The organism is Bryocella sp. (assembly GCF_058498515.1).
Genome location: NZ_JBMHYI010000005.1, coordinates 1 through 57,288 on the forward strand (window position 1 = coordinate 1; position 57,288 = coordinate 57,288).

Annotated in this window: 50 protein-coding genes (1 of these 50 only partly in view); 27 read left to right on the forward strand and 23 right to left on the reverse strand. The window is 62.1% G+C overall.

Annotated features, from left to right (window positions below; genetic code table 11):
* The first annotated feature begins 332 nt into the window (after positions 1-332).
* The 3 genes from AC5E6W_RS00990 to AC5E6W_RS01000 all read left to right on the forward strand — a co-directional run bounded on the left by AC5E6W_RS00990 (position 333) and on the right by AC5E6W_RS01000 (position 3,828).
* Positions 333-1,184, forward strand: a complete 852-nt coding sequence (locus AC5E6W_RS00990; RefSeq protein WP_491750387.1) for a TIGR03435 family protein — start codon at positions 333-335, stop codon at positions 1,182-1,184.
* Positions 1,185-1,345: 161 nt separating this feature from the next.
* Complete coding sequence (locus AC5E6W_RS00995; RefSeq protein ID WP_491750388.1) at positions 1,346-1,909, forward strand: energy transducer TonB; 564 nt, start codon at positions 1,346-1,348, stop codon at positions 1,907-1,909.
* A 200-nt stretch (positions 1,910-2,109) separates the two neighbouring features.
* Positions 2,110-3,828 carry a DUF885 domain-containing protein gene (locus AC5E6W_RS01000; RefSeq protein ID WP_491750389.1) on the forward strand — a complete coding sequence of 573 codons (1,719 nt, stop codon included), beginning with the start codon at positions 2,110-2,112 and terminating at the stop codon, positions 3,826-3,828.
* A 99-nt stretch (positions 3,829-3,927) separates the two neighbouring features.
* Here the strand turns inward: AC5E6W_RS01000 and AC5E6W_RS01005 are convergent, their stop codons facing one another.
* The 4 genes from AC5E6W_RS01005 to AC5E6W_RS01020 form a co-directional block, all read right to left on the reverse strand.
* On the reverse strand, positions 3,928-7,230 hold the full coding sequence (locus tag AC5E6W_RS01005; RefSeq protein WP_491750390.1) for a protease pro-enzyme activation domain-containing protein: 3,303 nt from the start codon (positions 7,228-7,230) through the stop codon (positions 3,928-3,930).
* Between the two features lie 413 nt (positions 7,231-7,643).
* The gene (locus AC5E6W_RS01010; RefSeq protein ID WP_491750391.1) at positions 7,644-8,405 is read right to left on the reverse strand and encodes a molybdopterin-dependent oxidoreductase; all 762 of its coding nucleotides are present in this window, start codon (positions 8,403-8,405) and stop codon (positions 7,644-7,646) included.
* Positions 8,402-9,139, reverse strand: coding sequence for a cytochrome b/b6 domain-containing protein (locus tag AC5E6W_RS01015; protein WP_491750392.1), 738 nt, complete (start codon positions 9,137-9,139; stop codon positions 8,402-8,404). Before AC5E6W_RS01015 ends, AC5E6W_RS01010 begins: the two co-directional genes overlap by 4 nt.
* 34 nt (positions 9,140-9,173) lie before the next feature.
* Positions 9,174-10,052 (reverse strand): helix-turn-helix domain-containing protein, encoded by an 879-nt coding sequence (locus AC5E6W_RS01020; RefSeq protein WP_491750393.1) that lies wholly within the window; start codon positions 10,050-10,052, stop codon positions 9,174-9,176.
* Between the two features lie 115 nt (positions 10,053-10,167).
* Between AC5E6W_RS01020 and AC5E6W_RS01025 the strand changes: the two genes are divergently transcribed.
* Positions 10,168-10,569, forward strand: coding sequence for a DUF3224 domain-containing protein (locus AC5E6W_RS01025; protein ID WP_491750394.1), 402 nt, complete (start codon positions 10,168-10,170; stop codon positions 10,567-10,569).
* A 48-nt stretch (positions 10,570-10,617) separates the two neighbouring features.
* On the opposite strand, the gene AC5E6W_RS01030 is transcribed toward AC5E6W_RS01025, so the two are convergent.
* On the reverse strand, positions 10,618-11,049 hold the full coding sequence (locus tag AC5E6W_RS01030) for a winged helix-turn-helix transcriptional regulator (RefSeq protein WP_491750395.1): 432 nt from the start codon (positions 11,047-11,049) through the stop codon (positions 10,618-10,620).
* A gap of 81 nt (positions 11,050-11,130) precedes the next feature.
* Between AC5E6W_RS01030 and AC5E6W_RS01035 the strand changes: the two genes are divergently transcribed.
* Positions 11,131-11,988, forward strand: coding sequence for an SDR family oxidoreductase (locus AC5E6W_RS01035; RefSeq protein WP_491750396.1), 858 nt, complete (start codon positions 11,131-11,133; stop codon positions 11,986-11,988).
* 212 nt (positions 11,989-12,200) lie between these two features.
* On the opposite strand, the gene AC5E6W_RS01040 is transcribed toward AC5E6W_RS01035, so the two are convergent.
* A complete protein-coding gene (locus AC5E6W_RS01040) occupies positions 12,201-13,634 on the reverse strand; it encodes a DUF418 domain-containing protein (RefSeq protein ID WP_491750397.1) in 1,434 nt (477 codons plus the stop codon).
* A 391-nt stretch (positions 13,635-14,025) separates the two neighbouring features.
* A complete protein-coding gene (locus AC5E6W_RS01045; RefSeq protein WP_491750398.1) occupies positions 14,026-14,757 on the reverse strand; it encodes an SDR family oxidoreductase in 732 nt (243 codons plus the stop codon).
* A gap of 110 nt (positions 14,758-14,867) precedes the next feature.
* On the opposite strand from AC5E6W_RS01045, the gene AC5E6W_RS01050 reads away from it, so the two are divergent.
* On the forward strand, positions 14,868-15,257 hold the full coding sequence (locus AC5E6W_RS01050) for an ArsR/SmtB family transcription factor (RefSeq protein ID WP_491750399.1): 390 nt from the start codon (positions 14,868-14,870) through the stop codon (positions 15,255-15,257).
* Positions 15,258-15,383: 126 nt separating this feature from the next.
* Complete coding sequence (locus AC5E6W_RS01055; protein WP_491750400.1) at positions 15,384-16,685, forward strand: acyltransferase family protein; 1,302 nt, start codon at positions 15,384-15,386, stop codon at positions 16,683-16,685.
* Between the two features lie 11 nt (positions 16,686-16,696).
* On the opposite strand, the gene AC5E6W_RS01060 is transcribed toward AC5E6W_RS01055, so the two are convergent.
* Positions 16,697-17,128 carry a MarR family winged helix-turn-helix transcriptional regulator gene (locus AC5E6W_RS01060; protein ID WP_491750401.1) on the reverse strand — a complete coding sequence of 144 codons (432 nt, stop codon included), beginning with the start codon at positions 17,126-17,128 and terminating at the stop codon, positions 16,697-16,699.
* Between the two features lie 154 nt (positions 17,129-17,282).
* Here AC5E6W_RS01060 and bioB point away from each other — a divergent pair, with 154 nt between their 5' ends.
* Entirely contained in the window at positions 17,283-18,209 is a 927-nt protein-coding gene (gene bioB / locus AC5E6W_RS01065; protein ID WP_491750402.1) for a biotin synthase BioB, read from the forward strand.
* Positions 18,210-18,306: 97 nt separating this feature from the next.
* Here the strand turns inward: bioB and AC5E6W_RS01070 are convergent, their stop codons facing one another.
* Positions 18,307-19,305 carry a methyl-accepting chemotaxis protein gene (locus AC5E6W_RS01070; RefSeq protein WP_491750403.1) on the reverse strand — a complete coding sequence of 333 codons (999 nt, stop codon included), beginning with the start codon at positions 19,303-19,305 and terminating at the stop codon, positions 18,307-18,309.
* A 224-nt stretch (positions 19,306-19,529) separates the two neighbouring features.
* On the opposite strand from AC5E6W_RS01070, the gene AC5E6W_RS01075 reads away from it, so the two are divergent.
* Entirely contained in the window at positions 19,530-19,880 is a 351-nt protein-coding gene (locus AC5E6W_RS01075; RefSeq protein WP_491750404.1) for a PadR family transcriptional regulator, read from the forward strand.
* The gene (locus AC5E6W_RS01080; RefSeq protein WP_491750405.1) at positions 19,877-21,475 is read left to right on the forward strand and encodes a TIGR03435 family protein; all 1,599 of its coding nucleotides are present in this window, start codon (positions 19,877-19,879) and stop codon (positions 21,473-21,475) included. Before AC5E6W_RS01075 ends, AC5E6W_RS01080 begins: the two co-directional genes overlap by 4 nt.
* A gap of 453 nt (positions 21,476-21,928) precedes the next feature.
* On the opposite strand, the gene AC5E6W_RS01085 is transcribed toward AC5E6W_RS01080, so the two are convergent.
* Positions 21,929-22,588: a hypothetical protein gene (locus AC5E6W_RS01085; protein WP_491750406.1), complete on the reverse strand. Its 660-nt coding sequence runs from the start codon at positions 22,586-22,588 to the stop codon at positions 21,929-21,931.
* Positions 22,589-22,964: 376 nt separating this feature from the next.
* On the opposite strand from AC5E6W_RS01085, the gene AC5E6W_RS01090 reads away from it, so the two are divergent.
* The 7 genes from AC5E6W_RS01090 (at position 22,965) to AC5E6W_RS01120 (ending at position 30,607) form a co-directional block, all read left to right on the forward strand.
* The gene (locus AC5E6W_RS01090) at positions 22,965-23,384 is read left to right on the forward strand and encodes a hypothetical protein (protein ID WP_491750407.1); all 420 of its coding nucleotides are present in this window, start codon (positions 22,965-22,967) and stop codon (positions 23,382-23,384) included.
* A complete protein-coding gene (locus AC5E6W_RS01095; RefSeq protein WP_491750408.1) occupies positions 23,381-24,886 on the forward strand; it encodes a DUF7125 family protein in 1,506 nt (501 codons plus the stop codon). The genes AC5E6W_RS01090 and AC5E6W_RS01095 overlap by 4 nt, the downstream gene beginning before the upstream one ends.
* 12 nt (positions 24,887-24,898) lie before the next feature.
* A complete protein-coding gene (locus AC5E6W_RS01100; RefSeq protein WP_491750409.1) occupies positions 24,899-26,143 on the forward strand; it encodes a PAS domain-containing sensor histidine kinase in 1,245 nt (414 codons plus the stop codon).
* 298 nt (positions 26,144-26,441) lie between these two features.
* A complete protein-coding gene (gene uvrB, locus AC5E6W_RS01105) occupies positions 26,442-28,436 on the forward strand; it encodes an excinuclease ABC subunit UvrB (RefSeq protein ID WP_491750410.1) in 1,995 nt (664 codons plus the stop codon).
* Between the two features lie 169 nt (positions 28,437-28,605).
* Positions 28,606-28,932, forward strand: a complete 327-nt coding sequence (locus AC5E6W_RS01110; protein ID WP_491750411.1) for a GIY-YIG nuclease family protein — start codon at positions 28,606-28,608, stop codon at positions 28,930-28,932.
* A 632-nt stretch (positions 28,933-29,564) separates the two neighbouring features.
* Positions 29,565-30,014, forward strand: a complete 450-nt coding sequence (locus tag AC5E6W_RS01115) for a hypothetical protein (protein ID WP_491750412.1) — start codon at positions 29,565-29,567, stop codon at positions 30,012-30,014.
* A gap of 248 nt (positions 30,015-30,262) precedes the next feature.
* Positions 30,263-30,607, forward strand: a complete 345-nt coding sequence (locus AC5E6W_RS01120; protein WP_491750413.1) for a DUF488 domain-containing protein — start codon at positions 30,263-30,265, stop codon at positions 30,605-30,607.
* A gap of 17 nt (positions 30,608-30,624) precedes the next feature.
* On the opposite strand, the gene AC5E6W_RS01125 is transcribed toward AC5E6W_RS01120, so the two are convergent.
* The 3 genes from AC5E6W_RS01125 to AC5E6W_RS01135 all read right to left on the reverse strand — a co-directional run bounded on the left by AC5E6W_RS01125 (position 30,625) and on the right by AC5E6W_RS01135 (position 33,274).
* Positions 30,625-30,960 carry a DUF5615 family PIN-like protein gene (locus tag AC5E6W_RS01125; protein ID WP_491750414.1) on the reverse strand — a complete coding sequence of 112 codons (336 nt, stop codon included), beginning with the start codon at positions 30,958-30,960 and terminating at the stop codon, positions 30,625-30,627.
* Positions 30,957-32,150, reverse strand: a complete 1,194-nt coding sequence (locus tag AC5E6W_RS01130) for a DUF433 domain-containing protein (RefSeq protein WP_491750415.1) — start codon at positions 32,148-32,150, stop codon at positions 30,957-30,959. Before AC5E6W_RS01130 ends, AC5E6W_RS01125 begins: the two co-directional genes overlap by 4 nt.
* A 386-nt stretch (positions 32,151-32,536) precedes the next feature.
* Positions 32,537-33,274: a TIGR03435 family protein gene (locus tag AC5E6W_RS01135; protein ID WP_491750416.1), complete on the reverse strand. Its 738-nt coding sequence runs from the start codon at positions 33,272-33,274 to the stop codon at positions 32,537-32,539.
* Positions 33,275-33,824: 550 nt separating this feature from the next.
* Here AC5E6W_RS01135 and AC5E6W_RS01140 point away from each other — a divergent pair.
* The gene (locus AC5E6W_RS01140; protein WP_491750417.1) at positions 33,825-34,106 is read left to right on the forward strand and encodes a DUF167 domain-containing protein; all 282 of its coding nucleotides are present in this window, start codon (positions 33,825-33,827) and stop codon (positions 34,104-34,106) included.
* 27 nt (positions 34,107-34,133) lie between these two features.
* Positions 34,134-34,946: an ABC transporter substrate-binding protein gene (locus AC5E6W_RS01145; RefSeq protein WP_491750418.1), complete on the forward strand. Its 813-nt coding sequence runs from the start codon at positions 34,134-34,136 to the stop codon at positions 34,944-34,946.
* A 13-nt stretch (positions 34,947-34,959) separates the two neighbouring features.
* On the opposite strand, the gene AC5E6W_RS01150 is transcribed toward AC5E6W_RS01145, so the two are convergent.
* Entirely contained in the window at positions 34,960-35,424 is a 465-nt protein-coding gene (locus tag AC5E6W_RS01150; protein WP_491750419.1) for a cupin domain-containing protein, read from the reverse strand.
* Between the two features lie 170 nt (positions 35,425-35,594).
* Between AC5E6W_RS01150 and AC5E6W_RS01155 the strand changes: the two genes are divergently transcribed.
* Positions 35,595-35,813, forward strand: coding sequence for a hypothetical protein (locus AC5E6W_RS01155; protein WP_491750420.1), 219 nt, complete (start codon positions 35,595-35,597; stop codon positions 35,811-35,813).
* A gap of 16 nt (positions 35,814-35,829) precedes the next feature.
* On the opposite strand, the gene AC5E6W_RS01160 is transcribed toward AC5E6W_RS01155, so the two are convergent.
* The gene (locus AC5E6W_RS01160; protein WP_491750421.1) at positions 35,830-36,663 is read right to left on the reverse strand and encodes a methyltransferase, TIGR04325 family; all 834 of its coding nucleotides are present in this window, start codon (positions 36,661-36,663) and stop codon (positions 35,830-35,832) included.
* A gap of 187 nt (positions 36,664-36,850) precedes the next feature.
* Between AC5E6W_RS01160 and AC5E6W_RS01165 the strand changes: the two genes are divergently transcribed.
* Positions 36,851-37,267 carry a hypothetical protein gene (locus tag AC5E6W_RS01165; protein WP_491750422.1) on the forward strand — a complete coding sequence of 139 codons (417 nt, stop codon included), beginning with the start codon at positions 36,851-36,853 and terminating at the stop codon, positions 37,265-37,267.
* A 22-nt stretch (positions 37,268-37,289) separates the two neighbouring features.
* Here the strand turns inward: AC5E6W_RS01165 and AC5E6W_RS01170 are convergent, their stop codons facing one another.
* The 4 genes from AC5E6W_RS01170 to AC5E6W_RS01185 form a co-directional block, all read right to left on the reverse strand.
* Positions 37,290-39,311 carry a right-handed parallel beta-helix repeat-containing protein gene (locus AC5E6W_RS01170; protein WP_491750423.1) on the reverse strand — a complete coding sequence of 674 codons (2,022 nt, stop codon included), beginning with the start codon at positions 39,309-39,311 and terminating at the stop codon, positions 37,290-37,292.
* Complete coding sequence (locus AC5E6W_RS01175) at positions 39,308-41,800, reverse strand: glycoside hydrolase family 31 protein (RefSeq protein ID WP_491750424.1); 2,493 nt, start codon at positions 41,798-41,800, stop codon at positions 39,308-39,310. The genes AC5E6W_RS01170 and AC5E6W_RS01175 overlap by 4 nt, the downstream gene beginning before the upstream one ends.
* Positions 41,797-43,170, reverse strand: coding sequence for an MFS transporter (locus AC5E6W_RS01180; RefSeq protein WP_491750425.1), 1,374 nt, complete (start codon positions 43,168-43,170; stop codon positions 41,797-41,799). The genes AC5E6W_RS01175 and AC5E6W_RS01180 overlap by 4 nt, the downstream gene beginning before the upstream one ends.
* 140 nt (positions 43,171-43,310) lie before the next feature.
* Positions 43,311-44,171 carry a phytanoyl-CoA dioxygenase family protein gene (locus AC5E6W_RS01185; RefSeq protein WP_491750426.1) on the reverse strand — a complete coding sequence of 287 codons (861 nt, stop codon included), beginning with the start codon at positions 44,169-44,171 and terminating at the stop codon, positions 43,311-43,313.
* Positions 44,172-44,243: 72 nt separating this feature from the next.
* Between AC5E6W_RS01185 and AC5E6W_RS01190 the strand changes: the two genes are divergently transcribed.
* On the forward strand, positions 44,244-45,014 hold the full coding sequence (locus AC5E6W_RS01190) for an AraC family transcriptional regulator (protein WP_491750427.1): 771 nt from the start codon (positions 44,244-44,246) through the stop codon (positions 45,012-45,014).
* Between the two features lie 4 nt (positions 45,015-45,018).
* On the opposite strand, the gene AC5E6W_RS01195 is transcribed toward AC5E6W_RS01190, so the two are convergent.
* Positions 45,019-45,867 (reverse strand): sugar phosphate isomerase/epimerase family protein, encoded by an 849-nt coding sequence (locus AC5E6W_RS01195; protein WP_491750428.1) that lies wholly within the window; start codon positions 45,865-45,867, stop codon positions 45,019-45,021.
* Positions 45,868-46,069: 202 nt separating this feature from the next.
* Between AC5E6W_RS01195 and AC5E6W_RS01200 the strand changes: the two genes are divergently transcribed.
* Together AC5E6W_RS01200 and AC5E6W_RS01205 are read left to right on the forward strand one after the other, a co-directional pair.
* The gene (locus AC5E6W_RS01200; RefSeq protein ID WP_491750429.1) at positions 46,070-47,992 is read left to right on the forward strand and encodes a glycoside hydrolase family 30 beta sandwich domain-containing protein; all 1,923 of its coding nucleotides are present in this window, start codon (positions 46,070-46,072) and stop codon (positions 47,990-47,992) included.
* A complete protein-coding gene (locus tag AC5E6W_RS01205; RefSeq protein ID WP_491750430.1) occupies positions 47,989-49,440 on the forward strand; it encodes a hypothetical protein in 1,452 nt (483 codons plus the stop codon). The genes AC5E6W_RS01200 and AC5E6W_RS01205 overlap by 4 nt, the downstream gene beginning before the upstream one ends.
* A gap of 3 nt (positions 49,441-49,443) precedes the next feature.
* On the opposite strand, the gene AC5E6W_RS01210 is transcribed toward AC5E6W_RS01205, so the two are convergent.
* From AC5E6W_RS01210 to AC5E6W_RS01220, 3 genes are all read right to left on the reverse strand, one after another.
* Positions 49,444-50,406: a sugar-binding transcriptional regulator gene (locus AC5E6W_RS01210; RefSeq protein ID WP_491750431.1), complete on the reverse strand. Its 963-nt coding sequence runs from the start codon at positions 50,404-50,406 to the stop codon at positions 49,444-49,446.
* Positions 50,407-50,502: 96 nt separating this feature from the next.
* Entirely contained in the window at positions 50,503-51,144 is a 642-nt protein-coding gene (locus AC5E6W_RS01215) for a CatA-like O-acetyltransferase (RefSeq protein ID WP_491750432.1), read from the reverse strand.
* 24 nt (positions 51,145-51,168) lie between these two features.
* Positions 51,169-52,176: a phosphoesterase gene (locus AC5E6W_RS01220; RefSeq protein ID WP_491750433.1), complete on the reverse strand. Its 1,008-nt coding sequence runs from the start codon at positions 52,174-52,176 to the stop codon at positions 51,169-51,171.
* A 196-nt stretch (positions 52,177-52,372) separates the two neighbouring features.
* Between AC5E6W_RS01220 and AC5E6W_RS01225 the strand changes: the two genes are divergently transcribed.
* The 3 genes in view from AC5E6W_RS01225 to AC5E6W_RS01235 are tightly spaced (at most 51 nt apart) and all read left to right on the forward strand, a layout consistent with a single transcriptional unit that may run on beyond the window.
* Positions 52,373-53,479 (forward strand): CPBP family intramembrane glutamic endopeptidase, encoded by a 1,107-nt coding sequence (locus AC5E6W_RS01225; RefSeq protein WP_491750434.1) that lies wholly within the window; start codon positions 52,373-52,375, stop codon positions 53,477-53,479.
* Between the two features lie 51 nt (positions 53,480-53,530).
* Positions 53,531-56,509: a penicillin acylase family protein gene (locus tag AC5E6W_RS01230; RefSeq protein WP_491750435.1), complete on the forward strand. Its 2,979-nt coding sequence runs from the start codon at positions 53,531-53,533 to the stop codon at positions 56,507-56,509.
* A 49-nt stretch (positions 56,510-56,558) separates the two neighbouring features.
* On the forward strand, positions 56,559-57,288 hold the beginning of the coding sequence (locus AC5E6W_RS01235; RefSeq protein ID WP_491750436.1) for a hypothetical protein. It continues 1,124 nt past the right edge of the window; the window shows 730 of its 1,854 coding nt (coding positions 1-730); the start codon lies at positions 56,559-56,561; its stop codon lies beyond the right edge, outside the window.

A 57,288-nucleotide genomic window follows, 5' to 3' on the forward strand; every position in this document is an offset into this window, starting at 1 on the left:
ACGGTAGTAATCGCAATCGGCTTCTCAGGCTCTCCAAACGACTCATCAAGCTCCTCGCCGAAATAAGAAAACTCCCCGCCACCTGAATGAAAATGGGCACCGATTGGCCGGTTAACAGGCCAATGCACGCACAGATGTCGACGATCTACGGATAAGTCCTTAAAAAACTTCGTTCCCATCAGTCCCTTTCCCAAAGAGCAAGCCGACGAAGAACAGACCCGTCTCGCGGGAGCCGCCCCCTGCGGCCGAGCCGCTCAAATTTGCGCCATGCGAAAATTCCGGAACCCCGCAGCCCCTTCCCGCGTACTATCCCCGCAAGGACTCCTACGCCTATGCTCCGCATCCTTCCGCGCCCGCTCGGCCTCCTCACGGCTCTTCTCGTCTTCCTGCCTGGCCTCCGCGCTCACGCGCAGGTGCCTCTCGTGGAAGAGCCCAACTTCACGCCCACGCTCACCTTCGACATCGCGGTCATTCGCCTCGCACCGCCGCCCGACGCCAACTTCCACGTCTCCGTCTCCAGCCCGCCGCACTCCAGCCGCTTCGAGGCCACCAACCTCCCCATCAAGGCCCTTCTGCAGATTGCCTACGGCTTCGATGCCCCCGTCGTCGGCGCACCCGATTGGGTCGCGAACACCTTCTACAACATCCAGGCACGCTCCGACGAAGCCGCCGACGCCCGCCTCGCCAAGCTCACCGACAACGAGGTCCGCCTCGAAAAGCGCCACGCCATTCGCGTCCTGCTCACCGACCGCCTCGGCCTCAAGACTCACCTCGAAACCCGCAACAGCTCCATCTACAACCTCGTCGTCGCCAAAGGCGGCGTCAAGATGCAGCTCGTGCCTCCACCGCCCGACGGCGAAGCCCCCACCACGCCGCCACCCGCCAACGTCCAGGCTCACGGCTCGCAACATGGCCTCGAGTTCGTCGGCTCCAACTCTTCCCTCCGCGCCATCACCGGCGCGCTCAGTTCCATGGTCGAAGCGCCCGTCGTCGATAAGACCGGCCTCACCGGCACGTATAACTACACGCTCCAGTTCGGCCGCGAGTGGTCCACCCACGATCCCGACAGCTGGCCCGACATTCTCACTGCCGTGCAGGAGCAGCTCGGCCTCAAGCTCGAATCCGTCCACGAGCCCGTCCCCAACCTCGTCGTCGACCACATCACAAAGCCCACAGAAAACTGAAACTATCTCCGCGGGGACGCCGTCAGTTACAAGCCATTTCTGCTACAAGCCATTCCCCCGTCAAGGTAATGCAGCCGCCACGCAACACCGACGCACGTTTTCGCCAATGAAAACGCCACTTTCGGCTATTCAACCACCCGGAAAATGCTCTAGGATAGCGTATGCAACTGCAATCGCTGGATGCTACGCACCTGGGTAGCCGGCGTCTGTCTTCTCTGAAGATAGCGTCGGTCGTGCTGCATGTCCTTGTCCTGGCGGCTCTTATGTACCAGGTGAACAGTGTTGCCAAAATCCCTCTGCATCAGCGCCGGAACGCCGTCGTCATCGTCCCCTATGCTCCGGGACATCAGGCCATCGTGCAGCGGCCCAGGCCCAAGATCACCCCGCCCAGGCTCGCGATGAAGCAGCCCGAGCCGCCTCCACCCAGCAGTGGTGGCGATCCCACCGGCGAGTCCGATGTCTCCGTCGCTCTGGCGGATTACTTCCCCGATCCCAAGCCTGATCTCTCCGTCCTCCCCCACGGCGTACGAGGCGACGTCGTCATCGATGTCGTCATCGACGAAGAAGGCAAAGTCGTCGACACGCAGGTAGATCAAGGCCTTGGCCATGGTCTCGACGAAGCCGTCATGGCCGTCGTCCAGACCTGGACCTTCACGCCCGCCACCAAAGCAGGCAAGCCCGTCGCCAGCAAGCAACAACTTCTCTTCCACTTCGAGCGCGCTTAGTCACCGCGTAGTTTACGTTGGTAGCAAATCCCCTTTTTCTCTCTGGAGAAGTCATGCGAGTACTACGCCCGCTAGTAGTTTTGTCTACGATAGCGGTCTCGATGTGTGCCACCACTGCAGCCGCTATAGCTCAGGCTCCAGCAGCAAAGCCCGCAACACCAGCGCCAGCGACCACCACGACTACAGAAGACGGCAGCCCGATGCCAGCTTCTCCATTCCCTTCAGGTCCCCCCAGCAAGGGCGGCCTGCAGCTCGATGCCATCCACAAGGCCGACATAGCCTGGCGCGAAACCCAGCGTGGCTATCAGCGCCCCGGCCGTGAGCAGCGAATTCAACCCGCAGTCCTCCGCGCCGTCGACCCCGCCACCCAGCAGAAGACCCTCGAGCACTTCGAGAGCGTCAAGGCCCAGCTCGACAAGCTCCCCAAGGCTGACATGAGCCAGGCCGAGCAGATGAATCTCGAGATCTACCTCTACCAGATCGACACCCAGATCGACGGCCAGAAGTTCAAGGAATACGAGAAGCCCGTCACCTCGCTCGAACAGTTCTGGTCCGGCGTGCAGGGCACGGGCCAGCGCGGCTTCCGCACCGAGAAGGACTACGAAAACTTCCTCTCGTACATGGCGGATATCCCCCGCTTCTACACCGAGAACATCGCCAACATGCGTGCCGGCCTCGCGCGCGGCTTCACCCCGCCGAAGATCACCCTCACCGGCCGCGACCAGACCATCGCACCCATCGCCAACGCTGCCAGCGCCGACAAGACGCCATTCTGGAAGCCCTTCCTGCACATGCCCTCGACGATCAACACCGCCGAGCAGGCCCGCCTCCGCGCCGAAGCCAAGAAGGTCATCGAGCAGACCGTCATCCCCGAGTACAAGGTCCTGCTCTCGTTCTGGAACGACGAGTACTATCCGCACACCGTCACGTCCATCGCAGCCGAATCACTTCCCGACGGCAAGGCCTATTACAAGTCCCAGATCAAGCGCTACACCACGCTCGACATGTCCGCCGAAGAGATCCACAACTTCGGCCTCGCCGAGGTCGCCAAGATCCATCAGGAGATGCTCGACACCATCGTCGAAGCCAAGTTCCAGGGCGACTTCCCCGCCTTCCTCAAGTTCCTCCGCACCGATCCCCAGTTCTACGCCAAGACCCCCGAAGAGCTCCTCGGCGACACGTCCTACATGATGAAGGAGTTCGACGACAAGGCCGATCGCTACTTCGGTTACATGCCGCGCGGCCGCTTCGGCGTGCACCCGGTGCCGGAAGAAGTCGCGCCCTATCAGCCCGCAGGCTTCGGCGGTCCCGGCGGCTTCTCCATCAACCTCTACGACCTGCCCTCGCGCCCCATCTTCGCGATGCCCGCCCTCACCCTCCACGAAGCCGCCCCCGGCCACTCCTGGGCCGGCCTCATCGCCCGCGAGCACCAGGATCCCAACGGCTACCGCGGCGGCGGCTCCGCCTTCGGCGAAGGCTGGGCACTCTACTGCGAACGCCTCGGCACCGAGATGGACATGTACCACACGCCTTACGAGAAGTTCGGCATGCTGAGCTTCCAGTCCTGGCGCGCCTCCCGCCTCGTCGTCGATACCGGCATGCACTCCATGGGCTGGACCCGCGAACAAGCCCAGCAGTATCTCCGCGACAACACAGCCCTCAGCGAGCACGATGTCGAAGAAGAAATCGACCGCTATATCTCCTGGCCCGGCCAGGCGCTCAGTTACTACCTCGGCATGACCGAAATCATGAAAGAACGCCACCACGCCGAACAGGTGCTCGGCAGGAAGTTCAACCTCCGCGCCTTCCACGACGCCATCCTCGCAACCGGCGGCGTTCCCCTACCCGTGCTCGACGAATACTTGGAAGCCTGGATCAAAGGCGGCGGCATCGGCCCCTATCCCGAGATGGAAAAGTAACTCCTCAACCGTTCACAGCAATGGGCACGCAGCAATGCGTGCCCATTTGCTTGCCTACAACAGTAGTCCCCAGTGTTGAAAGGCGAGGACGCCCGCAAGCTACCGTACCGATGCGACGGTGGTCGAAAGGGATACGGAGAGGACGACTACGTTGCGGTTGTTCGGCAACGTGATGCTGGAGACCGTCTTTCCCGCAATCACGGGAAGACTGTACTCGTACAGGTAGAAAGTGCGGTTGTCACGCTGACCTTGCGAGTTATTGCGATAGGGCATGGTGATGGCCTTCGTTTCTCCCGCAAAGTTCTGTGGCGAAAACCAGTCGCTCAAGTTCTGAGTGATCGAAGCCGTCGAACCATCAGTGTAGGTAACTTTGAAGACCTGCCCGACCTGACCGCCGTTGACTGCAGCGCCGAGGAGCTTGATGCTTGCGAACTGGCCCACAGGTAGAGGGATGGTTTTCGATGAAACAGCGTCCAGAGTGTCGGCCGGCCCGAAGAAGAATTGAGTCCCAGCGATAGTCTGCTGCAATCCGATGAGGTTGGCGGAGTAAGCTGTTGCGCTTCCATTGAGACCGCCGTCAAATCCGCCGCCGGTAAAGGTCATGTAGTCAGTCGTTAGAGCGTTGACGTTGTAGACCGGAGCGAGATTGGCAAAGGCCGTTCCAGTGGGTGGGACCGCGACGGTCAAGGTGAAAGGCGCGCTACTCGTCAGCGAGCCTGAGACCGCGTTGAGCGTAACGGAATAAGTGCCCGCCGCGGCCGAAGTGGAAGCGCTGAACGTGACCGCACTCGAGCCACTGGTGGCGATTGGAGCAGCCGCCATCGTAACTCCAGCCGGGAGACCCGAGGCGGATAAAGTAATGGGCCCGGTGAACCCGCCCTGAGCAGCGGCGGTTGCGGTTCCCGAAGCGGTGAGGCCGCGAGGAAGCGCGATGGCCGTTGGCAGGAACGAGAGAGTGAAGCTGGGAGCAGTGACGGTCAGACTGAAGCTTTCCGTGGCCTTGAGGGTGCCCGACAATCCGTTGACAGTGATGGGATACACGCCTGCAACGGCGGCGGCATTCGCGGTGAAGGTCAGCGTACTCAAGGTGGATGTTGTCGTAGGGCTGAAGGCGGCGGTCACACCTGTAGGAAGACCCGTGACGCTGAGCGCCACGAGCGCGTTGAAGCCATTCTGTCCAACGACACCGATCGAGGTGGCCGCGCTGGCGGAGCGTGCGACGGTAGGTCCGGCGATGGAATTGGTAAGGGTGAAAGCCGGGGCGAGGACGGTAAGGGCGACGGGCACGGTGCTGCTCAAGGTCCCGGAGATGCCCTTGATGGAGAGGACATAGTTTCCAGGAGGAGTCGTCGCCGACGCCTTGAAGCTGAGAGTGCTGCTTGAGGTTGTCGTCGCCGGCGTGAAGATACCGGTGACGCCGGTGGGCAGGGCCGAGGTGGAAAGCGTCACGGAGCCGTTGAAGCCATCCGTGGCAACCACCGCGATGGCAGTAGCAGCACTGGAGGTGCCATTCTGCAGAACGCTGAGTGCGGTGGCAGAAGACGTCAGGGTGAAACTGGGCGAAAGTACGGTCAGCGCCAGAGGAGCGGTGCTGCTCAGTGTTCCGTAGGTACCGGTGACGGTCAACGGATACGTTCCCCTAGTCGCGGATGCCCCAACTGTGAGAGTCAGCACGCTGCTGGTGCTGGTAGTGGCCGGGCTGAACGTCGCGGTAACGCCGCTTGGCAGACCCATGACGGCGACGGTCACACTGGAGTTGAAGCCATTCTGATCGGCCACAGAGACCGTGGCCGTACCGTTGGTGGCTTGCTTGATGCTCAACGTGGGAACAGACGTGGCAAGGGTAAACGATGGTGAACCAGAGGTTCCGGTGAGGTCGTAGATGAGGTGCTGGCCGGAGGGCGAGCCCCAACCAGTAGCGAGGTCGTATCCGGTGACGGCAGCAAAGCCATTGCTGCCGCTGCGGATGTCGTTGAAGTCAGTGACAAACTTGCTGCTGTTGCCGATGGCATACAGCAACGGATTCAGGAAGCCGACGCGGGGCTTGGAGTTGGCTGCAGCTTGCTGGTTGGCGAGTGCGATGAAGCCTGCCCATAGCGGAGCCGCCGCGCTCGTGCCACCCACCCCTGTCGTCTGACCGTTATTGAAGATGAGGTACATCTGGATGTCGGCAGTAAGCGCGACGTCAGGAATATTGCGCATCGTCTTGGAGCCACCGCCGGAGGGCGTGGTGGTCCCGACTTGATAGCTGGGAATGGGATAGACGGTACTGATGCCGCCGCCGCTGCCGGACCACGCGCTCTCTGCCAGCCAGGGGCCGCCGGAGCCGGAGGTGGTCAAGCTGGTGCCGCCCACAACCGTGAGGCTGGGGCTATCAGACGGAGCCATAATCGTGCCGTGATAAGCGCCGCTATCGCCAGAAGCCTGGAGCAGAGATTGGCCCTGCGCGATGAACTGCTTGAAGATCTGCTCCGTGGTGGCGTTCTGGCTGCCAAAGCCCCAGGAGGAACTGAGCTGCTGGGCCAGATTGTCCGTGGCCATGCGGTTGAGCACGTCGTTAGGGTTATAGCCCTCATAGACCATGATCTTGGACAGCCCAGGAGCCATGTACGCGGCCATCATAATGTCAAGAATGACTTCAATATTGTCGCTGCCTGCAGCCCCATTGAAGCCGTCGAGCAGAACGGTCTGCGTGGGAACGACAGGAAGTCCAGCCTGGGAAAAGTTCTTGGTTACGTCTCCCGGAAAGAATCCGTCAAACTCCAGCAGGCCAACCGTCTGGCCCGTACCGGTCAGTGTGACACCGGGCGCGTAGGCGTCGCGGAAGTCCTTGCCAATGAAGTAGCCGTAGGGACCGGTTCCTGTGACGTTGGGAGCAGCTGCGTTCAGCGCACGCGTCGTAAGCGACATAGGCTGCGGCGGCGCAAAGTTGTCGAGCCCACTGACGTCGAGCACAACGGCGTTGGCCGTGACGGTGGGCTCGCGGTCCGGAGCATAGAACTCACCGCGCTGCGGATGGCTGTAGACCTTCATCTTGACGCTGAACGCTTTTTCGACCGCCTTCGTGTCTCCGGTAACGGCAAGGACACTCCGGTTGCTGTGTGTGCCGGTGACGGTAAGGCCATTCTGCTGCGCGAAGTCAATGACGGCCTGATAGTCCTGCTGCGTCGGACTGAATCTCGCGGCGAACTGATCGGGAGTAAGAAAATGGTGATAACTGGGGCTCGCAGGATCGGCGATCTGCGCGATGACGCTGTCGAGTTCCACCTGATTGCGAAGGGGAAGGCCGATGGCAAGATGGAGCCGGGTTTCACGTGCAAGATCCCGGACCACGCGCGAACTGCTCACGGCATGCGGCACGTGACCGGACAGAGTCTGGGCCTGCCACTGCGCACTCGCCATGGCAGATCCGAGGGACAGCGAGGCGACGACGAACATAAGGGAGCTAAGCCGGGGCATGAGCCGGCCCGTGCTGCATCGAGTCAAACGGATCAAGTGGATGTCCTTCGCTAACGCTTTAGGCAAAATCGTCGCGATGCATCTATCGGCGGTTCCGATTCAGGAAGAACACCATGTCCGGTTTATCGACAAGCGGGCTATGAGCGCAAGCGAAGTGTATTCACGCCGGTTCAGGACGATGCTTCGGGCCTTGTCTTCATGGTGATAGGCTCACCTTCGCAATCGGTCTCGTCGTCACGTTGCATGTTGGCCAACAGTGTCCGTTTTTGATCGAAATCCGGCTTCTCCTGATAGAGGCGTCGCTCACCTGAAGCGCGCTTCCCGGAAACTTCGAACCCTCGCCGCGTTCCGGCCCGTCAAATCCCCGCATACCACGAGTACCCATACTCCGGATTCGCCGACCCCATCCCCTTACCAAACCCCTTCATCGAATCCGCAAACACAATCTTGTGCACATACTTCACGCTGCGATACCCCAGCTGCTTCGGCAGCCGCATCCGCAGCGGTCCACCAAACCCGAACGGCAGGTCCCCATCATTCATGCCCCACGTCAGTAGCGTCTGCGGATGCCCCGCATCCACCATGTCGATCGAGTCCCACAGCCCATCCCGCATCGACGTGTACACCAGGTACTTCGCCGGAGCCAGCGGCTGCACCTCCCGCATCATCGCCGCCACCGGCGTGCCAATCCACTCCGCAATGTAACTCCATCCCTCTTCGCAAGCCACCTCGGTCACCTGGCTGCTCTTGCCCATCTGCATCAAGTCAGCCACCGAGAACGTCATCGGGTGCATCACCATGCCTTCCACCGAGACCTTCCAGTTACGAAATCCCTCCGCTTTATGCTTCGCAAACTCCGCAGGCACCGGCCCATACGTCGAGTTAGCAAACGGCTTCGACGAGATCATCGACTTCGCAAACTCCCGCGCTGGCGACCGCGGCGCAACAATCCGGCTCGCCGCATACGTCAGCACCTCGCCCGGTCCATAGAAGCCCGCACTGTCCAGAGGCACAATCCCACAACGCGCCCCGAGCTTCGGAGCCTCCAGCACGCCCGCAACGCCCGCCGCAGCAGCCAACCCACCCCACAACAGGCTCCGTCTCGAGATCGACCTCATGCCGCCTCCTTGCTGCGCTCCACTCTTCCCGTAATCATCCCCCGCATCCGAGCCACAAATCCGGACGTCGCCACCATCGCCACATGCGTAACGAAAAACAGCACCAGCGCCCACGTCAGGAAGAAGTGCAGCGTCCGCGCCGTCTGCCGCCCCCCAATCGCCACCACCGCCCACGGCGCAACTCCCGCAAACGTCGGCGACATCGCCAGCCCCGTCCACACCATCAGCGGAAACGCCACAAAGATCACCAGGAAGTAAGCAGCCCGCTGCGCAGCGTTATAACTCGTCGCCGAATCTTTCTGCTTCGGAGCCAAACGTAGATATCCCCCAACCACGCGCCACATAGCGCTCCAGCTCCACTCACCGCGGCCCGGAACAATATCCCGCCGGAAGTGCCCACTCCGCCATCCGCTCACCACATACGCCAGCCCGACAAACAGCAGCAGCCATACCGCCTCAAAGTGCAGATACCGGCTCCATCCATTCTGATCCGGCAGCACATAGTTATAAGCCGTAGGCACCGTATCCCGCGAAGATGCCACCGGCAGAGTAAACAGCGGCTTCATATTCACATTGCCGGTCTCGCCTAAATAGAACCGCGGATGCGAAAACACAATCTCGACGCCACTCACCAGCAAAGCCGCGAACGCCACAAACGTCAGCCAGTGTGTCACGCGCACCACGGCCCCATGGCGTGGCCCTTCAGCTGCTTGTTTTCCCGGCTGCTGCGACATGCGCAGAAGAATAGCACCAGAGCATTTTCCGCGCTCAACGCCGCCCGTGCACGCTCTTCCGATACTCCGCCGGCGCATATCCCGCAAGCTTGCGGAAGTCATTGATCAGGTGAGCTTGGTCCGCATAGCCCAGGTCCAACGCCACCTGCGCTCCATCAAATGCCTCGCCGCCATGCAGCCGCTCCAGCACCTCGTGCAGCCGGTATCGCCGGATCACCCACTTCGGAGACACGCCCACATACTCGCAAAACAACCGCTGCAGCGACCGCACCGAAAGCCCGCTACGTCGCGACAGACTCTCCACCGTCAGCAGCGTCGGCTCCGCAAGAATCGCATCCACCAGCTCACCCGCAAGCTCCGCCTGCGCATCACGCTGCGGCGCATGCGCCTCGAAGTACCGCGCCACCGCCACGCCCATCTCCTCCGGCGTACTCAGCGCACGCACCTCCCGCGCCAGCCGCAAAATCCCGCGTCCAAACACATCCTCTGCAGGAACCACACGCCCCGTGAGCGACGCCACCGGCCCAGGCAGAAACGTCCGCAGCCCTCCCGGCCGCAGCTTCAACCCACACACCCGTCCGTGCCCTTCCATCACGCGCGTAAATCGGTTGCGCGTCACCCCACTCACCTCCGCGTTCATCCTCGTCAGCGGTCCATGCGCCGTCTTCGTAAGATCGTGCTCGAAGATCAGGTAAGCATTCGGATGGGGCAGCGTCTCCGCCGTCTTTGGCTCGGCATTCCGCAGGTCCCACTGCACAAACCACAGGTGCTGCACCCACCCCGCCATTGCCGCCGGAGCAGCCAGCCGCTGATGAAAAAACCGACCCTCCGGCGCCTCGACCTTCAGCACCCCGCGCGGCGGTCCCACCCGCGGCGCAAACGCCGCAGGCTCCTGTCGCGTTCTTGCAATCACCACGGCGTCCGGCGCTGTATGTTTTGGACTGGAGGCCACCATGAGATTGTTACCCAAAATAGTCGCAGCCGCGATGCTCTTCCCAGTGGCCCTGATGGCGCAAGGAGAACGACCCATGCAGGCAAAAGGAACATTCGACGTCAAGGTAACGCCCGAAACCGCAACGCCACTCGAGACCGAAGCAAAACTCGCCCGCTACGGCTTACAGAAATCCTTCCACGGCGACCTCCAGGGCGAAGCCCGCGGCGAGATGCTGAGCACCCTGGTCGAAGACACCAAGGCCATGGGCTACGTCGCCCTCGATCGATTCAGCGGAGAGCTCGCCGGACATAAAGGCAGCTTCCTCCTCATGCATCAAGCCACCATGACCAACGGCGACCCATCCTCCGGCGTAATGAAGATCGTCGTCATGAAAGGCTCAGGAACCGGCGACCTCAAAGGCATCAGCGGAGAGCTCACCATCATCATCGACGCCAACGGCAACCACTCCTACATCTTCGACTACCAGCTTCCCTGACGAGGCTTTGTAGGGCCGGGGCTTCAGCCCCGCCGTTATCGGGACGCCCTACGCCAACTTCTTCGCCATCGCCGCCCGATGCGCCATCACCTTGCCCACATTCTTCTGCACGAACTCCGTCAGCACCTTCATCGGCTCCGCAATCTGCCGCCCGAACGGCGTCAGGCTGTACTCCACCTTCGGTGGCTTCGTCGCATGCACAGTGCGCAGCACAAAGCCATCCGCCTCCAACGCCCGCAGCGCCTGCGCCAGCATCTTCTCGCTCACCCCGCCAATCAGGTACGCCAGCTCGCTGAACCGATAGCTGCTCTCCAGCAGCAGCACCAGCACCAGCGACCCCCATCGCGAGGTCACATCATCGAGAATGTCCCGCGTTGGGCAATCGGCTGCATACAGGTTCCCCTTGCGGATGCGAACAGTCTTCGTACTCTTCGGCCACGGCATGGCATAGAGCTTACTCCCAGGTACGTACTTACGCAAAGTAAGCTCCTTGGTCTACGCTTGTCTCTGTAAGAGAAACAACCCGGCGCATCGCCGGCCAGACATCTCAAGGAGAGACACATGATCGCCGTCACCGGAGCCACCGGACAGCTTGGAACCCTCGTCATCGAATCCCTGCTGAAGAACGTCCCCGCCAGTCAAATCGTCGCCGCCGTCCGCACCCCCGCCAAGGCCGCTGCGCTCGCCGCCAAAGGTATCCAGGTCCGCGAAGCCGACTACAACCGCCCCGAAACCCTGGCCACCGCCTTCGCCGGAGTCGACAAGATCCTCCTCATCTCCTCGAACGAAGTCGGCCGGCGCATCGCGCAACACACCGCCGTCATTGACGCCGCCAAGGCCGCCGGCGTGAAACTCCTCGCCTACACCAGCCTCCTCCACGCCGACACCTCGCCCCTCGCACTCGCCGAAGAACACCTCGCCACCGAGCGCTACCTCCAGGCCAGCGGCCTCAGCTACTCGCTGCTCCGCAACGGCTGGTACCTCGAAAACCAAACGGCAGCCATCGCGCCCGCGCTCCAGCAGGGAGCCTTCATCGGAGCCTCCGCGGATGGTCGTTTCGCCGCCGCCGCACGTGCCGACTTCGCCGAAGCCGCGGCTGTCGTCCTCACCGCAGACGCCCACGCCAACTCCATCTACGAGCTAGGCGGAGATGTACCCTACACCCGCGCCGAGCTCGCCGCCGAAGTCAGCCGCCAGACCGGAAAGACCATCGGCTATCACAACCTCCCCGCCGCCGAGTACGAGAAGATCCTCGCCACCTTCCTTCCCGCAGAAGCCGCCCACATCATAGCCGACGCCGAAGCTCACGCCGCCACCGGTGCGCTCGACGACGCCTCCCACCAGCTCAGCAAACTCATCGGCCATCCCACCACAACCCTCGCCGACGCCGTAACCACCGCTCTCAAGCCCCTCACCTAAGCCCGCACAATTCGGGTGCCCAATATCTCGAAGAGAGGTGGGTTCGCAGGATGCCCGCTCCGGAGGCAGCCTTTCCTCAAACCTCAAGCCCGCAGAGCGCGGCGCCCTGTTCCCCTCGTCGCTCTTCAGCAAACAAACCCCGCACAAAAACAAAACGGCCTGGGAGGGTTCATCCTCCCAGGCCGTTCGCAGCGTATCGTCACCTCACGCGCTTACACCGCAGGAGCCGTCGACACCATCGCCTCGCCGCTCTCCCGGATCCGCATCGGCTGCCGCTTCCAGTACGTCAACGACCTCCAGCACCACTCCACCGGGCCAAACTGGAAGTACTTCAGCCAGATCGGACTCCACACCAGGTTCACCGCCCACATGCACAGCACCACAATATAGAGCTTGTAGTACTCCATGTAGCCGTACCAGTGCGTCGGTCCCCACACAAAAAGGAACTGCATGCTCAGGCTCGTCAGCAGGTAGTTCGACAGCGCCATCTGCCCCACCGCCGCAACCCGCGTCATCAACCAGTTCAGCGCCCCCGACCGCATGATCAGGATCAGCAGCGCAGCCGTTCCCACTGCTCCCGCAACGCGCCCTAGGCTGTACGTCGATTGCATCCAGAGCATCGTCTTGATGCTGTCGAAGTGGCTCTTCCACGCTTCATACGCTCCCACCCCGATCAGCGGCCACGCAATGCCCAGGCCAATCGCCGCGCTCCATGCATACGTCTTCGTGCTCAGCCGCCCCGGCAGGAAACCGTTCTTATACAGCGCCATGCCCAGCAGCATCATCCCCATCCAGTCGCCCCAGCCGAAGTAGGCCCCCTTCAGCTCACCCTGGATGACCTCCTTGGCCCGTGCTCCCTGCGCCGAAAAGTAATTCTTCTGCTGCGCCGCAATATCCTTGCGCCGATCGGTCACGCTCATCCGGAAACGGCCTTCCGCCTTGTCCGCGGAATCGATAGCCTTGCGCTGGTCCTCCGTCACCACGTGGTTCTTCTTGTACGCCTCCCGCGCCTCCACACCCTTCTTGTGCACGTAGATCGTCGCAAAGGTCTGTCCGTTATCGACAATCAGCCAATTCAGGAACAGCACAATCCCCGCCGCCCATAGCAGCCGCTTCGGCCGCACCACGCGGAACGGAAACAGGAAGAGAAGACCCGCGAGACCGTAATAAAACAGGATATCCCCGCTCCAGATGAGATACCCATGCAGCATGCCCAGCAGCACCAGCCACATGTTGCGCCGCAGCCAGATGTCCGCCACGCGAATACCCGCGCCGCGCCTCTCCGCACGCTCCGTCAGCAGGATCGCACCCGCGCCGAACAGCATGCTGAACATGCCGCGCATCTTGCCCTCGGCAAAAATCCACCGTGCAAACCACAGCGCCGTGTTGATCTTCCAGTGCGGCCCGTCGAAGACCGGCTTCTCTGTCGACAGCGGCCAGTTGTAGTCGTAGAATCCCAGTGCGAAGTCCGTGATGTTCATCAACAGGATGCCCATCAGCGCAAACCCGCGCAGCGTATCCATCGTGCTGATGCGTTCCTGCCGTGAGACCGGCGCAAACGACACAGCATGCGGTGGTCCCGCCAGTTCCTCGTTGGCGCCCGGGGCAACCGGGCTGGAATCGACGGCAACAACGGAAGTGCTCATACGCTCACCTCAAGAGAGATCGCACAGCTGATTTTGGGGGGACATCACTTTGCCGAAAAGACTACCACGCAACCGGCGTCATCGCAGCACCAACGATAACTCCCCTCAGCTGATATATCTCACCCCGGAGAACGCATACAAAAGAAAGGGGCCGAAGCCGCGGTGACGCCGGGTGCCCCACGTCTCGCTTCTGAGACGTGGGTTAGCAGAATGCCCGCCACTCTCTCTCGATGTGTCATCTCGACCGGAGCGGGATAGCATCACCATCCCGCGTAGTGGAGAGACCTGCTTCTTCGGGCTAATCCCGTCGCCGAACCGGTTGCCCCAGGGTCCCGTCCCGCACACGCACAAAAGCCGCGCCATAGCGCGGCCTTTGCCTTCCATACCTCAGTTAGATCTGTGCCGTACCGCCATCCACAAACAGCTCCACGCCATTCACAAAGCTCGAGTCGCTCGATGCCAGGAACGTCGCCACCGTCGCAATCTCCTCAGGCCGTCCCATCGTGCCGCGCGGAATCATCGCCTTGAAGCCCTCCTTCGCCGCGTCACCCAGCGGAGCCAATGCCGGCGTGTCGATCGTGCCCGGGCTCAACACGTTCACCCGAATCCCGCGATCCTTCAACTCCAGCAGCCAGGTCCGCGCCAGCGCGCGCAGTGCCGCCTTGCTCGCACAGTACACGCCAAACGAAGGAAAGCCCTTGATGCTGGCGATCGACCCATTGATGATGATCGCGCCGTCCTTGTTGAACAGCGGCAGCGCCTTCTGCACCGTGAACAACGTGCCCCGCACATTCAGATCAAACGTCTTGTCGAAATGCTCCTCCGTCACCTGCTCCAGCGTCGCGAACTCACCCGTGCCCGCGCTCGCAAACAGCACATCGATCGTCCCCTTTTCGCGCTTCACCGTCTCATACAGCCGGTCCAAATCCTTCAGGTTCGAAGCGTCGCCCTGCACCCCGGTCACGTTGCGCCCAATCGCCTTCACTGCTGCATCCAGCTGATCCTGCTTGCGCCCCGTGATGAACACATACGCGCCCTCCGCCACAAACTGCTTCGCCGTCGCCAGCGCCATGCCGGACGTCGCCGCCGTAATCACTGCTACCTTGCCTTCGAGCTTACCCATCGGTTTGCTCCTCCTGGCTGACTAGATGGACGCCCTTAGCGTTGCGATTCAAAAGTTCCGGATTCGCGAACTATTGAACCTTCGCCCTTTCTTCCATACTCTTATCGGTAATGAGGCCGCTGCTCCATCCCGCAATCCAGGACGTCTCCGTCGAGAGCATACTCTACGCGCTCTCCGATCCCGTCCGCATTGCCATCCTCGTCGACATCGTCGCCCAGGAGTGTCCCCAGAACTGTTCCACCTTCCTCTGCGTCCTCGACCGCCCCATCCCCAAGTCCACCCTCTCGCAGCACTTCAAGATCCTCCGCGAAAGCGGCCTCATCCGCAGCGAACGCCACGGCGTCGAGGTCCACAACCTCTCCCGCTGCGCCGAAGTCGACGCCCGCTTCCCCGGCCTACTCGCCTCCATCGTCAAAGCCCACAGCATCGAGCTCGACGAAGCCACCGCCAAGAAAGCCCGCGCAAAGCCAGCAAAGAAGCGCCCCACCCGCTCACGCTAAACTCCTCAACGACCATGGTCAGACCATAAGCACTGCTAGGCTGAGACGAGCCTTACCTCAAACCTCCAGCCCGCAAAGCGGGCGCCCTCTTCCCCTCATACCTCTACAGAAAATAGCTCTTACAAGTTGCCGCGGAGACGTTTCAGCCAGATCACGACGGGCCGAACCAACTTCGCCATCATTCCCACCGCGGCCCACACCAGCCCCCGCATCATTTCGAGTTACTCTGATCGAGCTCGCCTCTCCGCTTCACCGCACATGACAACTCATCCCCCCGCACCCCGCAATCACGGTGTCGGCTCCCGGCTGCATGGTCTAGACACCCTGCGAGCCTTCGCCGTCCTCGCCGTTATGCTCTACCACCTCACCATCTTCGGCGAGCTGCCCGAGCGCATCCTCCCCGTCACCTATCACGGCTGGATGGGCGTCGACCTTTTCTTCGTCCTCTCCGGATTTCTCATCGGCCAGCAGTTACTCAAGCCCTATCTCCGTGGCAAGTCACCGTCCATTGGAGACTTCTATCTCCGCCGCGCTTTTCGTATCCTCCCCGTCTATCTCGTCGTCATCGCGCTTTATTTCCTCGTCCCCGCCTGGCGCGAAGCCCCAGCCATCGGCCCGCTCTGGAAGTTCCTCACCTTCACCATGAACTTCGGATTCTCTTTCCGCCGCCGAGCCTTCTCCCACGCCTGGTCCCTCTGCGTGGAAGAGCACTTCTACCTCATCCTTCCATTACTCGTCACGCTGCTCATGCGCAAACCCTCCGCGCGCAAGACCGCATTCAGCATCGCCTTCGTCGTCTTCGGAGGCTTGGCTCTCCGTTACTGGCTCATCGCCCAATATCCCGACGAAATCTATACAAAGGTCTATTACACGAGTTACTCCCGCCTCGACGGCCTCACCGCCGGAGTGACTCTCGCGCTCCTCAAAACCTTCCGCCCCGCAACCTGGAATCGCCTCATGCTGCGCGGCCACACGTTACTTCTCGCAGGCATCGCCTGCGTCGCTCCGCTCATCTGGATGTTCCGCAACCGCGACCTCGGCAGCGACGAAGGCTCCGCCAAGTGGGGAATGATCGTCGGCCTTCCGCTGCTCTCGCTCGGCCTCGGCCTCATCACCGCCTCCGCCATGAGCCGCAACGGCCTGCTCGCCCGCTGGCGCATCCCCGGAGCGCAAACCCTCGCCACACTGGCCTTCGCGCTCTATCTCACTCACAAAGAAATTGGCCACCTGCTCATGGAGCGGTTCCCCGCGATCACCCAACCCCAGGGCCCCGCATCCTGGCTGCTCTATGCCATCGCCTGCCTCGCTGCCGCGTGGTTCCTCCACCTCGCAGTCGAGCGCCCGTTCCTCCGTCTCCGCGACCGCACCTCGCGCCACGAATCCACCGCCGCACTCGAATCCGAAATGCGCTCCGACCCCGCCCTCTAGCTCCGAAGCCTTCAGTTTTTCGCCCGCCGCTGCGTTCGGCCCGACCCCATCTCACCGAGGCTTCGCACCACACGCAACGTCGACTGCAGCGCCTCCTTGCCCACCTCGGCCTCGAACTCCCGCTGCAGCTTATCCAGCGCCCCAATCACCCGCATCGCAGCGCGCTTGCCCCCAGGCCGCAGCGCGAGATGGTACGCCCGCGCATCCGCCGGATCGATCCTCCGTCGCACCAGTCCCTTCGCCTCCAGGGAGGAGACGCAATGGCTGACATTGCCGCGCGTCGTGCCGAACACCTCCGCCAGCTGCGATGGCTTCACTGTGGTTGCCGACTCGAAGAACAGCGCAGCCAGCACCAGCGCCTCGAAGAAGCTCAAGTCGTCGGCCTTCAGCAGTCTCGCCGCCAGCACATCGAACCGCCGCGCCGTCGAACTGATGCAAAACATCGGGCTATGGTCCAGAAAGGCTTTGATCCGCACTCGCGCTCCGGTTTTCTATCTCATATTGATTGAGTCATTCAATTATCTCTGACAGTACAAAACTACGCTTGAGCGAACGCCCCCTCTGCGTCATGCTGACAGCACTCGAGGAACGCAGATCATGGCAGACTCCCTGCTCCAGCAAGCTCTTTCCCTTTACCGCCTGCCATTCTTCGACCTCATCGCGCAGGCGCATCAGGTCCATCGCCAATGGCACGATCCCGCCGACATCCAACGCTGTGCTCTGCTCTCCATCAAGACCGGCGGTTGCCCCGAAGACTGCGGCTACTGCTCCCAATCCGCGCACCACGACACCGGCGTCCCGCGGCAATCGCTGCTCACCGTAGAGGCCGTCCGCCACGCCGCGCAGCTAGCAAAGCAGCGCGGCGCAACCCGTTTCTGCATGGGAGCAGCCTGGCGCACGCCTCCCACTGGAGAACAATTCGATCGCGTCCTCGACATGGTGCGCGAGGTCAAAGCCTGCGGCCTCGAAGCCTGCGTCACGCTGGGCATGCTTCAGCCTGAGCAGGCAGCACAACTGAAGGCCGCCGGCCTCGACGCCTACAACCACAACCTCGACACCAGTCGCGAATTCTACGGTGAGGTGATCACCACCCGCACTTACGATGATCGCCTGCGCACCCTCACCACCGTGCGCGACGCAGGCATCACCGTCTGTTGCGGCGCGATCCTTGGCCTCGGCGAAAGCGATCTCGACCGTTGTCAACTCCTCGCCACATTAGCCGCAATGCAACCTCAGCCGGAATCCGTCCCCATCAACCTGCTCGTCCCTATCGCCGGAACCCCGCTCGCCGCCGCGCCCCCCGTCAAGAGCACCGAGCTCATCCGCGTCATCGCCGTCGCCCGTATCCTCATGCCGCAGTCGCGCGTACGTCTCTCCGCCGGCCGTCGCTCGCTCACCGAAGAAGCGCAGTTACTCGCCTTCTTTGCCGGAGCTAACTCCATCTTCATCGGCGACAAGCTGCTCACCACCGCGAACGTCGCCCAGGATGAGGACGAAACTCTCCTCGCCGAGATCTCCGCCTGAAGAAACTCCCGCAAGACCAGCCCAGCGGCAGCGGGATAAATCTGCATGCTGGCGACTGGGGACTGTTATCCGAATATCCAATATCCAAAGCGCGCACTTAGCTCTTACCCCCTCCATGCACCAGCACGTCCAGCTCTCGCGCCACGCCCTGCAGCGTCTGCGATTGCCCTTGCAGCTCCTCGGCTGCAGCCGCAGTCTCCTCCGCATGTGCCGCTCCATCCTGCGTCGCCTTGCTCAGCTGGACCATCGTTTGGTCAATACCGGTCATGCCCTGTCGCTGCTCGCCGCTCGCCGCCACAATCTGCCGCACAAATCCGCTTACCGCTTGGAAGGATTCATTACAGCGCTTTCCAGCCTCCATCAGGGCTTCGGTGCGCGCATGCCCTGTCATCGCCAGCCCCATGGACTTCTCGATCAGTGCCGCCGTCTCCGTGGCCGCCTGCGCCGACCGCTGCGCCAGCGTCCGAACCTCATCGGCCACCACCGCGAACCCCAGCCCCTGCTCCCCCGCTCGCGCCGCTTCCACCGCCGCGTTCAACGCCAGGATGTTTGTCTGGAACGCAATCTTGTCGATCACCTCGATGATCCGCTGAATCTCCGCCGCGGAGTCGCGAATCGAGTCCATCGCCTGAACGCAGTCCGCGATCGCCTTGTCGCTCTCGCCCACACGCTCCAGCGCCTGCGTCACCACCTCCATCGCCGAGGCCGCGCTCTCCGCATTCTTCGCCGTCAGCGATGTAATTTCATCGGTCGTCGCCGTAGTCTCTTCAATCGATGCGGAAGACTCGCTGCACGCCGCCGCCACCCGCTGGCTCGACGTCGAAACCTGCGCCGCTGCCTCCGACACATACTCCGCGCCCTGGCTCAGCTCGTCCACCACCGCTTGCAGCCGGTTCTCCGTCTGCCCCACAAACCACAGCGAAAGCGGCCCCGCCACGCCGCCACAAAGCATCAAAACGCCCACCAGGATCTTGGCATAACCAGCACGTTCCGCGGCGGCAGCCTGCCCTACCGACTGCAGGTCCATCGCCAGCGCAAATGCCACCACCCCAAGCGCGGTCCCAACCGCGGCCACCAGAAAAATCAGCGACAACATCTTCGCTCGTAGCGTCCAACTCCCCACCGGTACCCCTCCACATTTCGGTTGCAACGAAAACTTCAGCACAATATCGGCCATTACCGCGTGCAACGACACACCCGGAGCGTGACCCCGCTCACACAGGTCAGTGACCGCCCCGAAATGCAACATCCCCGGCCGGGGACGCAGCCCCGCCAAAGCGCTTGACACCTATTCGGAAACCGATATATTGTCTTCCGAATATGAAGCAAGCACCCGACCAGTTCCTGCCGCTCTCCCCCGCAACCCTCCACGTCCTGCTCGCGCTGGCAGGCGGGGATCTCCACGGCTACGGCATCCTGCTCGAGGTAGCTCGCCAATCCCAGGGCCAGTACAAGATGGGCCCCGGCACGCTCTACGACAACATCAGGAAGCTGCTCAAGCTCGACCTCATCGAAGAGTCCCAGGCCGCCAATCCCGAGAGTGAAACCCGCCGCGAGTATCACCTCACCGACCTGGGCAGTTCCGTCCTCCGCGCCGAGGCCGATCGCCTCGCTGGGGTCCTCAGCGAAACCCGTCGCAGCCTGCGTCTTCGCGAGGAGGGAAGGTCATGATCGACCTCCAGCACCGCCTCTATGCAACGATCGTTCGCCTGCATCCACCTGCCTTTCGCCGCGAATTCGGCCGCGAGATGCAGCTCGACTTCGAAGAAGCCCTCAGCGATTCAGGCTCCAGAAACTCAGGCTCCGGATTCCTCTACCTCGATGGTCTGCAGTCCCTCGGCCGTCAGTGGACGAAGACCGTCTTCGCCCTCACCCCCGAGCCGCAACCTCTGCCAAAGCCATCCCTCCTCTCCGGCAACTACCTCAGCATCTCCCTCGGTGCTCCGACCCCAATCCAACTGGCCTTATCGACGCTTCTCTCCGCCGCGTTCTATATCGCCCTCGGGATGACGCTCAGCGCCCAACCGCATCCCATCCTGTCCGCCCCTCCAGCCGGCCTCGCAAACTCGCCCGGGCACATCGGGCCGTCCGCTCACTCGTTCTTCCAGGAACAAGCGGGCTCCAATCTCCCCGCCGCGGCCTCTCCATCAACAAGCACCCCCGACGACGACGATGCAGCCAGCGTGCCAGGCTACATCCCGCCAAGGAACTCAGGATTTCTCGGCAACCACCGCCATCGTGGAGCAGCCGGCAAACGGGCTGTGCCCATCGGCCCCTCCTTCGCCTTCCAGTTATGGCCCTCCCTCTGCCTCGCCGCCATCTTCTGGCTGCTCTCGCGCCTATGGCTGCGGAAGCCCTCAATCGCCCGGAGGATCGTGATCACCTTCCTTGGCGCCCTCGCCATCGTCGCGCCTGCAGCATCCGAGTTCCTCCTCAGAGACCCGCCGCAGGAGGCGATCCGCACAACGGCGCCAATGCCTGCGTTTGAGGTCATCTCCATCCGCCCCTGGAAGCCCTCGGTAACGCCCGTGCTTTCGCCGCCACCGCCTCCGCCCGACGGCCCAAGGTCTGCCCCGACCCCTCGCGAGAGAGTCGTGCCCATCCCCGGCCCGCTCACGTCGGACAGCCTGCGCATGATCCTGCCCACCCGCATGCTCATCGCCTTCGCGTACCAGCTCCCCCTCGGCTCCGAAAACCACGTCCTCGGCGGCCCCGACTGGCTCGACTCCGAGCAGTACGAACTCCACGCCAAGATCGAAGACTCCCTCTTCGCCACCCTCAAGTCCCAGCCCACCGCAGTGCAGCGCGAACGCGTAGCCCTCATGGAGCGCTCCCTGCTAGCCGACCGCTTCCACCTCCAGGCGCACACCGAAATGAGGGAGGGCGCCGTCTTCGCTCTCACCGCCGTCAAAGGCGGCCCCAAACTCACGCGCTCGAAAGAAGGCGAAACTCCCCAGCTCTCCGTCATCGACGTCGCCGGAGGCCTGCGCATGACCGCAACCGCCATCCCGCTCGATGTCTGGCTGCACTCACCGTTCCTCGGCGGCCGCCCCATCACGGACCAGACCGGCCTCACCGGAACCTACGACTTCCAACTCACCTGGCGTCCCACGCAGCTCAACGGCTCGGACCTAGGGGACGAAACACCGGTCCATCCACCCCTGCTCCAGGCCATCGAAGAGCAGCTCGGCCTCCGCCTCACACCCACCAAAGGCCCCGTCAAGAGGATCGTCATCGACCACATCGACCGCCCCTCCCCGAACTAGGCGGTATCGACAGATTCGACGAGCCCTGTCCTCGCAAATTCCCAGAAAGATGTGTCATCCCGAGCGAAGCGTAGCGAAGTCGAGGGACCTGCTGCTTGCGTACGTCGGCAAGCAGGCAGGTTTCTCCACTGCCCTCGTCCGTCCCCAACACTCGACCAGGTCCTCGCTCTGCGAGGGCATCCCTCACCACTGGTTGTTAGCTCGCGCGACCGATGAAGTCGAAACTTTCCACTACTGTGTCGATGACGATAACAGCGTTTATGAGGACTAATCCAGGCTCATTGAGTACATTGGCCTGTTCTCGCCAATGAACATCCGTCCGGCCAGTTCCAGACCTGCGCAAGGTTGTGGCAAAAGGCACTGCCATGTGGGTTGATGAGGAGAGCGGCGCTCCCGCGTTCTATGGAAACGCCTTGGTTTTGCCTCATGCCCCTTTTGTCGCGATGGTAAAACTCAATTCAGATAGCCATTCGTTGGTGAGACAAGTACGCTATCCGACGAGCTGCCCCCCTTGCCTCGGATGACGGTGAAGATGTCCAGAACGGCAGCGATTTTGCGGATGTTTCCCGCGACGCTCATCAGCTCGTCGACACCAACGTGTGTGTTTGTGAGTGTCTCAAGACGTTCGCTCACCTGCCTTAGCTGGTCAGCTTCCAAAGAAATATCTTTGAAGGGTCCTAAGTAGCTCGGACCTGTCGTTCCCAGCTCCGCCCTGGCTTCGATCCCAGGGGGCGCATCCTCTATCAAACGGACCGTTGCCGCCTCTCCAAGAAGAGTAAGGAACAGTCTGAGCACCTGTGCGATCAGAATGATTCCGACCTCACTGTTCTCACCCAGATCCAGTGGGGCTTCCACCTCGCCGAGACCAAGCAAACCACCATTCGCGGCGACACTCACGGCACACAGGCCTGGAAACCGCGACTTCGCCACAGACAAGGCACGAGTAGCGAGAGCCTGAAATGCGTCAACTCCTACGGGGGCGCGGAACTGCAGGCGCAGCCTTTCATAGACCCGAAGTGTTGCGAGTCCGGTCTGTGCGGTAGCGGAGTCAGCGTCAGTCTCGGAAGCAATGAGCTTACGGGCCCACTCGTTAATCATTGGTGTTGGAAGCATCGGTTCTCCCGACGAGCTACGCCTTGGTTTGGATGAGGAATGGTACGCCTACGCTACGTTCCGCTGGTCGCCTTTGCAATGAACTGCACGGCACTCTTCGTACGAACCCATTATGTCTTCCATCAGACATGCTACGTGAAGTGTTTTCGGAAGGGCGAGCACTATTGACCAGCAGGAGTTCGCCGTCAATGTTGTCTACTTCAACGGTCACATTCAAGGTCAGAACGCAAAGGCCGTAACCGAAAGCAGCCAACATGGTCTTCGATAAGCGAATTGGAAGCTTTGAGGGAGAGAGACGTTCTCCCTAGGCCCATCAGTGCCTCGGCAACAGCGTAAACTCGTGTAGCGGGATGGCGGTACGAACGTACACGAACAGATGACGCGCAGCGCAGACAGTCCCACAACACGCGAACTCGCTCAACGCCTTCTGGCTTACGAAGCAGCTGAGGCAGGGACAGAGCATCAGGATACGCAAGCGGTGTATCGCGTGTGCGAGAAGCTTCGCCGTCCGCTCACCACTCTGGCTGGAGCAGCGGGCTTTCGTTCTCTGCTGGCGCGTGCGTTGACCCTGGCAAAGAAAGAGTCCCCGCTCCTTGATGCCTGGGAAGTGAAGCCGGACGGTTCGCTACAGGGACTGAACGGCGAAACGGTGCAATCAGGCGCCGTGCTCATTGCACATTTGATCGGGCTGATGATCACCTTTATTGGCGAGTCTCTCACCCTCCGGCTCCTGCATGATGTGTGGCCGGACCTGCCCGGATCTGAAGTGAAGTTGGAAGAGGATGAATCCAAATGAATGAACAAAACAAGGTCAAGATCAACCAGCTGCCGACCGGAGTACCTGGGCTCGATGAGATACTTGGCGGCGGTTTGCCCGAGTTTTCGTTCAACATCATCGCAGGAGCGCCTGGATGCGGCAAGACCACCCTGGCGCATCAGTTCATCTTCGCCAACGCTACGGTAGAGCGGCCCGCGCTTTACTTCACCGTGATGGGCGAGCCAGCCCTGAAGATGCTGCGCTACCAGCAGCAATTCACCTTCTTCGACGCGGCGAAGCTGAACAACGCTGTGCGCTTCGTCAACCTGAGCCAGGACCTCATCGAGCGCGGGCTGGAGGGAGTCCTGGAAGAAATCTCCAAACAGGTGGAAGCCGCCAACCCTAGCATTGTGGTGGTCGACTCCTTCCGCACCGTGCTGCGTAGCGAGATGCACGAAGGCAGGGAGATGGCCGTACAGACGTTTGTGCAGCAGCTGGCGCTGCTACTCACCAGTTGGGAGGCAACCACATTCCTGATTGGCGAGTATTCCGAGCTGGAGTTGCGCGACAATCCCGTCTTCACCGTCGCCGACGGCCTCTTCTGGCTGTTCCAGCAAGTGGATCGGAACTCCGTTGTGCGCAAAATGCAGATCATGAAGCTGCGCGGACAGGCTTCCGTGCCGGGGTTGCACACCTTCCGCATCACAGAGGCGGGTCTGCAGGCCTTCTCGCGAACCCTTGGCCTGCTGGGACAGAGGAAGACCTTTACCAGTGTCAAGCGCCTGTCCATGGGCATCCCAGCGTTGGACGAGATGATGGGTGGAGGCGTGCCGGAAGGTGACAGCCTGCTGATTGCCGGTTCCTCGGGAACTGGCAAATCGCTCATGGCGACGCAATTCCTTGCTGCCGGCATACGGACGGGTGAGCCGGGCATCGCGGCGGTCTTCGAAGAGCGGCCCAATGAATACACCGCGCGTGCCTCTGAGTTCGGGCTCGATCTTCAGACGCCGCTCGCCGATGGAAGCCTGGAAGTGATCTACCTGCGGCCGCTGGATTTGTCCGTGGACGAGATGATGCAGGAGATTCTCGACGCCGTGAAAAGGACGGGAGCTAAGCGGTTGGTGATCGACTCGCTGGCTGGATTCGAGATGGCGTTGGCACCCGCCTTCCGCGCCGATTTTCGTGAATCGCTCTATCGCATGATCTTCGCCCTGACCGCGATCGGCATCACGATCCTGAGCACACTGGAGATGCCGGAGACGTTCACCGAGCTGCTCTTCAGCAGCTATTCCATCTCGTTCCTCACGGACGACATCATCCGGATGCGCTATGTCGAGATCGACGGTCAACTGCAACAGATCATGATGGTAGTGAAAATGCGCCGGGGGGTGCACAGCCGGGACATCCGGAAATATGAAATCACTCCAGCCGGAATTGTCATCGGGGAGCGCTTCAGGAACTACGTGGACCTTATCAGCGGGATTCCAAAACCGCTTTCCGTGTTGCGAGCCGGAGAGTTGTCACGCAACCGAAAGCCGTAGCGCAGAGGCGATATGGAAACCGAGCAGAGCGACAACGCCGAGCACGAGATGGATCTGCCGATGCTCTGTCGTACTGTTGCTGACGGTTCTCCGATGGCCATGGCAGGATTGGACGGGACCTCGCATACCATCCGCTACGTCAACCTGGCCTTTTGCCTGCTCACCGGCAAGTCGAAGGATGAATTGATCGGGACGACGTTCTGCGGCATTTCTCCCGGCACGAACGGATGCCTGTTATTGCTTGATCGGGTCGCCAAAACAGGACTGGCGGATAGCTACACAGGGCATGAGACGACGAGTACCCATCCTCTCTACTGGTCGTATGCAATGTGGCCTTTGCTGGGGGCGGACCAGAGCCATCTCGGCATTATGATCCAGGTGACTGAAGCCACCAAGTTCCATGACGACGCGGTCGCGATGAATCAAGCGTTGCTTCTGGGCTCAGTTCGCCAACATGAGCTGACGGAAGCGGCGAATCTGCTGAACATGCAATTGCAGGCAGCGATCCTCCTGGGAAAGAAAGCGGAAGAGGCGCTGATCGGCAGCGAGAAGCTGGCCTATGCCGGACGCATGGCTGCGGTGCTAGCGCATGAGATCAACAACCCTCTCGCAGCTGTAATGAACCTCTTGTTCCTGGCGGAAACCATCGCTGGCACCCCAGCACCGGTCCTCCAGTACCTGAAGATGGCGGACGATGAGCTGAAGCGTATCGCCCACATCACCCGACAGACGCTAGGCTTCTATCGGGAGTCGTCTGTTCCTACTACGTTTGCGGTTGTCACTTTGTTGAATTCTGTCATCGACCTGCTGCAAGCGAAGATGGTATCTACGCAGGTCATCCTGGAAAGGCAGTGTGACGATCTGCTGCGGATCACCGCGACCTTCGGCGAACTCCGGCAAGTGATATCGAATCTGATGCTGAACAGCCTGGACGCACTCGGCGAAGGCGGCAGGGTCACTCTACGGGCTTCTACATCGCAAAATCCCCTGGATGGCAGCGCGCGCGTACGAATAACAATCGCCGACAATGGCCACGGTATTAGCGCAGCAACGTTACCGAGGATATTTGAACCCTTTTTTACGACCAAAGGCTCCACGGGTAACGGCTTAGGACTATGGGTCTGCAGGCAGATCATCGAAAAGCACGGCGGTTCCATCAGGGTTCGTTCGCGCGCAATCGAGCCCCACGGAACAACGTTTTCCATTATTCTGCCCGGCCCTGCCCGTGGGCCCATCGGATTGCCACAACCCACCTGAACGCAAAAAGATCGCTCTTCAGCCTCAACGGGTGCAGAATCGCCAACGCGCTCATCGAGGTTCGAATTCGTACCGGCAAGTCGCTTTCTCGTCACGAAGACCGTCCGGCAGTTTGACGAAAGAGGAGTTTCACAGCAGCCCCCCTGGGTGAAGTCCACAACCCATCTGCCCCCGCACGCGGCCCTCTGCCTGAGAAACAACCCTCATCCGCCCCGCATCGAGGCGGTTCAGGGGAAACCGGCGCCCGCCCACCCTCCTGACACCTCCTGTCAGGACCCTCCATCTACACTTAAAGGTGATGGATTTCCAACTCGTCACCGAATACACCCCGCAGGGCGACCAGCCCACCGCCATCTCCCAGCTCGTCTCCGGACTCGACGCCGGCGAGAAGGACCAGGTTCTCCTCGGCGTCACAGGCTCCGGCAAGACCTTCACCATGGCCAAGGTCATCGCCGAGGTCAACCGCCCCGCGCTCATCCTCGCGCACAATAAAACCCTCGCCGCCCAGCTCTATCACGAGTTCAAACAGTTCTTCCCCAACAACGCCGTCGAGTACTTCGTCTCCTACTACGACTACTACCAGCCCGAGGCCTACATCCCCTCCGGCGACCTGTACATCGAGAAGGAAGCCACCATCAACGACGAGCTCGACAAGCTCCGCCTCTCCGCCACCCGCTCCCTCTTCGAGCGCCGCGACGTCATCATCGTCTCCTCCGTCTCCTGCATCTACGGCCTCGGCTCGCCGGAAGCCTACTACGGCATGCTCCTCCTGCTCGAAAAAGGCCAGAAGATCCGCCGCGAAGACATCACCAAGCGCCTCGTCGAAATCCTCTACGAGCGCAACGACATCGACTTCCGCCGCGGAACCTTCCGCGTCCGCGGCGACATCATCGAGGTCTTCCCCACCTACGACGAAAACGCCTTCCGCATCGAGCTCTTCGGCGACGAGATCGAGTCCCTCTCGCAGATCGATCCCCTCTTCGGCACCGTCCGCCAGAAGTACTCCCGCCTGCCCATCTACCCGAAATCCCACTACGTCGTTCAGCCCGAGCGCAAGGCCTCCGCCGTCGACTCCATCCTCGCCGAGCTCACCGAGTGGGAAGCCTACCTCGAAAAAGAAGGCCGCCTCGTCGAGTCCCAGCGCATCCACCAGCGCACCCGCTACGACCTCGAGATGATCAAGTCCGTCGGCTACTGCCACGGCATCGAGAACTACTCGCGCCACTTCTCCGGCCGCCTCCCCGGCGAGCCCCCACCCACCCTCCTCGACTACTTCCCCCGCGACTTCATGACCTTCCTCGACGAGTCCCACGTCACCGTCCCGCAGATCCACGGCATGTGGCACGGCGACCGCTCGCGCAAGTCCAACCTCGTCGACTATGGCTTCCGCCTGCCCTCCGCCATGGACAATCGCCCGCTCCGTTTCGAGGAGTGGGAAGGCCGCGTCGGCCAGACCATCTACGTCTCCGCCACACCTGGCCCCTATGAACTTACAAAAGCCGCCGGCGTCGTCGTCGAACAGATCATCCGCCCCACCGGCCTCGTCGACCCCCAGATAGAAATCCGCCCGGTCAAAGGCCAGATCGACGACCTGCTCGCCGAGATCCGCGACCGCGCCGAGAAGAATCAGCGCGTCCTCGTCACCACCCTCACCAAACGCATGTCCGAGGACCTCGCCAACTACTACACCGAGGTCGGCGTCCGCTGCCGCTACATGCACTCCGAGATCGAAACCCTCGAACGCATCCGCCTCCTCCGCGCCCTCCGCAAAGGCGAGTACGACGTCCTCATCGGCATCAACTTACTCCGCGAAGGCCTCGACTTACCCGAAGTTAGCCTCGTTGCGATCTTGGACGCCGACAAAGAAGGCTTCCTCCGCTCCCAGGGCTCGCTGATCCAAACCATCGGCCGCGCCGCACGCCACCTGGAAGGCCGCGCCATCCTCTACGCCGACAAGATGACCGACTCCATGCGCCGCGCCATCGACGAAACCGATAGACGCCGCACCAAGCAGGAAGCCTACAACCTCGAACACAACATCACGCCCCGCACCGTAATCCGCTCCATCGACGACTCCCTCGCCACCATCCTCAAAGCCGACTACCAGGACCTAACCGAAGAAGTCACCGACACCGAATCCCTCAACTTCCAGGATCAGGGCGCCGTCGACAACCACATCATGAAACTGGAAACCGAAATGCGAGAGTCCGCCAAAAAGTTCGAATTCGAAAAAGCCGCCAAACTCCGAGACGCAATCAAAGAGCTCCGCGAAAAAGAGTTTCTCTTTAGCTAACATCTTCGCATCACTTTTTCTTACACTCGCCAATACAGCGTCATTCTGAGCGAAGCCGGTAGCGCAACGCGCTACCGGCGAAGTCGAAGAACCCCGACACTCTCAGCCCACCCCAACCGCCCAAGCCCTTTTCAACCACAAACCCCACCCAGAGCACCAAGGGGAAAGCATGAAACCCGGCTACACCTACATCATGGGCAGCGCCTCCGGCACGCTCTACATCGGCGTCACCAGCGACCTCTTCCACCGAGTCCATCAACATAAGACCGGCACCTACGAAGGCTTCGCCAAACGCTACGGCTGCACCCGGCTGCTCTACGTCGAAACCCACGAAAGCATCAATCAATCCATCGCCCGAGAAACCCAACTCAAGGGCTGGCGCAGAGAAAAGAAGTTAGCCCTAATCCGCACCCAGAACCCCAAATTCAAAGACCTCGCCGAGCAATGGGGCTGGAAGTTCATCACCCCACGCGAAAAAATCAGCGACCAGGACTAAGTCCAGCCGCCCACTGGAACGCGCGCGCCCCAATGCCCGTCATTCCGAGCGAACGCGGCGGCGACAGATCTGCCGTCCAGAGGGAAGCCTCGTTGAAAATATAGCCGTCATTCTGAGCGAAGCTGCTCGCGCAAAGCGCGAGCAGCGCAGCCGAAGAACCCCGACGCTCTCCATCCCATCCAAACGACTCGGACCTTTCCTACCCTAATGCCCAATCCTCCCAACACGACACGCCCGTCACCATAAGTGCCAACCCCTGAGTGAGCCAAAAGCCGCCCCCCTCAAGCTCACTGATGTCATCAAAGGACTTCGGGGAAAATAGTTTCTGTTCTCAGGGCAAGAAGTTGTAGATTCTACTAAGTCCAACACTGCGGAAATTTATGCTAAACCGGAAACAGAAGGAAATTACGAAGGCATTCGCGGTGACGCCCACCGCATTGCGAGCAATGCTCGATGCGGTAGTAACCGCAGACGATGACGTTTCCATCTTGGTCAAATGTAGAGACGGGTCGGAATTGAGACCCGAATCATTGGAAGAGATCCTAAGACTTCCAAACCCTTCGTCTCGAGCGATAGAACGCATGTCGCTAAGGGTTAACCGCGGGATGACCTTAAACATTGAAATAGACTTCATGAACGACCATATGACCCCTATCTCCTATGCGGTTTCCGGGCAGGACCTAGAGGTACTACAAGTCTCACAAACACTTGACGACCACCTCGAACCCATGATTCAAAGATATTCCCTGATGTGCGTCTTCCCATCGAACCTTTACCTGGTGATGACAGCCCTATTGTGCGGATCACTCCTGTTGGGAGTGGCCCTCGGACGAATTTTCGCAAAGGGGCCGACCGTCGCATCAAACGTCATGCTCGCGACGTCAATTGGCCTTGTGACACTAAGTGCCATCTATGGAACGATCCGGCGCAACATCTTCCCGGTTGGCTCATTCCGTATCGGGGATGGAGAGGAACGATTTCAAAGATCAGTGTCAGCACGAAAGCAATTAGGGCCTGCACTGATCCTTGCGCTAATCATGGGAATCATCGCCAGCGTAGTGGCAAACAAGATCTCCCACTAGGCAGCTGGCCGTAGCCGCCATCTGCTCGGCTAAGAATCGGATGCTCCACATCTCGCGTGTGAGGCGTTGGTTCGCAGGATGCCCCAGAAGTGCCAACCGGGTGGCCCATGCCTTCAGAGCCCTATCGTGAATGGTTGAGTAGGGGTGTCCCCCAAGCAAACGACCACCCTCCCACGCCCACCCATACTCACTACAAAACCCCAAACCAAACCCATCCCCCTCCATCCAACCAACGAGGGCAAATCCCCATGCTCAAAATCAAACGTGTCTATCTAGAACCCGAGCCCACCGACGGAACCCGCATCCTCGTCGACCGCCTCTGGCCCCGCGGCCTCACCAAGGAAAAAGCCAAACTCGATCTCTGGATGAAGGAGATCGCTCCCAGCACCGAGCTCCGCAAATGGTTCGCCCACGATCCCGCCCGGTGGTCGCAGTTCCAGTCCCGCTATCTCGACGAGCTGAAGCTCCACAACGACCTGCTCCACACCCTCCGGCAACAGGCAGCCCACGGCCCCGTCACCCTCGTCTACGGGGCCCGAGACGAAGAGCACAACGAAGCCGTCGTCCTGCAGAAGCTCCTGCAATCGAAGTGAACGGCGCGTGGCCCAGCCTACCGCCGTCCGAGCACCAGGCACGTCTCCGCGCCATCCAGAAACCGCGTCACGGCATCCGCACTGTTCCGCAGCAGAAACTCAATCGACTGCGTTGAGCAGTTTCCCAAGCGTATCCAGATCACCTTCGGCGGAGCACCCGCCATCACGCTACGATCAAAGAAATCCGAGTCCTTCGAGACAATCGTGAAGCCATGCAGCCTAGCAAACTCCCACACGACGGCATCTCCGGCCCCACCGAGGCCCACAGTCATCACATGTTCTGATCCCGGATAAACGTCCGACAGTCTTTCAGCCAGCCTTAACGAAAGGTTCTCGTCCAGCAGCAGCTTCACGCAAGTACCGTCTCAACTTTGCGCTCGCGGTCCGCCGCGAACGCCAGGCAGGCGAGGATGTCGCTCTCGCTCAGCTGCGGAAAATCGGCCAGCACCTCCGCATACGTCATGCCGGAAGCAAGGTACTCCAGCACATCCACCACGGTGATTCTCGTCCCACGGATGCAGGGCTTCCCGCTCCGCGTTCCTGGCTCCATCGTGATGATCTGCGAGTAATCCATACCCGCAAAGTAAGCCAAACCGGGAACACTGTAAAGGGCTTCCTGCGCCAGGCGGTCCACACCGGACCCACCCGAAACCGGGTGTCCCACCTCTCGCTCTTTTCTCGAGAGGTGGGTTGCAGGGCGCCTAGCCGAAGTCCCAGGATCGAAGGAGAAGAGGTCCGACGGGGAGGACTCGGCATGGAGTGAGGCGAGGTAGCGGAGGGTGGGGTCGTCTTCGAGGGCTTTCTGCTCGGCGGGGGCTTCCTGCTCCGCGAGGGCTTCCTGCTCCGCGGGAGTTTCCTGTCCGGCGTCCGGGTAGGGGTTCGTGGGATGGGCGTCGGCTTTTCGGACCACCCGGCTGGCTGAGTCGTATCGGTGGCTGTCGGGATTGTCGTCTTCGTCTTCTTCCTGGTCTTCTTCCTCCTCGTCCTCGTCGTCCTCTCCATCCTCTCCATCCTCTCCATCCTCGTCGTAGGGTTCGGGGTCGAGAAGAGCGGCGAAGTCGGGGAGGGAGAAGGTGGGTTTGGGGATGAACTCGGCTGCAGGGGCGATGGGGCCGTGGATGGGGTCTTCGATGATCTCGTCGACGGTTTCCGGAGCGTCGGCGTTGGGGTCGCGCTTGCCGAGATTCATGGTGGCTATCTGGAGACCGTAGAGGAGCAGGCTGGCGCGGCGGGGATCGATGTCGTTGGAAGCGATGCGGGCGAGGATGAGGCGGAGAGTGTGCTGGACTCCGGAGCGCTCGGTGAGATCGGCAGCGGGTGGGAGGGTAAAGCCGGGGACCTCGCGCGAGGGGAGTTCGCCGTCAGCAACGTCGGCGAACTGGCGGCGGCGGTTGACCTCGGGGAGCGGGACGGGGCGGCGGGCGGTGTGGTGGTAATAGCAGAAGGGCTGGGCGCGGAGTGCGGGCGAGCCGCAGCGGTGGCCGTCGGTGAAGACGTGGCGGCAGAGGAAGCGCTGGGTTTCGGTGGTGGTTTCGGTGGACATGATGTGGGGGACCCCCCTCCCCCCCTGTTGTGCAAAGTATTCGATTTGGAGACTTTAGCTCCGGACTTCGTCCGGAGGAGTGAGTAGAGGACAGTGAGCAGTGAGTCGTGAAGAACGTATCTCCGTCTGAAATTTAGGGGAAAAGAAACAGGCTGTCCGGACGCTGGATGCGTCCGGACAGCCTGTTGTGATCCCACCTCTTAGTTTACGGAGTTGTGTGGGGGAACTCTGCCATGCAGGGCGGGGTTGATTCTCGCGTGGATTGTTGACGTTGCGGGTGAGGGAAGGGATCGAGGGGTTGACAGGGCAACTGTGCGAACCTACCTCTCAGAAGCGAGAGGTGGGGCGCCCGGGTTGTTCGGGGATCGGGACAGGCGCCGACAGATCTAGTTCGCACTCGCCTTGTGCACCGTATCCACCACCATCACGTCCACCACATCCTTCTCCGACTCCAGCTTCAGCCCCATCTCGCCTTGCAGCGTCGAGTTCAGCACCAGCAGAAAATCGTCCAGCCCCTTGGGCGGGTCGAGCATGTACTTCGAGAAGTCGAACGAAAAGTCCCACCGCCCCGTCAGCCCCGTTTTATCCACCACCGGCTTCTCCGTCGGCCCGGAGAGAAAGTCCGCGAACTCCTGCATCGTCAGCGCCCGCGCCGTCGTCCCCATCGCCGAGTTCGCCCGCCACGGTGTCTCATCGCTCGCCGCCTGCTTGAACTTCTCCCCCAGCTTCGGTCCGCCCTTCGCGACCTCCAGGGCGAAGCTTCGCAGCTCCTTCTTCTCCCGATGAAACGCCAGCCCGAACCGCTCCGTCAGCAGCGTCCGCATCATCGCCTTCATCTCGTCTTCGGTCGCCGGCCCTTCGGCTTTGGCCTCAAGGTCGTACTTGTCTTGCGTCAGCAACCCCGGTCCCAGCACCTGCGCCCGCTGCACGCCATACGCCCACTTGATGCACGTCTGGATCGTCACATCCCGCATCTTCACTGAGCCCGGCAGCAGCTTGGTCTCTCCATCGCTCTCAAACTTCACCTCCGCCGCACTCGGCCGGATCGAGGCCACCGCAAACGAAGCCTGCGCCTGCGCCATGCCCGCGTTCCACATCACCGCCATCACCAGCAAAGCCTTCATAGCCACTCTCCGCAATCGACCTGGGGTTCGTCTCCTCCCTCATACGCGCAACTCCCCCCATCTGTTCCTCCAACGCAGAAGCGCCCGCCTCCCAAAGGGACGCGGGCGCTTCAAGACATCAAAAGCCACTACAGAAACGTCACGCCAACAGCCAGCCCGACAGGCCAGCCAACTGCTTACTTGGGAACCGTAGCCACAATCAGACCAGGCTTGGGCCCGATCAGCGCCAGGACCTCGTTGATCGAGTCCTCCGTGCGCGTTCCGCTCCGATGCATCTTGCGCATCCCCTTCGCAATCAGGTGGCAGATCTCGTAACGGGTGTAGCCATTCGCAATCGCGGTGTAAATATCGTCAGAGCGCAGGGGAAACTCCAGTCAAGCAGGTGAATCGTGCGTGCACAACAGAGCTCATGGTCTGAATCGCGAAGCAATCGGATATCGCAACGCACAAATCACAGAGGAGAACGACGGACGGGCAATCTCCAGAATACCTCCCTTTGCCCTCCCGTGCCGCCAAACCCCCAAATCGTTCGTACACTACATCCACCCCGATGAAGACAGCCGCCACCTCCGCAACCCTTTCTCTCCGCATCCAGCCCGGAGCGAAGCGTGAGGGAGTCGTCGGCATGTATGGCGACGCGGTCAAGATCGCCATCGCTGCTCCCGCCGTCGACGGCAAGGCCAACGACGCGCTTCTCCGCCTGCTCGCGTCGCTGCTCCACATCCCGCGTGCAAGCATCGAGATCGTCTCCGGCCACACCTCCCGCTCCAAGGTTGTCCGGGTCCTGGGCTTTACCGCGGAACAATTGCGCACCGCCCTCTTTCGCCTCTAAGTCTGGCTTCAGGTACAACGGAAGCTGATGCGCATCGCCAGCCTCCAGCCCTCCATCACCCTCACTCTCGCCGCACTGGAGTCGCTCGACTCGCTATGCGCGCACACCAAGTACTGCGTTAAAGCATTGCCGGAGCTAGCCCAACGCGGGCTACCTCTGCTGCACGATTCGTGGACCACCACCACCGACGAGCTGACGTCCCTCAAGCCCGACCTCGTCATCGCCTCCGTCCCCTATCGGATGGAATCCCTCGCCGCCATCCTCAAGGCCGGCTTCCCGGTCCTCGCGCTGGCCCCGAAGACGCTCGCGGACGTGCTCGCCGACACGAAGCTGATTGCAACCCAGGTCGACCGCAACAAGCAGGCGAAGCAGCTCATCGCAGACTTCAACGTGCTGCTGCAGACCGTGCGGGAGAACACAAAGCCACTGCCCCGGCAGCGCGTCTACTGCGAGGAGTGGGGCAAGCCGCTCATCCACTCGCAGGGCTGGGTCGCGGAGCTCATCGAGGCCTCAGGCGGCGACTTCGTTGGGCAACCTGGGGCACGGACCACACCCGATGTCGTGGCCGAGTCCGAGCCCGATGTCCTCCTCTTCGCCTGGTGCGGCGCAGGCGACCGCGTCCCGCTGGAGCGCGTGGTCGAGCAGCGTGGTTGGCAGCGCATGAGAGCCGTCCGCGAGCGCCGCGTTTACTGCATCCCGGATGAGTACCTGAACACCCCGGCCCTTCCCTCGCTGATGAAGGGACTCCTCTGTATCAACGCGGCACTGCATCCGGAAGTAGATCTGCCCGCGAATCCAGCGAGGGATCGAATGCAGCGGCTAGCCGTGCCGGCGGGCTAGAAACGGCGGTTGCCTAACTCCGGGCGGCCAGTGGCGAACCGGTGACGCGAACGCCGTACCGTGCCCCGATCTCGGCCAACGCATGGACGCTCCCGGGATCGTCCATGCGCAGCGCGGCGAGCTCGGCGAAGTAACGCTCCACACCTCCGGGACGCGCCAGGATCAGCATGCGCCCCATCGTGTTCCCGACGTTCTGAAACGTGTGCGAGATGCCCGGCTCCACATACACGAGATCGCCTGGCCCGGCCTGCATCCGCTCCGCGGCAGCCTGGAAGGCAAACGTTCCTTCCACGATGTAGAACCACTCCTCGAAGGCGTGTTCATGGAGTGGCGGCCCTTGCCCAGCGGGGGTTGCATCCTCCATCAGGCTGAAGGACGCAGCGCCCGCGATCTCGGGCTGCTTCACATACATGGACTTGCCGATAAACCGTATGGGATCGCCTGTCGTGCTCTCCCCTGCCCTGACTACGTGTGCCATACATCCTCCTGCGAAAGGGTAAGGTCTTTTGTTGTCCCGGTAACTCTACTAGAACATAACGAGGCGCTCATGATTTCGATGGAAGCGCGAGACTCGTAAACGTCCGTACCAGCACAGCGCGGCGTCCGGCATAGTGCCCTCAACGGGGCCAACGTGCGACAATCGGGGTTATGGCGAAGACCGATATTCCGACCAACTCCACACCGGCGCCCAAGCGCACCACCGGACTAAGCCCGAAGGAGCAGAAGCTGCTGGCAATGCGCGAGAAGCTTGCAGCAGCGCAGAAGACTGCGGGCGCGAAGCCGGCCGCAGGCGGGGCTTCCGGCGGCAACTTCCAGGCGAAGTCGAACGTAGCTCGCAAGACTTCCTTCCAGCGCAAGGCCACCTAGGCAGGGCAGCAGGATCTTACGAGCGCGCGAAGAGAAAGCCGCTGTACTGCTCGGCCGAGTGCCCCGGATGCAGCGGGAAGCGCACGCTGAGCTCCGGGCAGGCCCACTCCGCAGCCAGCGAGTAGCCCGCGCCGGACATCTCCGTGAGCAGAGCACTGCGCTGCAGCACCTTGGCTGCGGTAAGCCACTGGCCGGCATCCTGCACAGCGAAGAGCGGCTCCGCTTCCGCAACGGGCGAACGATTGACGAGCACATAGCGCGGCAGTTCGCCGAGCGCCATCAGAAACTGCGGCACCGGCTCGTCGAAGTAGTGCAGCGAGCCCGAGAACAGCGCAAGCTCCGCGCGGCCGCAACGTTCCAGGCTATGCTCGAAACGCAGGCGCGTCGCACCGCGGTCAGCTGCGAGTTTGCGACCGTGCTTGACGGACTCATCCAGCTCGCACACCACCCACTCCAGGTCGCCGGGCAGCTCGATATGCCTCGAGTAGAGGTAGTAGATGTTGCCCACGCTTCCGCCAATATCGACGACGCGCTTTACGCCCGGAAGCACACGCCGCAGCTGCTCCATCGCGTTGTGATCGCTTGGCCGTGGAGACTCTTCAAAGCTGCGATGCAGCGCGATGGCCCGAGGATCCTGGTGGCCGATGGATCCTTCGCGACGCACACGCGACTCCGCCGCAGCGCGTGTAAGAAAGCCACGGCGATAGCCAACCAACGCCTCATCCAGCGCCCGGATGTTGCCGAGCCAGCCCAACACAGGCCGCATCGCAGGCAGCCGCTTCTGCGCGGCAAGTAATATGCGGGAGGTATGTCGCACCTGCTTGCGTCGCAGACTCTTCCATGCCCCCATCTACCTGCCCTCCCGTTGGTCAACTCAACTTAGCACTTTACGGTATGGCTGTTATACAACGAAGAGATGCGGGCGGGGTGATAACTCTTCCAGCCCGCTCGCCTCAACCCGCAACAGGCGCGTCGCATCTCAATAACAAGAGTTATATCCCGAAGTTCCGTTCGTCGAACATGCAAAAGGAAGTTTCATGACCTCGATTCCCCTGTTCCTCCTGGTTGCAGTACTCTGGCTGGCTCCTCAGAACGTTCCCTTCCATCGCGGACCGCTGCGCAACAGCTTCGCCACCGCCGCGGAGAACGTGATCGACACCGCCGATACGGTGCAGATCCACGCCGAGGATTCTGTGTTCAGCGCACAGATGCAACAGCTGCACACGGTCTACGACCGCTTGAAGGCTCTCGCTGAAGACCAGCGCGAGAACGACGTTGCGCAATCACTCAACGATCTCGTCTTCGCCATCTCTGCCTGCCATATCACTGCTCGCGGCGGAGACTCGACACAACAGTGCGAGGCGCAGGTCAGCCACGCGCGCACGCGATCCATGCAGGCAATCGAGAAGCACAAGACCGCAAGCGGCTGGGAGGATGGCTCGCCGGCTGAGTGATTCACTCAGCCGACACACGCCATCAGTGTTCAGGTTCGACGCCCGAAGCCTTCATCACATCCTGTGCCTCTGACGGCCACTTGCCATCGGAGATCAGATGATCGTCGAGGATGAGATCGTTCTGGTAGTCCGTCCACATACCGCCGATCTTCGTACCGTCATGCCAGTTGCTCAGGGCCGTGTTGTCCGTCGAGACGCGCAGCGGATAGAACGCCTTCACCGTATTCACGTTCAGCCACTCAGACTTCGGGTCCTGCACCACGTTGCGACGCACCGTGATCCCATGCGAGCCTTCGTCGAGATAGAGCCCGATCTGGCCGTGGTTGTCGTAGATGTAGTTCTCCGTGATCAGCGTGTTCGCACTCGCGGAGAGGTTGTAGATCGCACCACCATCCTGGAAGAGGCGCTTCGCATCATGGATGCGATTGCTTGCGACCACGACATCATGGTGCGTCGTCGGCGTGGAATAGACCACGTTCTGCGGATAGTCATACCCCTGCATGCGATAGCGGTAGTTGGCATTTCCTCCAGGATCGTTGATGCCCCAGCCATAGCCAATGTCGATCGCGTCATAGGGCAAGGTCCAGAGTTCGTTATGCACGATCGCCGCACCCTCGACATAGGTGCTCAGGATCGCCGTGTTGTCCTCGTAGTCCTTGCTCACGTCGTGGATGCGATTGTTTGCCAGCACCAGAGCGCGGTTGGTCATGCGTGGATCGCGAGGATGGTGCGCATCGCGCTGCACGCCACCGGCCAGCACAGCGCCACCGGCGTCATCGAAGAACTCGCAGCGCAGCACCTGAACATCACCCGCTGCGAGCCCTACGCCCCCAAGCACGGCGTCCGCGTCGTTGCCAATCCCAAGCGCATACTGGCCGAGATGCGCGAAGGTGTCGCGGTCGAAGCTGATGCGCTCCGCCGCGGCGACCTCGATCGACGCCGGCATCTGGTTCCATTCGCTGCGCCTGCGCTCGAACTCCTTGCAACCCTGCGGGCACGCCTTCACCGGGTCCGCAGGAAAGCTGTCGGAGCGCCCCGCCAGGAACGATCCGCTCTGTTGACTCGCATATCCATCGTCACCTGAAGGTCCAAGCCACGTCGTGTGTTCGAACGTGATGCCACTGAAGCTAAGTTCATCCACCGGCGCATCCAGCGTGCCCGCGATCGCAACCAGCACGGCGAGGCGTGGAAGCTCGACATCCATCGTTGCGGCATCCGCACCAGCAGGCGGCTTCACATAGAGCTTGCCCTTCGCCGGATCGAGATACCAATCGCCAGGCTCGCGCACCAGCTCCAGCGCATTCGCGATGTACAGATGCGCGAGCTCCGGATGATACGGCTTCTCGATCGTGTCATAGCCCCACAGGTTGTTATCCCATGCGGGCTGCTTCATCAATAGGGCGCCATTCGCAACGGTTACCACAGGCGAGATGCGTTCGGTGAAGAAGCCCGTCGCACGTACCTCCATACGCTCGGGATGCGCAGTCTTCAGCAGGTATGCAAACGCCGGATCCTTGATCGTGAGCCCACTCTCTGTAAACTCAAGCGCCTTGCGTGGAATCTCCACCCGCCCCATGTGCGCGAGCTTGCCGTCAATCCACAACTGCCTTGCATCGACGCCCGCAGGAACATCGGCGACATAAATACCCTTCGTCGCATCGGAGAGCTTCCAGCCCTCCACCCGCATCGCACCCGAGAGCTGTGGCTTCGTACCCTCCATCGCCGTCCACGCCACATGGTGCTCCTTGCGGCCACCATCTTCCGCGCGGAAGACGAGCGGCTTCTCGAGCCGATAGATCCCGTCACCGAGCTGCACCGTTACATCGCTGGTCGCGTTCACGTTGCGGACCGCGGCCTGCGCACGCTCCAGGGTGCGGAAGGGATGCGCCACCGAGCCATCGCCCGCGTCATTGCCTTGCGGAGAGACAACGATGACGATTCCCTGCTTGAACTTCCTGGCCTTGATCGGCGGAGTATCTTCAGCGAGCGCACTTGCACCCACAGCCACCAGCATCACTGCGGAGATCCACATCGACTTACTCATGCGCTTGCCTTTCCTGCTCTTGCGCAAATCTCTTCGCCGCGATACGTAAACTCCTGCTCGGTGCGGCCTTGCTGTCCGATAAAGATCATCTTCACCTCACGCTCTTGCATCATGCCCGGGAAGCTGCCCTCGCGCGGGCCCATCGTCAGTGCGTGATCCATTTCGCTCCACACCATCTCGACCGTGGCGGACTCGCCCTGCTCATACGCATAACCATCGCCTGCATCCTCGTAGAGCGTAAACCGCGCGTCGGCGCCGGTGTACACACGGATCTCCCAACCCGCGTTTGGCCGCTCATCGACATATTGCATCGCCTCCGTCATAGGAAGAATAGAACCGGCACGCATATATACCGGAAGGATCTCGAGCGGCGCTGGTGCTTCCATCGCCACACCACCGGAGAAACGCTCTTCCGTCCAGAAGTCATACCAGTCCGCACCCGCGGGAAGATAGACCACCCGTGATCGCGCCACATCATGAATCGCTTGCGAGTCCACCTCAAAGTACATCGGTGTGGTCACCGGGCAAACCAGTAGTTCGTGCCCGACGAAGAACTGGTCGGCAACATCATGCGTGCGTACATCGCTCGGAAACGCGAGCCCAAGAGGCCGCATCATCATGCTGCCTTCCCGTGTCACCTCCGCCATCAGCGAGTAAAGATACGGCATCAACTCGTAGCGCAAGCGGATGAAACGCGCGATCGTGTCATAGAACAACGAGCCTTCATCACCGAAGCGCCATATCTCACGCGATGCATCCGTGCCATGCGAGCGGAACATCGGAAGGAACGTCGCATACTGCAGCCAGCGCGTATATAGCTCCCAATAGCCGAGGTCGGTGCAGCCCGTGTCGCTCGCATCGGGCTCGAGGGCCTCCATCGGCGTGAGCCCGCGGCAGCCTGCGTTGTAATCGCCCTTCCAGAACCACAGCTCCGCGTTCGATCCGACGAAGAAGCCACCAATGTCGACCGTCCAGTATGGCTCTCCGCTCGCCGTGAAGTGGCAACCCTCAGCGATGCACGCGCGCAGCACATCCCAGCGAGCACAGATGTCGCCGTTCCAGGTCACGGTACCGTAGCGATGCTGCCCCGCATACGAGCTGCGCGTGAGGTTGAGCACGCGCTTCGCATTCGTTGCAGCGCGCTGGCCCTCATAGATCCCACGCGAGTGTTCGAGCGAGTACGTATTAATTTCGCCCGCGTCGAGATACAGCTTCGCGGCTTCGGTGTTGATGCGCATCCGCTCTTCCGGCTCGGGCTTCTGCGCTCCACCCCAGTCCGCCTCGAACGGCTCCGTGCAGTCGCACCACCACGCATCGACGCCGCGATCGAAGAGCCCGCGCTTCGCCTGCTGCCAGTAACGCTCACGCGACTCGCCATCAAAAGCGTTGTACGTCGATTGATTGCCCAGCATGTTTCCGTGTTCGAGCAACTCGCGCTGGTTGTCGCAGCCGCCGGTCATAATCGGCCAGATCGACGTCATCCAATGCGCGCCGAGCGCGTGCAGCTCGCGCGATAACTCTTCGGGCGTGGGGAAGCGGAGCGGATCCAGCGACTTCTGTCCCCACGCGCCGCCATTGGGCCAGGATTTCCAATCGAGCACGATGCCATCCAGCGGAATCTTGCGACGTCGATACTCGCGCACGACATCGAGCATCTCCTCGCCGGTAACGTAGCGTTCCTTCGACTGCACATAGCCCAGCGCCCACTTGGGCAACATCGGCGCAGGCCCCGTGAGCGCGAAGTAACTGCGGGTCACCGCATCGAAGCTGCCACCGCCAAGCACGTAGTAATCGAGTTCATCGACAACATCGGCCCACCACTCTGCGCCAAGCGAGCCGTCATGAAAGAGCATGAGCGAACCACAGTCCATCAGCACGCCATAGCCACGCGTCGAAACCAGCATCGGCACGACAGCCTTCATGTTCTGCTGATAAAGCTCGCGCGTGTGGCCTCGCAGGTTGCCATAACCTTCCTCATGCGAGCCCAGGCCATAGATGGCCTCATCGTCGGCGAAGCACAGGCGAAGCGAAGCCCCATACGCCATCCGGTCGAGCCTTTGTTCCTTGGGAGCAGCAACGGCGCGCGTGCCATCCACGCTCTGCGCAAAGGCAACCTTCGCGTCCGGCTCATAAAGGTTGCGGTATACCGGCTTCTCGGTAAGTTCACGCGCCGATGTCGGCTCCTCGAGCAGCAGAGTCCCGTCGACAAGCTCAAAACGCATCGCTCCACTCGCACGATCGATCACGACACGCATCGCTGCGGTTGAGAGCTGATATGAGTCAGCCGTCTCGGTCACTTCGAAGTTGCACCACGCACGCGCGACGACGATGCGGCTGGGCTTGTCCAGCCAATGGTTTCGCTGCGTGCAGGTAACTCGCACCACCGCCGGCTGCACAAAGCCGACACGAACGCGCGTGAGTTCTACATCGAACTCAACAGCGCCATCGATGAGCCGAGGTTGGATCGAGCCTGCCGTCGTCGTGCTCATACGCTCGCGCTCATCTCTGCAGCGAGGGCAACTGCGGTCTCGCGCCGCCGCGCGAGCTCGCTCTGAATCTCCGGCTCCATGCGCTCATAGCGAGCATAGAAGAGCACTGGCAGGATCGCCAGCGCGTAGCAGACCGCAGGCAGCCACACGAAGCTGACGTTGATGCCCAGTAGCGATCGTGTGCTCTGCGTTACGTTCGGGACGTAGCGGAAGTGGGCCATGATCCACGCCGGCAGCGCGCCGCCGAGCCCGCTTCCGGCTTTGAGACAAAAGGCCGCGCCAACCGCGGTGAGAAGTCCCGTGGCTCGCACGCCACTCTTCCACTCTCCAAAGTCCACACTGTCCGCGAGGATCGAGAACGGAATCGCCATCGCGATGCCGCAGGCGAGAAAGCCCAGAATCCACCCAGTGAGCACAACCGGCATCGAGTGCGAGCGCACACCGAAGCCCATCACGACCTGACCCACAACGGACCATGCAAGGCTGACGGCCCACACCGTGCGCTTGGAGGTCGAACGGCAGAGCCAGGGCAGCATGAGGATGCTCGCGAGTGAGACCACATCGAGGCTATCTGCGATGGAGGTCATCGCGGCGTTGCCCATCACATACTCGAAGAAATAGGGAGCCGCGGCAATGCGTGCGGTAAATGCGATCCAGAACAGCAGGCTGCTCATAAAGATAATCAGCCACGGACGGTTGCCACGCAGAGCCCGCAGGCTGGTGCGAAACGGCACGCGCACGCGTTCGCTCTCGACGATCTCCCGCAGGTTGCGGAAGGCGATGACATACATCGCAACGGTCCCACACGCATAGAGTGGAACCGCGATCATGAAGCCGCGCTGCGCATTGCCGTGACCGAACCACTCGACCGCCTTGAGCAGCGTGAGGTTGACGAAGAGCACGCCGCCCTTGGACCCGATCATGCGGAAGGTCGTCAGCGTCATGCGTTCTTCGCCGGATGTGGTGAGCGACGCAAGGATCGACGTCACCGGCGTGTTGATGCCCGTGTACAGAATGCTGCAACTCACGTACGTGCAGAGCGCGTAGACAACCTTCGCCGTGGGACCGAGGGGCAAACTCGTGAACGTGAGCACGCCGGTGATGGCATACGGCACGCAGAGCCAAAGGAACCACGGACGGCTCTTGCCCCAGCGGCTCGCGGTCCTATCGAAGATCACACCCCACACCGGGGCATCGATGGCATCGATGCAGCGCGCCACGAGCAGGATCCCGCCGGCTGCCGCGGTCGAGATGCCGTAGACATCGGTATAGAATTTGAGGAGATAAAACGAGATGACGCAGAAGACGAGTTGCCCGCCCACCTCGCTGGCGGTGTAACTGAGCCGCGTCTTCATCAATCCGCGCTGCATCACTGCTGGACGCTCCCGGTGTGCGTCTCGAGTATTGTGCCAGCGTGCAAGGCACGTTCGGCAAGTAGTGGACGTCCTGCACAAAAAGAGGCGCTTCGGGCAGACGACGGTGTCGCCCGCCTGAAGCGCCCGGGAATCCTTTACGCTGCTTCCTTCGCCTTGTCGGGGAAGGGCCCGAAGCTCTCTGGCTTGTCGAGTTCGTGGTTGTAGATGTTTTTCCCTTCGTGCACAAACGGCGTCGCCATCGCCCATGGCTTGCCGTCGGGGCGATCGATGGGCGCAGCCGAATACTGCGGCAGATAGATGCGGCGCATGCGCTCCGTGGTGTTCGGTCCGCTGCGATGGAAGACGAAGCTGTCGAAGGCCACGATGCTCCCCGCAGGCACGATCACGGGATCGCCAGGATCGCTGCCGGTATAGCCAATCAGATCGTTGGTGCCATCTTCCTTGGTGTGGTTGATGATCTGGTTCTTGGTGTTCGCGCGCGAATGCGGCAGCAGATACACCGTGCCGTTCTCTTCGCTCACGTCGTCCAGCGTGCACCAGCAGGTGACGTAGGGCTTGTGCTCCGTGGCAGGGTTGTACCACTTCACGTAGCCAGAATCCTGATGCCAGGCAAACTTCATGCCCTGCTCCGCGCCCTTCACCACCCACTGCTCGTGGAAGAGATAGGCCTCGTCGCCAACGGTGGCGCGCGCCACCTCGGCCATCAGGTCGCTGAAGACAAACTTCCATAGCCGGTTGCTCAAACGATAGCGGTTGTTGATGAAGTACCGCTTGCCGCGATGGCTGATGTTCTCCGTCTGCACACCCTTGGAGTCCATGATCGAGTCATAGTAGCCGAGGTAGTAGGAGCACTCCTCGCGAAGCATGGCGAGCATGTCTGGCGGGATGACTCCCGGCAGAATCATGTAGCCCTCTTCCTTGTACAGAGCACGCTGCTGGTCGGTGATGATCATGCCCGCAACTTTATGCGCCTCTGCATAGGATGGGCTTCTCATTTTCCTGTCGACTTGTTATCGTTTTTTGTCGTGCGTACTCGTCTCCATTTGCCGGTCGATCAGGAAGGCGCCTTGTGGCGCTATGCCCATGCTGCGAGCGCCAATCAACGCCACACGCACGCGGAGCTGGAGCTGAACCTGGTCACCCGGGGCTCCGGAACGTACTTCCTTGGCGCGCGCAGGTTCCGCATCCGGCGCGGCGACCTCATCTGGCTCTTCCCCGCGCAGGAGCACGTGCTTTTCGAGCAAAGTGCCGACTTTTCCATGTGGATCGCCGTCTTCCGGCGCAAGTCCATCCGCGCGGCGGCGACAAGTGAAGCCTCTCAGAAGCTGCTGCAAAACGACCTTGAGGTAGACCCCTGCCGCCGCCTGACAGCCGACGATCTGCAGCGCATGGAGATTCTGCTGCGCGAGCTTAGCGCAATTCAGGCGCGCCCCGATCTGCTGAATGCGGGCCTGCGCTACGCGATGCTGTCCGCGTGGCAGGCCTTTGAGCGGGCCACAGGCGTGGTGACCCATGATCTGCATCCCGCCGTGGAACGTGCGGCCAAGCTGCTGCGCGAAGATCCCGAGACGGCTTCACTGCCCCGCATCGCCAAGCGCAGCGGCCTCAGCGCCCCTCGGCTCAGCCGTCTCTTCAAGGCGCAGACAGGCTACGCGCTGACCGACTTCCGCAATCGCGTGCGGCTCGATCGCTTCCTGGAACTCTATGGCGCAGGCCGTCGCGTCTCCATGCTCGACGCCGCGCTGAGCGCGGGCTTTGGCAGCTACCCGCAGTTCCATCGCGTCTTCACGCGCATCATGGGACGCTCGCCGCGCGACTATCGCCGCGACCTCGAATGAGGCGCTAGACTGCGCTCTTCGTGACGTCCTCTGCGGCGACTTCATCCCACATGCGTATGATCTCTTTGCGCAGACGCTTCGCATCCTCCCAGCTATTCGGGAAGCTCTCCAGCGCATAGCCGCCTTCGACAGGCCCGAGTTCAGGACAGATCATCATCTCGCGACCCGTGTCGCGATTGCCCTCAAACCAGAGGCGCATCACGGCCTTGCCAAACGGCCGCCAGGCCTCGGCCTCGGCGGTCAGAGTGCCATCAGGCCGCGTGATTGGCACCTGCACATGGTGGCCGTTGAACGGGCGGAAGTGGAACTGCACACCACGCTGAATCAGATCCGGTCGCACCAACAGACGGCGCTCGAAATCCTGCGGGAGCAGATGTTTCACGACAGCAAAATGCGAGAAGTCCCACGAGATGTCGAGCTGCTCCCCAGTGGCGCGTTCGTAGGCATCGGCCAGAGCATACATCTTCTCCGGGGTCTCGGTGCAGGTGCCGCGATGCGTCTCGATGGCAGGTCGAAGGCCCAGTGGGTGCGCAAGTTCCATCAGCCGGAGTGTGAGCTGCAGCGCCTCCTCCGCAGACGTTTCGTCATGCGCGAGCTGCACGTTGACGTCGACCGTCCCAGATCGCTTGAGGTCGTCGACGATCGAAGGGAACGCTGCTGCGTCTCCCGATGCCATGCCCCCAACGAAGAGCAATCCGCGAGCTTCGGCGCCGCGCGTCAGCTCGTCGCTGGGCCCCCAGCAGACGCCATCGAAGCCCGCTTCCACCATCGCGTCAAGCTTGCGCTCCAGGCTCCACTCACTCTGCAATGCAGGATGCCCCATCAAGGTCCACAGGTTGGCAATCGTCTTCATCTACCCTCGTTCTTCTGTCCACAGTGCCGTCCTGCCGCGTCGCGCCGACACATCGGACAAGACTCAGCATAGCTCGTCTCAGTTGACATTCTGCCCAACTAAAACGTACAAAGTCCACGGGACTGAGGGCATGACACCATCGCCGCCACGCCCTGCCGATCTTCCCCAACTCCAGTCCCACGACATCCATCGAGCTGCCTCCATGACGCGCTTCGCCCTTCTTCCTCTAGCTGCCGCGCTCGCCGTTCTGTCCGCGCGAGCGCAGCAGGCCATCGCCATCCCTTCGTTTCACGCGTCCTCTCTCGCAACGCAGCAGAGCTTTCGCTTTGTCGCCGATGGACCGAAGGGCCCAGGCTGGACACGGCCCGATGACATAGCCCGCGCTTACTTCCACGAGTCGCTGCCGACGTTCTTTGCCCGCACGCTCGAGCTCGAGGCTCCGGTTCCTGATGGAGGCTCGCTGGAGTGGGTGTTCACCGGTCCGCATGCCGGATTCACCGTCACACTCACGCCAACCACAGTGCGGCTGAGCGAGCGCTATTACGACTCTGTCGGCCTGAGCGAAGGTGGAAGCTTCCCGGCCAAGACGGTCGCTGAAGAGTCGCGCGCGTACACCGGAGAAGTCCGCTCGCTGCGTGTCGTTGTGGACTCGCACCTGAGCGTGAACGTGCAGCTCAATGGCGAGACGATCCTCACCGCACACCTCGTCTTCGACCTGACGCGCCATCAACTGATCTACCGCGCGCCACGCACGCATCATGATGTGGTGACGGGCCGTCTGCTGGAACCCGAGACCGCACAGGCCACGCTCTCCGTGCACCCAGCTGAGCAGCGGCAGACGATGCTCGGCTTTGGCGGCAGCCCCAGCGTGCCGGCCTATGCAGGTTTGAGTGACGAAGGCAAGCGGCAGTATTGGGAGATCTTGCGGCGCTACAACCTGCTGCTCAATCGCGAATACCCGATGGGCACGGAGCTGAAGCGCGATCTCTCCAACCTCGACAACCTGGCCGACGCGACGCCACATTACTACGGCGACAACTTCCCCAACGGCGAGGTTTCGGACTTCGATTACAGCAAGCATGCGCTGGCGCTCGGCGGGGATGTGATCTACGAGATGTGGGCGCTGCCGTCATGGACCATCGTGCCGTGGAAGCCTGCTCCGGGACAGCCGGAGATCCTCGATGCATGGAACAAACGCGTGCGCGAGGCAGCCGATCCGGAGGTCTACGCGAAGATCGTCGTGGGCTACTGCAAGGCGCTGAAGGCTCGTACAGGCAAGGGCCCGCAGATCGTTGGCATCCAGAATGAGGTCGAGCAGCCGCCTGAAGTCTTCGCGAAGATGACCACTACATTGCGGCGTGAGCTCGATGCCGCGGGCTTCACCAGCACGCAGATCCACATGGCCGATGCGCCTTATGTCTCGATGGCGATCGGCCGCGTGAGCGACCTGAAGCATGATGCTGCGGCGTGGAAGGCGACGGACTTTGTGACCGCGCACCAGTACGACTATCAGCAGTTCCTCGCGAACCCTGATCTCTACGATGCGCGATTGAAGAAGCTGCATGACGCGTCGCCGGATAAGGCATTTCTCGCGACGGAGATCTGCCTCAACGACGGCAACGCTCAGGAGCCCTCGTACCGGCTCGCGTTCCAGGTGGGCCAGCTGTATCACAAGGACCTCGTGGAGCTCGATGCTGAAGCGTTGATGTATTGCTGGCTGCTGCTGGATGTGGAGCAGCCGACGTTTGGCGGTTCGCGCTCGCTCTTGGTGCCCGATCGCATGCATGGTGACGTCCCGGTGGCATCCAGCTTTCAGCTGCGCGTGATGGGCGCTTTCAGCCGCCATGTTCGCAAGGGAATGAAGCGCATCGACGTCACGATGGGCGATCCCGATGTGATGGCGACAGCATTCGTCGGAGCGAATAATGAGGCAACGATGGTGGTGATGAATCGGTCTACAAAGGCAACGAGGTTGCACCTGAGCTGGCCGCATGCACCTACCTTCCACACGCTGGAGCGCACGAGCCCCTATTCCGAGAACCACGCTGAGCCGATCACATCGCTCGAACACATCATGATTGCACCGGGCGAGATTCTTACGCTGACTACGGAGCCTGCACAGTGAGTACGAAGATCATGCATCACAGCCGCCGAGAGTTCCTGCGGCTCTCCAGCGGTGCGCTGTCCGCGCTGACGATGCCTTCGATGCTGCGTGCGCAGGATTCCGGCGCACCCCTGCACGCTTCGCTTTCGGTCCAGGAGAATGCAATCTTCACTCTCCCGCACGACTTCACCGGCCTGAGCTATGAGGCTGCGCAGCTCGCGAACCCCGCGTTCTTCGCTGATTCCAACAAGCAGTTGGTGCAGCTCTTTCGCGAACTGTCTCCCAGTGGCGTATTACGCCTCGGCGGCGGTACGTCCGAGTACACGAGTTACTCCGATGCGGAGCCGGCGACGCCTCCGCCGTTCGAGGTCTTCGGGCCCGACACCGACAAGACCAACAAGAATGGCACCGTGACGACGGCGCGTGCGCTCCAGAACCTGCGCGGCTTTCTCGATGCCACGGGCTGGAGCTGCCTCTATGGTCTCAATCTCGGCCAGGGCACGAAGGAGAATGCGGCGAACGAGGCCGCGGCAGCGCATCGCATCCTCGGGCCACGGCTCGTCGCGCTGCAGATCGGCAATGAGCCGGATAGCTTCCGCAATCGCTTCCGGCCTGCGAGTTATACGCCGGAGGATTTCGTACGCGAGTGGAGCGAGTTCCACGACGCGATCCTCGCGAAGGTACCCGAAGCGAAGTTTGCAGGGCCGGATATCTCCAACAAGATGACGTACCTTACGGCCTTCGCAGAGGAAGCGGCGAAGCACAAGGACGTCCTCCAGCTGACCGGACACTACTACGCGATGGGCCCCGCGGGCCGACCCGATGCGACCATCGCGAACCTTCTCAGCGAGGAGCCGAAGTCGACGACGATGAAGTGGAGCGCTATACCGACCGTCGAAGACGCGGTGAAGAAGACAGGACTTCCCTACCGCATCTCCGAGGGCAACTCGTGCTGGAATGGCGGGCAGCGCGGCGTCTCCGATACCTTCGCCGCGGCGCTGTGGTGCGCGGATGTGATGTTGCGCTTCGCGAGTTACGGCATCAGCGGCGTGTACCTGCATGGCGGTGGAAACGGCATCTATTCGCCGATTGTGGGCGGTCCGACCGCGGGCTTCTCGAAGAGGCCGGAGTACTTCGGCATGCAGTTCGCGCAACGCTTCGCGGGCTCAACGTTGATGCAAGTCAAGCTGGAATGCGAGGACAACAGGGTGCGGGCTTATGCTGCGCGCTCAGCGCGACATGCGAAGGGCCTGCAGCATCTGGCGCTCATCAACAAGTCCGATCACGCTGTAGAGATCGCGCTGCCGCAAGCGGTGCTCACTGGGAAGGCGTGGCAGTCGGAGAAGCTGAGCGCGCCGGCGATCGATGCGACGTCAGGGACGACGATCGCGTGGGCGGGCAAGCTGTCTCACAAGCAGGCAACGTTGCGACTCGAGCCGTACACGGCGCTGCATCTGGCCCGGGAGTAAGTCTCACGCCGTGGAGGGATCCTTCAGCAGGCTCTCCGCCGTGTTCACGTCGGTGATCAGCACATTGATGCGCTGACCGACGAGTGCGGCGCGGATGGCCTCGAGCTTCTTCGGTCCACCGGCGATGCCAACCACGCGCTCGATGCCCTTCAGCGTCTCGGGTTCGATGCCTACGACGCGGCTGTTGAGTGCCGAGCGTACGGCTTTGCCGGCCGCATCGTAGAAGCGGAAACAGATATCGCCCACCGCGCCGTGCGCACGCATCTGCTGCATCTCCGCCGCGGAGAAGACATTGCCCGAGCTCACGAGGATCGGCGAAGGATGCATTGACCCGATGCCGACCAGCGCAAGGTTGAGCCGTGGGAACAGGTCCGCCGCCTGGCGAACGCTGGCATCCTTCATCAGCACGCGCCGCGCCTCCGCGGAGCCAACCACCGCTGGCGCCTGCAGCAGCACCGGGCTCGCACCGATCAGTCCCGCAAGCCGTTGTGCAATGTGCGTGGCATGGTGCTGCGCACTGGCTGCGCCGAAGCCGCCAAGAATCTGCACCACGCTGCCGCCGCGACCGCAGTCGGAGCTATGCAGCGACTCCACCATCGCGAACAGTGAGCGGCTCCACGAGGAGATGCCGATGATCGTGCCAGGCTTGACGGTGGTCTGCAGGAAGAACGCAGCAGCCGCGCCAAGATCGCTGACGAGATGCTCTTCATCGCTGCGCGTCTCGATGACGATGGCTTCCTTGAGGCCGAAGCGCTTCTCGAGCGCATCCTCTTCCTCGTTGAAGATGCCCGGCGGAGACATGACGCTGATGCGCACGATGTTGGCCTCGCGCGCGCGCTGCAGCAGCCGCGACACCGTGGACTGATGGATGCTCAGCCGCTCGGTGATCTCCTTCTGACGCAGGCCGTGGTCGTAGTACATGCGCGCGACCTTCGCCATCAGGCGCATCTCGTCGAGATGAGGCATAAAAATGATTCTGTCACAGCGGCAGCGGTTTCGCAGGAGCCAAAACGCAAATGCGCTTCGCAATCGTCCTGGGCATTCAGCCGATCACCAGCGTCGTCAGGCCGAAATCGTCCGGAACCGATCCTGCAGCGCCTCCACAAACTCGGCGACATGCAACCCATCCACCAGCGCGTGATGGACATGGATCGACACCGGCATGGTCCTTCGGCCGGAGCTCTCCGTGATCTTGCCGAAGGTGATCTTCGGCGCGGAATCCTCAAACGCGAAGTTTCGGGCATGGGAGAGGGACGTAAAGTCCAGCCACGGCAGCACAGAGAAGCGGATGAGGTTCTGAAACGGGTGGCGCTCAAGATCGGTGCGGCCCTTCACTCGTTCCACCTCCACCGAGCCTGCTCGCGCAAACGCTTCCACACTCTCCTGGAAGGGATAGAGGCCGAATCCGATGGTTCCGTTGGGCCGGCCCACGGCGCTGCCGCCGTCGATGCGGTCATACTCCCAGACCTCGCCATCCTCGATCCGGGTGCGAAAGTTCTGCACACGATGGGACGCCACCAGAGAGCAGTGGATCATCGTGAGGAATACCGACAGCCCCTGCGACTTCGCGAAGTCGAAGGCCTCCGTACAGTCCATCCGCACGCACACACCGTGGTAAGGCTCCGTGAACTCCTTGAAGAACTGGAAGACACCAGCCCGAGGCCACGTGGCCAGATCGATCCTGCGACGATTTCCCGCTTCCATCGGACTCTATCCTTTACCGCCCTACTACGCGTGGCCGCGCAGCTCGGCGACGATCTCGGCTGCGGCCTGCCGCGCCTGTTGTTCCTGCTCCACCGGGAAGCTGATGGCCCCGACGCGGGCGTGACCTCCGCCGCCATAACGTTCGCAGATGGCTGCAATGTTGGCGAGTTCACTGGCCGGACGCTTCGTCCAGGGATTGGTTCCCACGGAGACCTTATTCCGGAAGCTCGACTTCGAGAGGCCCACGTTGTACGTGGCTTCGGGATAAAGAAAGTATGGGATGAACTTGTTGTAGCCCTCGGTGGGCTGGTCCGTGATGTCGAAGGTGATGACGCCGCGGTCCAGCTGGGCGCGCTCGCGGATCAGCTCGAGGCCCTGCCAGTGGCGATCGAGCAGCGGCCCGAGCTCCTCCTGGATGAACGGCTGCGCGAGCACCTCGTCGAGGCTCATCGCCGTCAACAGCGGGATGATGCGCTTGGTGATCGCATTGCCGCCCGCATCGCTGGCGCTCTCGATCACCATGGTGAGCTTCATCGCGGCCTCGCGCATGCCGACCGCGGCCTCGGCGCTCTCATAGCGCGCCCCATCCACGATGTTCGCCCAGTGGATCAACTCCTTCAGCGGAGCGATGTCCATACCGAACCTGGTGCTCGCAATGTGCGCGATAAAGCCCGTGCAGCTGACGTACTCGGGATCGAAGAACTGGCGCATGGCCAGCGGCCCCGGCGTGCCGTCGGGGTTCAGCTGCCCCGCTCGGAAGTGGGCTTCATCGGTGGCGTCGAGGAAAGCCGATTGGTGGTGATCGAACCACCAGGTAAGCCGGGGCGAAGCCGAGTACTTGAAGTCGACGATGGCGTTCTCGCCCTCGGCCGCGAACCACGACTCCTCCATCAGCGCGCCGGCGCGATGCACCAGACCCTGGTACTCGAAGCTGTCCGCCGTGCCAATGCATTCGCGGTGGAAGCGCGTGAAGAGCGAGGCGGAGCATGCGCCGTCGAAACAGCGGTCGTGATAAAAGACGCGGCAATTCAAGTGAGAAGACCTTCCTGGCGGAGCTGGCGGAATGGCGAAGCTGCAGAAGCTCCGGGCGCTCGGGCGATGCCGTTGCGATCCTGACCCTCTGAAGAGCATAGTCGACGGCGAGGCGATGGAAAATGCGACGGAGAAATCGCGGAACCCCGGGAGCCCAAGTCACGTATGCTCTTCCGAAGGAATCAACGGAGCAGCCATGGAAACGCAGAACGAGAACCACATCGTCCGCCCCACGCCGGAAGACGCGCCTGCGCTGCCGATAACGCACGTCGCGCCGCAGCATGGTGTGATGATGGGCCCGTTTGGGCTGCGCGCGGGCTGGAGCTCCCTGGTCTTCCTGGTGGCGCTGGCGATCTCGCTCGCCCTGGCAACTGCGGCCATCATCACCGTCACGGGATCGTGGCAGAAGTTCCTCGAGCGGCAGCACGAGGCCGCCGTGGCCAAGCAGACGAGCCATCCCGCGCCCAGGCATGAGCCTTCGGACTTCACCCCCGGCCACTCGCTCCTCTCAGAGAGCTTCCAGTTCGCCGCGATCGTGCTGGCCACCTTCGCCATGGCGAAGATCGAACGCCGCCGTATGCGCGTCTTCGGCATCGGCCGCTCGCGCATGGGCGATCTGCTGCCGGGCGCGTTCTGGGGGGTTGTCTCGCTGAGCGCGCTCATTGGCATCCTGCGCGCCCTGCATCTGCTGGTCTTCGACGGCATCGCGCTCCACGGCATCGCCGTGCTGCGTTTCGGTCTGGAGTGGCTGGTGATGTTCCTCGTCGTCGGCTTCGCAGAGGAATACCTGATGCGCGGCTACCTGCAGTTCACGCTGACGCGCGGCTTCTACGGCCTCGGTGGCGGCCCGGAATCGAAGCAGCGCGCTGTGGCCTTCTGGTGCGCGGCCGTGGTGATGTCGGCGCTCTTCGCCTGCGCGCACCTGGGCAACGGCGGAGAAAACTTCGTCGGCCTGTTCATGGTCTTTATCGCGGGCATCGTCTTCAGCTACGCCCTGTGGCGCACCGGCAGCCTGTGGTGGGGCATCGGCTTCCACATGGCGTGGGATTGGGCGCAGAGCTTCCTGTGGGGCGTGCCGGACTCCGGCAGCCTCAGCTATGGCCGCCTGATGAACACGCATCCGGTCGGCAAGGTGTTTCTCTCGGGCGGCTCGGATGGGCCCGAGGGCAGCATCTTCGTGATTCCGATCATGCTGCTGGTCCTGCTGGCCATCCGCACGGCAAAGCCCGGCGTGCAGCCTCCACTGGAGGCAGAAGAGCCCGCGCACGGCCACGAACCGGTCGTCCTGCAGGTGGCGAGCTAACCTCGCCGCACCGCCTGCTTCAGGCCATCGCTTAAGATCAGTACTAAGCGCATGAGCCTGAACCCTTCCGACCCCAGACATCCCTCCCGCGACGAGAGTGCGGCCAGCGAGCCCCGGCTCGTCACCCGCTCCCTGCGCGGCGAGTTTGAGGCTCGTCGCGACGAACGCGATCCCGACGCCGAACATCGCGGCCTGTTCGCGCGTCTCTCCGAGATGCGCCGTCGGCAGGAGCGCGTCCGGAACGAGCGACCCTACGGACAACTGGACGACCGCCCCTCACGCACCCGGCTGCTGAAGCTCATCGGCCTTTCGACCACGGCGCTGCTTCTGGTGATCGTCGTGCTGCTCAGCGGCACCGTGATGTACCTCAGGCATCGTCTGCACACCTCGCTTCCGGAACTCGACGGCCAGCTGCAGGCCACAGGCCTCGGCGCGGAGGTCATCGTGACGCGCGATGGCCACGGCGTTCCTTCCATCCAGGCGCAGAGCCTCGACGATGTGCTCTTCGCGCAGGGCTATGTGACCGCGCAGGACCGCATGTGGCAGATGGACGCGCTGCGGCGTCACGGCGCAGGCGAGCTCGCGGAGATCCTCGGCCCGGGCCTTGTGGACCATGACCGCACCCAACGCCTGCTGCAGCTGCGCGCAGCGGCGGAGCGCGCCGTCGCTGCCCTTCCCGCCGATCAGCGGCATCAGCTGGAGGTCTACGCGCGTGGCGTGAACGCGTATCTCGACAGCCACGCCGACCGCCTGCCGGTGGAGTTCGCCGCGCTGCACTACAAGCCCGCGCCCTGGACGCCGCGCGACTCCATGCTGGTGGTGCTGTGCATGTGGCAGGACCTTGCGACGAGCTTCCCGACCAAGATGGCGCGCGAGGCGCTGGCGCAGCATCTTTCGCCTGCGCTGCTCGCCGACCTGTACCCCGTAGGCTCATGGCGCGATCGCCCACCCTCGCAGCCGCAGCCTGACCTGACCCAGCAGCATGAGGAGATCGAGCAGGTTCCACTGGATCGCACCCAGAGCAGCGTGCAGCAGCCGGCCATGCCCTTCGCCGCGCCGCGCGACATCGTTCGCGTGGCCGAGACCTTTGAGCGCCAGGACTGCGACGACTGCCGTTCGGGCTCGAACAACTGGGTGGTGGCGGGTTCGCGCTCGGCTTCAGGAGCTCCGCTCGTCTCGAACGACATGCACCTCGGCCTGACCGCGCCGGACATCTGGTACGAGGCCGGGCTGCATGTGAAAGCGCTCGACCGGGCCGAGTCCGAGCTCGACATCACAGGCTTCACGCTGCCGGGGCTGCCCTTCGTCATCGTGGGGCGCAACGCGCATGTGGCCTGGGGATTCACCGCGCTGCTTGGCGATGTGCAGGACGTTCGCGTGGAGCACACGCGCGGCAAACCTGAAGCGATGGAGTATCAGCGGGCCGATGGTTCCTGGGCCTCGGTCGCGCACCATCACGAGTTGATCCGCGTGCGCGGCGGGCGCGATGTCGCGCTGGATGTGCTGACAACGGAAGCTCCGCTAGGTAGCGGCTCGATCTCGACGCCGATCATCACCGGGCTCTTCCCTGGCGAGAAACGCATGCTCTCGCTCGCCTGGACGGCCTACGATCCGCAGGCCCTGCAGATTCCCGGACTGGCGATGGACACAGCCTCCAGCGGAGCGCAGCTCGTCGCGGCATTTGCGAACTTTGGCGGCCCCACGCTCAGCGCCGTATGGGGCGATGATGCGGGGCACATCGGCTACCAGGGCATCGGACGCATCCCCGTGCGAGGCCCCGCAATCCAGCATCCGCGCACGCTGCTGCAGCCCATGGCGCCGGACTTGACCGAAAGTAGTCATGGAGCTCTGCCTGAAGACGAAGAGGCCGAGGCCAGCGATGCGAACGATGGCAACGCCGGAGACGATGCCAAGAACTCCAAGGACGTGCAGGCCGCGCCACCATCGACGGGAGCCTCGCCCGAACACGTCGCTCCGAAGCCCACCATCGACTACACCATCGGCTCGGCCATCGCATACAAGCCCGTCGATGCCGTTGATCCCGGCCAGGCGTGGTCAGGCTATGTGCCCTATGACAAGATGCCCTCGGTGACCGACCCCGCGAGCGGTTACCTGGCCACCGCCAACGCGCGCATCACGCCGGATGACTATCCCTACTCCTTGTCCGGCGATTGGATCGACCCCTATCGCGTGGAGCGCATCGCCACGCTGCTGAAGGACCGCCACAGCCTCACTCCGGCGGACATGCTCACCCTTCAGAACGATGACTACTCCGACCTCGATCGCACGGTCGCGGAGAAGCTGGCCTATGCCATCGACCACGCGACCTTCACGCACGATCCGGAACGCCTGAAGCAGGCCGCCGAGCTGCTGCGCCGCTGGGACGGCCACATGGATCCGGAGTCTCCAGCCGCCGCAATCGTGCTGGCGACACGAGACGTGCTCTGGCCCATGCTGCTGACCTCGCAGATCGCCGCGCACGACCACAAGAGGCCCGACAGCGGCGAGGTCCGCGACGCGGCGCAGCTCTACCTGTGGAATGAGAAGACCACCGCGATGGAGATGCTGTTGGCCCGCCAGCCCGCGCATTGGCTGCCGAAGCAGTACAGCAGCTGGGACATCCTGCTCGCCGACGCCGTACACCAGGCGCTGAGCGCCGCGCACGCTCCGCACAACCTCAGCACGTGGAAGCTCTCGGCGTATCACTCCACCGAGATCGCGCATCCGGTCTTCGGCAGCCACACGCTCATGAGCCGCGTGCTCGGCGTGGCAACCGGCTCGGGGCTGCAGCCCGTCCGCGGCGACACCACGACGGTGCGCTCCAGCGGGCTGCACTTCGGGCCCAGCGAGCGCTTCGACGCCGACCTGAAGGATCCCGACGCGACACTCGGCAACATCACCACCGGCGAGAGCGGCAGCCCCGCAAGCCCGTGGTACCTCGACCAGTTTCCCTCCTGGCTCGCAGGCCAAAGCTTCGTGCTCGCGCTGCAGCATCCGCAGGTGCAACACACGCTGAAACTCGAGCCATAGGAGAGCGGTGCAAGAATAGGCGCAGCGTGCAGACCAGCGGAGCCGCCTGATGGACAACAGCGAATCGACAACCCGCGCCCAACGGTTCGCCTGGCTGCTCGTACCTCTGATCGCGCTCATGGCCGTGCATCCGCTCCTCGTGCATGGCTGCTCCTGCGGGCACGACTTCGAGTTCCACCTCGAGAGCTGGTTGGACGCCGCGCAGCAGATACGCCACGGCACGCTGTATCCGCAGTGGGCCTTCACCGCGGCATGGAACGCGGGCGAGCCGCGCTTCGTCTTCTATCCTCCGCTCTCGTGGATGCTCGGCGCGCTGCTGACGATGCTACTCCCAGGCAGTGGGATCAACGCCGCGCCCATCGTCTTCACCTGGCTTGCACTCAGCGGGGCGGGGCTCTCGATGTTCTTCCTCGCGCGCCGCTTTGCTTCAACACCGGCGGCTCTGTTCGCGAGCGCGATCTATCTCGCCAACCCGTATCTCCTCTTCACCGGCTTCGAGCGCACAGCCTATGCCGAGCTGCTCGCCGCGGCATGGATGCCGCTGGTGGTGATGGCAGCGCTGAACGCCCGCGCCAGGCTCGCCTCCATCGCGATTCCGCTCGCACTGCTGTGGCTTACGAACGCTCCGGCAGCGGTCATTGGAAGCTATGGCTTCGCGCTGATCGTGGCGCTCTCGCTCACGATGCAATGGTGGAGGACGCGAGCAGAGCTCAATCATGCAAAGCCGCTCGCGCGACGGGCGCTGCATGCAGGCGCCGGGGCGATCACCGGAATCCTCC

Coding starts and splice junctions, on each gene's coding strand:
- AC5E6W_RS00990 (WP_491750387.1), top strand. CDS start 333: ATGCTCCGCATCCTTCCGCGCCCGCTCGGCCTCCTCACGGCTCTTCTC.
- AC5E6W_RS00995 (WP_491750388.1), top strand. CDS start 1,346: ATGCAACTGCAATCGCTGGATGCTACGCACCTGGGTAGCCGGCGTCTG.
- AC5E6W_RS01000 (WP_491750389.1), top strand. CDS start 2,110: ATGCCAGCTTCTCCATTCCCTTCAGGTCCCCCCAGCAAGGGCGGCCTG.
- AC5E6W_RS01005 (WP_491750390.1), bottom strand. CDS start 7,230: ATGGCGAGTGCGCAGTGGCAGGCCCAGACTCTGTCCGGTCACGTGCCG.
- AC5E6W_RS01010 (WP_491750391.1), bottom strand. CDS start 8,405: ATGAGGTCGATCTCGAGACGGAGCCTGTTGTGGGGTGGGTTGGCTGCT.
- AC5E6W_RS01015 (WP_491750392.1), bottom strand. CDS start 9,139: ATGTCGCAGCAGCCGGGAAAACAAGCAGCTGAAGGGCCACGCCATGGG.
- AC5E6W_RS01025 (WP_491750394.1), top strand. CDS start 10,168: ATGCAGGCAAAAGGAACATTCGACGTCAAGGTAACGCCCGAAACCGCA.
- AC5E6W_RS01035 (WP_491750396.1), top strand. CDS start 11,131: ATGATCGCCGTCACCGGAGCCACCGGACAGCTTGGAACCCTCGTCATC.
- AC5E6W_RS01040 (WP_491750397.1), bottom strand. CDS start 13,634: ATGAGCACTTCCGTTGTTGCCGTCGATTCCAGCCCGGTTGCCCCGGGC.
- AC5E6W_RS01045 (WP_491750398.1), bottom strand. CDS start 14,757: ATGGGTAAGCTCGAAGGCAAGGTAGCAGTGATTACGGCGGCGACGTCC.
- AC5E6W_RS01050 (WP_491750399.1), top strand. CDS start 14,868: ATGAGGCCGCTGCTCCATCCCGCAATCCAGGACGTCTCCGTCGAGAGC.
- AC5E6W_RS01060 (WP_491750401.1), bottom strand. CDS start 17,128: ATGTTTTGCATCAGTTCGACGGCGCGGCGGTTCGATGTGCTGGCGGCG.
- bioB (WP_491750402.1), top strand. CDS start 17,283: ATGGCAGACTCCCTGCTCCAGCAAGCTCTTTCCCTTTACCGCCTGCCA.
- AC5E6W_RS01070 (WP_491750403.1), bottom strand. CDS start 19,305: ATGTTGTCGCTGATTTTTCTGGTGGCCGCGGTTGGGACCGCGCTTGGG.
- AC5E6W_RS01075 (WP_491750404.1), top strand. CDS start 19,530: ATGAAGCAAGCACCCGACCAGTTCCTGCCGCTCTCCCCCGCAACCCTC.
- AC5E6W_RS01080 (WP_491750405.1), top strand. CDS start 19,877: ATGATCGACCTCCAGCACCGCCTCTATGCAACGATCGTTCGCCTGCAT.
- AC5E6W_RS01085 (WP_491750406.1), bottom strand. CDS start 22,588: ATGCTTCCAACACCAATGATTAACGAGTGGGCCCGTAAGCTCATTGCT.
- AC5E6W_RS01090 (WP_491750407.1), top strand. CDS start 22,965: ATGACGCGCAGCGCAGACAGTCCCACAACACGCGAACTCGCTCAACGC.
- AC5E6W_RS01095 (WP_491750408.1), top strand. CDS start 23,381: ATGAATGAACAAAACAAGGTCAAGATCAACCAGCTGCCGACCGGAGTA.
- AC5E6W_RS01100 (WP_491750409.1), top strand. CDS start 24,899: ATGGAAACCGAGCAGAGCGACAACGCCGAGCACGAGATGGATCTGCCG.
- uvrB (WP_491750410.1), top strand. CDS start 26,442: ATGGATTTCCAACTCGTCACCGAATACACCCCGCAGGGCGACCAGCCC.
- AC5E6W_RS01110 (WP_491750411.1), top strand. CDS start 28,606: ATGAAACCCGGCTACACCTACATCATGGGCAGCGCCTCCGGCACGCTC.
- AC5E6W_RS01115 (WP_491750412.1), top strand. CDS start 29,565: ATGAACGACCATATGACCCCTATCTCCTATGCGGTTTCCGGGCAGGAC.
- AC5E6W_RS01120 (WP_491750413.1), top strand. CDS start 30,263: ATGCTCAAAATCAAACGTGTCTATCTAGAACCCGAGCCCACCGACGGA.
- AC5E6W_RS01130 (WP_491750415.1), bottom strand. CDS start 32,150: ATGTCCACCGAAACCACCACCGAAACCCAGCGCTTCCTCTGCCGCCAC.
- AC5E6W_RS01135 (WP_491750416.1), bottom strand. CDS start 33,274: ATGAAGGCTTTGCTGGTGATGGCGGTGATGTGGAACGCGGGCATGGCG.
- AC5E6W_RS01140 (WP_491750417.1), top strand. CDS start 33,825: ATGAAGACAGCCGCCACCTCCGCAACCCTTTCTCTCCGCATCCAGCCC.
- AC5E6W_RS01145 (WP_491750418.1), top strand. CDS start 34,134: ATGCGCATCGCCAGCCTCCAGCCCTCCATCACCCTCACTCTCGCCGCA.
- AC5E6W_RS01150 (WP_491750419.1), bottom strand. CDS start 35,424: ATGGCACACGTAGTCAGGGCAGGGGAGAGCACGACAGGCGATCCCATA.
- AC5E6W_RS01155 (WP_491750420.1), top strand. CDS start 35,595: ATGGCGAAGACCGATATTCCGACCAACTCCACACCGGCGCCCAAGCGC.
- AC5E6W_RS01160 (WP_491750421.1), bottom strand. CDS start 36,663: ATGGGGGCATGGAAGAGTCTGCGACGCAAGCAGGTGCGACATACCTCC.
- AC5E6W_RS01165 (WP_491750422.1), top strand. CDS start 36,851: ATGACCTCGATTCCCCTGTTCCTCCTGGTTGCAGTACTCTGGCTGGCT.
- AC5E6W_RS01170 (WP_491750423.1), bottom strand. CDS start 39,311: ATGAGTAAGTCGATGTGGATCTCCGCAGTGATGCTGGTGGCTGTGGGT.
- AC5E6W_RS01175 (WP_491750424.1), bottom strand. CDS start 41,800: ATGAGCACGACGACGGCAGGCTCGATCCAACCTCGGCTCATCGATGGC.
- AC5E6W_RS01180 (WP_491750425.1), bottom strand. CDS start 43,170: ATGCAGCGCGGATTGATGAAGACGCGGCTCAGTTACACCGCCAGCGAG.
- AC5E6W_RS01185 (WP_491750426.1), bottom strand. CDS start 44,171: ATGAGAAGCCCATCCTATGCAGAGGCGCATAAAGTTGCGGGCATGATC.
- AC5E6W_RS01195 (WP_491750428.1), bottom strand. CDS start 45,867: ATGAAGACGATTGCCAACCTGTGGACCTTGATGGGGCATCCTGCATTG.
- AC5E6W_RS01200 (WP_491750429.1), top strand. CDS start 46,070: ATGACGCGCTTCGCCCTTCTTCCTCTAGCTGCCGCGCTCGCCGTTCTG.
- AC5E6W_RS01210 (WP_491750431.1), bottom strand. CDS start 50,406: ATGCCTCATCTCGACGAGATGCGCCTGATGGCGAAGGTCGCGCGCATG.
- AC5E6W_RS01215 (WP_491750432.1), bottom strand. CDS start 51,144: ATGGAAGCGGGAAATCGTCGCAGGATCGATCTGGCCACGTGGCCTCGG.
- AC5E6W_RS01225 (WP_491750434.1), top strand. CDS start 52,373: ATGGAAACGCAGAACGAGAACCACATCGTCCGCCCCACGCCGGAAGAC.
- AC5E6W_RS01230 (WP_491750435.1), top strand. CDS start 53,531: ATGAGCCTGAACCCTTCCGACCCCAGACATCCCTCCCGCGACGAGAGT.